General features: G+C 51.8%; 55 protein-coding genes (1 of these 55 running past the window's edge). 32 read left to right on the forward strand and 23 right to left on the reverse strand.

The window, feature by feature from the left end:
• The first annotated feature begins 132 nt into the window (after positions 1-132).
• Genes L1N82_RS06665 through L1N82_RS06675 form a run of 3 tightly spaced genes read left to right on the forward strand, consistent with a single transcriptional unit; the run spans position 133 to position 2,093 of the window.
• Entirely contained in the window at positions 133-291 is a 159-nt protein-coding gene (locus L1N82_RS06665; RefSeq protein ID WP_235286609.1) for a hypothetical protein, read from the forward strand.
• Between the two features lie 27 nt (positions 292-318).
• Complete coding sequence (locus tag L1N82_RS06670) at positions 319-1,092, forward strand: alpha/beta fold hydrolase (protein ID WP_235286610.1); 774 nt, start codon at positions 319-321, stop codon at positions 1,090-1,092.
• An 11-nt stretch (positions 1,093-1,103) separates the two neighbouring features.
• The gene (locus tag L1N82_RS06675; RefSeq protein ID WP_235286611.1) at positions 1,104-2,093 is read left to right on the forward strand and encodes a patatin-like phospholipase family protein; all 990 of its coding nucleotides are present in this window, start codon (positions 1,104-1,106) and stop codon (positions 2,091-2,093) included.
• Between the two features lie 46 nt (positions 2,094-2,139).
• Here the strand turns inward: L1N82_RS06675 and L1N82_RS06680 are convergent, their stop codons facing one another.
• Positions 2,140-2,784 (reverse strand): GntR family transcriptional regulator, encoded by a 645-nt coding sequence (locus L1N82_RS06680; RefSeq protein ID WP_235286612.1) that lies wholly within the window; start codon positions 2,782-2,784, stop codon positions 2,140-2,142.
• 867 nt (positions 2,785-3,651) lie between these two features.
• Between L1N82_RS06680 and L1N82_RS06685 the strand changes: the two genes are divergently transcribed.
• Positions 3,652-8,079: a M20/M25/M40 family metallo-hydrolase gene (locus L1N82_RS06685; protein ID WP_235286613.1), complete on the forward strand. Its 4,428-nt coding sequence runs from the start codon at positions 3,652-3,654 to the stop codon at positions 8,077-8,079.
• A 127-nt stretch (positions 8,080-8,206) separates the two neighbouring features.
• Here L1N82_RS06685 and L1N82_RS06690 read toward each other — a convergent pair whose 3' ends face one another.
• Positions 8,207-9,514 carry a Calx-beta domain-containing protein gene (locus L1N82_RS06690; protein ID WP_235286614.1) on the reverse strand — a complete coding sequence of 436 codons (1,308 nt, stop codon included), beginning with the start codon at positions 9,512-9,514 and terminating at the stop codon, positions 8,207-8,209.
• A 153-nt stretch (positions 9,515-9,667) separates the two neighbouring features.
• On the reverse strand, positions 9,668-10,315 hold the full coding sequence (locus tag L1N82_RS06695; protein WP_235286615.1) for a metal-dependent hydrolase: 648 nt from the start codon (positions 10,313-10,315) through the stop codon (positions 9,668-9,670).
• Positions 10,316-10,515: 200 nt separating this feature from the next.
• On the opposite strand from L1N82_RS06695, the gene L1N82_RS06700 reads away from it, so the two are divergent.
• Positions 10,516-11,400, forward strand: coding sequence for a metal-dependent hydrolase (locus L1N82_RS06700; protein WP_235286616.1), 885 nt, complete (start codon positions 10,516-10,518; stop codon positions 11,398-11,400).
• A gap of 89 nt (positions 11,401-11,489) precedes the next feature.
• Here L1N82_RS06700 and L1N82_RS06705 read toward each other — a convergent pair whose 3' ends face one another.
• The 3 genes from L1N82_RS06705 to L1N82_RS06715 are packed head-to-tail and all read right to left on the reverse strand — an operon-like array spanning position 11,490 to position 13,772.
• Positions 11,490-12,161 carry a GNAT family N-acetyltransferase gene (locus tag L1N82_RS06705; RefSeq protein ID WP_235286951.1) on the reverse strand — a complete coding sequence of 224 codons (672 nt, stop codon included), beginning with the start codon at positions 12,159-12,161 and terminating at the stop codon, positions 11,490-11,492.
• Positions 12,162-12,211: 50 nt separating this feature from the next.
• Positions 12,212-12,883: a GNAT family N-acetyltransferase gene (locus tag L1N82_RS06710; protein WP_235286617.1), complete on the reverse strand. Its 672-nt coding sequence runs from the start codon at positions 12,881-12,883 to the stop codon at positions 12,212-12,214.
• A gap of 28 nt (positions 12,884-12,911) precedes the next feature.
• A complete protein-coding gene (locus tag L1N82_RS06715) occupies positions 12,912-13,772 on the reverse strand; it encodes a carbon-nitrogen hydrolase family protein (protein ID WP_235286618.1) in 861 nt (286 codons plus the stop codon).
• A gap of 297 nt (positions 13,773-14,069) precedes the next feature.
• Between L1N82_RS06715 and L1N82_RS06720 the strand changes: the two genes are divergently transcribed.
• On the forward strand, positions 14,070-18,650 hold the full coding sequence (locus tag L1N82_RS06720) for a glycosyl hydrolase 53 family protein (RefSeq protein ID WP_235286619.1): 4,581 nt from the start codon (positions 14,070-14,072) through the stop codon (positions 18,648-18,650).
• A gap of 82 nt (positions 18,651-18,732) precedes the next feature.
• On the opposite strand, the gene L1N82_RS06725 is transcribed toward L1N82_RS06720, so the two are convergent.
• From L1N82_RS06725 to fabF, 3 genes are all read right to left on the reverse strand, one after another.
• The gene (locus L1N82_RS06725; RefSeq protein WP_235286620.1) at positions 18,733-19,407 is read right to left on the reverse strand and encodes an NAD(P)H-dependent oxidoreductase; all 675 of its coding nucleotides are present in this window, start codon (positions 19,405-19,407) and stop codon (positions 18,733-18,735) included.
• 151 nt (positions 19,408-19,558) lie between these two features.
• Positions 19,559-20,149 carry a CBO0543 family protein gene (locus tag L1N82_RS06730; protein WP_235286952.1) on the reverse strand — a complete coding sequence of 197 codons (591 nt, stop codon included), beginning with the start codon at positions 20,147-20,149 and terminating at the stop codon, positions 19,559-19,561.
• A 119-nt stretch (positions 20,150-20,268) separates the two neighbouring features.
• Positions 20,269-21,516, reverse strand: coding sequence for a beta-ketoacyl-ACP synthase II (gene fabF, locus L1N82_RS06735; protein WP_235286621.1), 1,248 nt, complete (start codon positions 21,514-21,516; stop codon positions 20,269-20,271).
• Positions 21,517-21,672: 156 nt separating this feature from the next.
• Here fabF and L1N82_RS06740 point away from each other — a divergent pair, with 156 nt between their 5' ends.
• A complete protein-coding gene (locus L1N82_RS06740) occupies positions 21,673-22,512 on the forward strand; it encodes a helix-turn-helix transcriptional regulator (RefSeq protein ID WP_235286622.1) in 840 nt (279 codons plus the stop codon).
• A gap of 69 nt (positions 22,513-22,581) precedes the next feature.
• Here L1N82_RS06740 and L1N82_RS06745 read toward each other — a convergent pair whose 3' ends face one another.
• Positions 22,582-23,466 carry a helix-turn-helix transcriptional regulator gene (locus tag L1N82_RS06745; RefSeq protein WP_235286623.1) on the reverse strand — a complete coding sequence of 295 codons (885 nt, stop codon included), beginning with the start codon at positions 23,464-23,466 and terminating at the stop codon, positions 22,582-22,584.
• 138 nt (positions 23,467-23,604) lie between these two features.
• Here L1N82_RS06745 and uxaC point away from each other — a divergent pair, with 138 nt between their 5' ends.
• Together uxaC and L1N82_RS06755 are read left to right on the forward strand one after the other, a co-directional pair.
• Entirely contained in the window at positions 23,605-25,011 is a 1,407-nt protein-coding gene (uxaC, locus tag L1N82_RS06750; RefSeq protein ID WP_235286624.1) for a glucuronate isomerase, read from the forward strand.
• Positions 25,012-25,360: 349 nt separating this feature from the next.
• The gene (locus L1N82_RS06755; protein ID WP_235286625.1) at positions 25,361-27,694 is read left to right on the forward strand and encodes a bifunctional 2',3'-cyclic-nucleotide 2'-phosphodiesterase/3'-nucleotidase; all 2,334 of its coding nucleotides are present in this window, start codon (positions 25,361-25,363) and stop codon (positions 27,692-27,694) included.
• 99 nt (positions 27,695-27,793) lie between these two features.
• Here L1N82_RS06755 and L1N82_RS06760 read toward each other — a convergent pair whose 3' ends face one another.
• Positions 27,794-28,333, reverse strand: coding sequence for a dihydrofolate reductase family protein (locus L1N82_RS06760; protein WP_235286626.1), 540 nt, complete (start codon positions 28,331-28,333; stop codon positions 27,794-27,796).
• Between the two features lie 75 nt (positions 28,334-28,408).
• On the opposite strand from L1N82_RS06760, the gene L1N82_RS06765 reads away from it, so the two are divergent.
• Positions 28,409-29,317 (forward strand): helix-turn-helix transcriptional regulator, encoded by a 909-nt coding sequence (locus L1N82_RS06765; RefSeq protein WP_235286627.1) that lies wholly within the window; start codon positions 28,409-28,411, stop codon positions 29,315-29,317.
• An 89-nt stretch (positions 29,318-29,406) separates the two neighbouring features.
• Here L1N82_RS06765 and L1N82_RS06770 read toward each other — a convergent pair whose 3' ends face one another.
• Both L1N82_RS06770 and L1N82_RS06775 read right to left on the reverse strand, forming a co-directional pair.
• On the reverse strand, positions 29,407-29,559 hold the full coding sequence (locus L1N82_RS06770; protein WP_111148891.1) for a DUF1540 domain-containing protein: 153 nt from the start codon (positions 29,557-29,559) through the stop codon (positions 29,407-29,409).
• Positions 29,560-29,705: 146 nt separating this feature from the next.
• Complete coding sequence (locus L1N82_RS06775) at positions 29,706-30,122, reverse strand: ClpX C4-type zinc finger protein (RefSeq protein WP_235286628.1); 417 nt, start codon at positions 30,120-30,122, stop codon at positions 29,706-29,708.
• 211 nt (positions 30,123-30,333) lie between these two features.
• Here L1N82_RS06775 and L1N82_RS06780 point away from each other — a divergent pair, with 211 nt between their 5' ends.
• Positions 30,334-30,819, forward strand: coding sequence for a DinB family protein (locus L1N82_RS06780; protein WP_235286629.1), 486 nt, complete (start codon positions 30,334-30,336; stop codon positions 30,817-30,819).
• A gap of 61 nt (positions 30,820-30,880) precedes the next feature.
• Here L1N82_RS06780 and L1N82_RS06785 read toward each other — a convergent pair whose 3' ends face one another.
• Positions 30,881-31,732 carry a helix-turn-helix transcriptional regulator gene (locus tag L1N82_RS06785; RefSeq protein ID WP_235286630.1) on the reverse strand — a complete coding sequence of 284 codons (852 nt, stop codon included), beginning with the start codon at positions 31,730-31,732 and terminating at the stop codon, positions 30,881-30,883.
• Positions 31,733-31,956: 224 nt separating this feature from the next.
• On the opposite strand from L1N82_RS06785, the gene L1N82_RS06790 reads away from it, so the two are divergent.
• The 3 genes from L1N82_RS06790 to L1N82_RS06800 all read left to right on the forward strand — a co-directional run bounded on the left by L1N82_RS06790 (position 31,957) and on the right by L1N82_RS06800 (position 35,064).
• A complete protein-coding gene (locus L1N82_RS06790) occupies positions 31,957-33,087 on the forward strand; it encodes a Gfo/Idh/MocA family protein (protein WP_235286631.1) in 1,131 nt (376 codons plus the stop codon).
• Between the two features lie 87 nt (positions 33,088-33,174).
• On the forward strand, positions 33,175-34,266 hold the full coding sequence (locus L1N82_RS06795) for a Gfo/Idh/MocA family protein (protein ID WP_235286953.1): 1,092 nt from the start codon (positions 33,175-33,177) through the stop codon (positions 34,264-34,266).
• Positions 34,267-34,284: 18 nt separating this feature from the next.
• On the forward strand, positions 34,285-35,064 hold the full coding sequence (locus tag L1N82_RS06800) for a sugar phosphate isomerase/epimerase family protein (RefSeq protein ID WP_235286632.1): 780 nt from the start codon (positions 34,285-34,287) through the stop codon (positions 35,062-35,064).
• A 672-nt stretch (positions 35,065-35,736) separates the two neighbouring features.
• Here the strand turns inward: L1N82_RS06800 and L1N82_RS06805 are convergent.
• Positions 35,737-36,396, reverse strand: a complete 660-nt coding sequence (locus L1N82_RS06805) for a transcriptional regulator (RefSeq protein WP_235286633.1) — start codon at positions 36,394-36,396, stop codon at positions 35,737-35,739.
• A 319-nt stretch (positions 36,397-36,715) separates the two neighbouring features.
• Here L1N82_RS06805 and L1N82_RS06810 point away from each other — a divergent pair, with 319 nt between their 5' ends.
• Positions 36,716-37,528, forward strand: coding sequence for an EcsC family protein (locus tag L1N82_RS06810; RefSeq protein ID WP_235286634.1), 813 nt, complete (start codon positions 36,716-36,718; stop codon positions 37,526-37,528).
• Positions 37,529-37,590: 62 nt separating this feature from the next.
• On the opposite strand, the gene L1N82_RS06815 is transcribed toward L1N82_RS06810, so the two are convergent.
• On the reverse strand, positions 37,591-38,115 hold the full coding sequence (locus L1N82_RS06815) for a tubby C-terminal domain-like protein (RefSeq protein ID WP_235286635.1): 525 nt from the start codon (positions 38,113-38,115) through the stop codon (positions 37,591-37,593).
• A 446-nt stretch (positions 38,116-38,561) separates the two neighbouring features.
• Between L1N82_RS06815 and L1N82_RS06820 the strand changes: the two genes are divergently transcribed.
• Entirely contained in the window at positions 38,562-39,608 is a 1,047-nt protein-coding gene (locus tag L1N82_RS06820) for a MerR family transcriptional regulator (RefSeq protein WP_235286636.1), read from the forward strand.
• Between the two features lie 79 nt (positions 39,609-39,687).
• Positions 39,688-40,374: a class I SAM-dependent methyltransferase gene (locus L1N82_RS06825; protein ID WP_235286637.1), complete on the forward strand. Its 687-nt coding sequence runs from the start codon at positions 39,688-39,690 to the stop codon at positions 40,372-40,374.
• Positions 40,375-40,400: 26 nt separating this feature from the next.
• On the opposite strand, the gene L1N82_RS06830 is transcribed toward L1N82_RS06825, so the two are convergent.
• The 5 genes from L1N82_RS06830 to L1N82_RS23540 all read right to left on the reverse strand — a co-directional run bounded on the left by L1N82_RS06830 (position 40,401) and on the right by L1N82_RS23540 (position 43,889).
• Positions 40,401-41,153, reverse strand: a complete 753-nt coding sequence (locus L1N82_RS06830) for a hypothetical protein (protein ID WP_235286638.1) — start codon at positions 41,151-41,153, stop codon at positions 40,401-40,403.
• Positions 41,154-41,184: 31 nt separating this feature from the next.
• A complete protein-coding gene (locus L1N82_RS06835) occupies positions 41,185-41,712 on the reverse strand; it encodes a hypothetical protein (RefSeq protein WP_235286639.1) in 528 nt (175 codons plus the stop codon).
• A gap of 473 nt (positions 41,713-42,185) precedes the next feature.
• Positions 42,186-43,001 carry a DUF6612 family protein gene (locus L1N82_RS06840; RefSeq protein WP_235286640.1) on the reverse strand — a complete coding sequence of 272 codons (816 nt, stop codon included), beginning with the start codon at positions 42,999-43,001 and terminating at the stop codon, positions 42,186-42,188.
• Positions 43,002-43,183: 182 nt separating this feature from the next.
• Entirely contained in the window at positions 43,184-43,555 is a 372-nt protein-coding gene (locus tag L1N82_RS06845; protein ID WP_235286641.1) for a hypothetical protein, read from the reverse strand.
• Between the two features lie 10 nt (positions 43,556-43,565).
• The gene (locus tag L1N82_RS23540) at positions 43,566-43,889 is read right to left on the reverse strand and encodes a GH25 family lysozyme (protein WP_407946719.1); all 324 of its coding nucleotides are present in this window, start codon (positions 43,887-43,889) and stop codon (positions 43,566-43,568) included.
• Between the two features lie 252 nt (positions 43,890-44,141).
• Here L1N82_RS23540 and L1N82_RS06850 point away from each other — a divergent pair, with 252 nt between their 5' ends.
• The 14 genes from L1N82_RS06850 (at position 44,142) to pdxR (ending at position 55,851) form a co-directional block, all read left to right on the forward strand.
• Entirely contained in the window at positions 44,142-44,762 is a 621-nt protein-coding gene (locus L1N82_RS06850) for a hypothetical protein (RefSeq protein WP_235286642.1), read from the forward strand.
• A 20-nt stretch (positions 44,763-44,782) separates the two neighbouring features.
• Positions 44,783-45,508, forward strand: coding sequence for a hypothetical protein (locus tag L1N82_RS06855; protein WP_235286643.1), 726 nt, complete (start codon positions 44,783-44,785; stop codon positions 45,506-45,508).
• Positions 45,505-45,705, forward strand: a complete 201-nt coding sequence (locus tag L1N82_RS06860; protein ID WP_235286644.1) for a hypothetical protein — start codon at positions 45,505-45,507, stop codon at positions 45,703-45,705. Before L1N82_RS06855 ends, L1N82_RS06860 begins: the two co-directional genes overlap by 4 nt.
• Positions 45,706-46,145: 440 nt before the next feature.
• Positions 46,146-46,973, forward strand: coding sequence for a B3/B4 domain-containing protein (locus tag L1N82_RS06865; protein ID WP_235286645.1), 828 nt, complete (start codon positions 46,146-46,148; stop codon positions 46,971-46,973).
• Positions 46,924-47,682 carry an AzlC family ABC transporter permease gene (locus L1N82_RS06870; RefSeq protein WP_235286646.1) on the forward strand — a complete coding sequence of 253 codons (759 nt, stop codon included), beginning with the start codon at positions 46,924-46,926 and terminating at the stop codon, positions 47,680-47,682. The genes L1N82_RS06865 and L1N82_RS06870 overlap by 50 nt, the downstream gene beginning before the upstream one ends.
• Complete coding sequence (locus tag L1N82_RS06875; protein WP_235286647.1) at positions 47,679-47,993, forward strand: AzlD domain-containing protein; 315 nt, start codon at positions 47,679-47,681, stop codon at positions 47,991-47,993. The genes L1N82_RS06870 and L1N82_RS06875 overlap by 4 nt, the downstream gene beginning before the upstream one ends.
• A gap of 28 nt (positions 47,994-48,021) precedes the next feature.
• Positions 48,022-48,705, forward strand: coding sequence for a flavodoxin family protein (locus tag L1N82_RS06880; protein WP_235286648.1), 684 nt, complete (start codon positions 48,022-48,024; stop codon positions 48,703-48,705).
• A gap of 49 nt (positions 48,706-48,754) precedes the next feature.
• The gene (locus L1N82_RS06885; protein ID WP_235286649.1) at positions 48,755-49,099 is read left to right on the forward strand and encodes a cupin domain-containing protein; all 345 of its coding nucleotides are present in this window, start codon (positions 48,755-48,757) and stop codon (positions 49,097-49,099) included.
• A gap of 28 nt (positions 49,100-49,127) precedes the next feature.
• Positions 49,128-50,627 carry an anthranilate synthase component I family protein gene (locus tag L1N82_RS06890; protein WP_235286650.1) on the forward strand — a complete coding sequence of 500 codons (1,500 nt, stop codon included), beginning with the start codon at positions 49,128-49,130 and terminating at the stop codon, positions 50,625-50,627.
• On the forward strand, positions 50,608-51,204 hold the full coding sequence (locus L1N82_RS06895) for an anthranilate synthase component II (RefSeq protein ID WP_235286651.1): 597 nt from the start codon (positions 50,608-50,610) through the stop codon (positions 51,202-51,204). Before L1N82_RS06890 ends, L1N82_RS06895 begins: the two co-directional genes overlap by 20 nt.
• Complete coding sequence (locus L1N82_RS06900; RefSeq protein ID WP_235286652.1) at positions 51,201-51,500, forward strand: chorismate mutase; 300 nt, start codon at positions 51,201-51,203, stop codon at positions 51,498-51,500. The genes L1N82_RS06895 and L1N82_RS06900 overlap by 4 nt, the downstream gene beginning before the upstream one ends.
• A gap of 8 nt (positions 51,501-51,508) precedes the next feature.
• Positions 51,509-52,948, forward strand: coding sequence for a UbiD family decarboxylase (locus L1N82_RS06905; protein WP_235286653.1), 1,440 nt, complete (start codon positions 51,509-51,511; stop codon positions 52,946-52,948).
• Between the two features lie 20 nt (positions 52,949-52,968).
• Positions 52,969-54,183, forward strand: coding sequence for a tryptophan synthase subunit beta (gene trpB, locus L1N82_RS06910; RefSeq protein ID WP_235286654.1), 1,215 nt, complete (start codon positions 52,969-52,971; stop codon positions 54,181-54,183).
• Positions 54,184-54,333: 150 nt separating this feature from the next.
• Entirely contained in the window at positions 54,334-55,851 is a 1,518-nt protein-coding gene (gene pdxR / locus L1N82_RS06915) for a MocR-like pyridoxine biosynthesis transcription factor PdxR (RefSeq protein ID WP_235286655.1), read from the forward strand.
• A 104-nt stretch (positions 55,852-55,955) separates the two neighbouring features.
• On the opposite strand, the gene L1N82_RS06920 is transcribed toward pdxR, so the two are convergent.
• Entirely contained in the window at positions 55,956-56,237 is a 282-nt protein-coding gene (locus L1N82_RS06920; RefSeq protein WP_235286656.1) for a hypothetical protein, read from the reverse strand.
• 300 nt (positions 56,238-56,537) lie between these two features.
• Positions 56,538-56,699, reverse strand: a complete 162-nt coding sequence (locus L1N82_RS06925; RefSeq protein WP_235286657.1) for a hypothetical protein — start codon at positions 56,697-56,699, stop codon at positions 56,538-56,540.
• Between the two features lie 250 nt (positions 56,700-56,949).
• On the opposite strand from L1N82_RS06925, the gene L1N82_RS06930 reads away from it, so the two are divergent.
• A protein-coding gene (locus L1N82_RS06930; protein ID WP_235286658.1) for an ABC transporter substrate-binding protein crosses the window boundary here: on the forward strand, positions 56,950-57,671 show its 5' portion. Its footprint extends 475 nt past the window's final position; the window shows 722 of its 1,197 coding nt (coding positions 1-722); it begins with the start codon at positions 56,950-56,952; its stop codon lies beyond the right edge, outside the window.

The raw sequence follows: 57,671 nt of genomic DNA on the forward strand, positions 1-57,671 counted from the left end.
TTTTCAGGGTGTAACCAATATGTAAGAGCGTCTGTCCGATAACTCGGACAGACGCTCTTTTTGCATTGCCTATCCTTGCCTTGGGCAGAATAGAGTACGAACATGAACTCGCTTGCAGGAGGGAAGAGAGAGATGGATAAGCCGAAGTTCAAGATGGGCGCTCGGAAAATGGCTGATACGGAGCACCAGGTTACGGGTCATACGGGTGCTGCATGGGTCAATAAACCCGTTAAGGCAAATGGTGTTACTAAAGCCGAAGCATTTACCAATCGCAGCAAACCGGCAAAATAGCAATATTTCCTTGGAAGGGGAGGGGCGATGATTATCCATGCGAATGGAATTGCGCACTATGTAGAGGCAACGGGTGGCGGTCCAACCCTGCTGTTCATTCATCCTCCCCTCCTGCCTGGAGCAATATTCAATCCGCAAAGGGAAGGTTTGACGGACCGGTTTAGAGTCGTTATCCCAGATTTACGAGGACATGGCCGTTCTAGTCCATCCTCTTCTGAATGGAATTTTACACATGTCATTGATGACTTGAGACAGATTCTGGACCAGCTGAACGTGGATAAGGTCTGGCTGTGTGGATATTCTGCAGGAGGATCAGCAGCCTATGAGATGGCTTTTACCTTTCCTGACAAAGTCAAAGGTCTTATACAAATAGGAGCTGTTCCTGGCATTGACGCTAAGGATACAGCTCTCCAGAGATTGGTCCGCTCTGCGCTCAGTATGACCCGGCCGGGTTGTAAGGAGCTCCTGTCACTCCTGGGCACTATGGTGAATACGAAGCAAAAGCGGAATTTTTGGCCGCTTCTGCAGGCCTCACGCCAATCAAACGGTTTCGACGCTGCTTGTTATTATCGGGCTTACTACCATTATAACTGTCTTGATCGGCTGGAGCAGTTGCAGAAGCCTATCCTGCTCGTTTATGGGGAGAAAGACCGCCTGTTCGGCAAATATGCTGAGATTATGTCTGCACGGCTCCCAGATTGCAGCACAGCCTGGATTTCCAAAGCAAGGCATGAGCTTCCCTGCAACAGACCAGAAGAGCTGAATGAGCTGATTCGTCAGTTCCTCAGCCACCATGAATGAGGAGGAGAACGATGGAGACGGGGGTTGCTTTTGCCGGGGGAGGCATACCGGGAATAGCGGGAGTTGGTGTGCTGCTCGCGCTCGAAGAGGCAGGAATCAAGGTCACGCATGTAACAGGCACAAGCTCTGGTTCAATGGTTGCCGCCCTGTACGCTTATGGATACAGACCGGAGGAGTTGGTCCGGATCGTCCCGCGGTTAAACCGCAGGTATTTAGATTTTGATTGGCGGTCTATATTATTTAAGGCCTTGTTCTGGCGTCCACGTCTGGAAGGCTGGATGAAGGGGGATCGCTTGAGGGAGCTAATGGCTGAGTTAACGCATGATGCGCCTGTGTCGGCTCTCCGTCTTCCCTGCGGGATCGTGGCAACTGATCTTTATCAGGGAGAGACGATCGTTTTTTCTTCCCGCAAGGTAGAGGGATTCCCGGAAGAACAGGATGTGAGCATTGCGGATGCGGTTCGTTCGAGCTTCTCCATCCCGGTATTGTTCCGTCCGGTCTATTATGGCAGGCGGTTGCTGATTGATGGCGGAGTATCCGCGAATTGTCCGGTAAGCATCTGCAGAGCGCTCGGGGCACGGCACGTAATCGCAGTAGATCCGATATCTCCTATTGCCGATACTGATGTGGTGATTACATCTTTCAATGTTATTCATAAGGTTGTGCATATGAATTTGAAACTGCAGATGGCTCATGAACTCAAGCACGCAGATGCTGTAATCCTACCGCAGGTTGGGAAGGTAGGGGTGTTTGACTTTCATAAGGGAATAGACTGTATTGAAGCCGGCTATAAGGCAGCTGTGTCAAGAATTGATGAGCTTAAGCAGTTATTATCCCAAGAGCGGGAATCTGCCGACGTACTGGACAAGTCTGGTAAGGCTGACTCACATGCATACTCATCATCGATTATACCGGGGGACGCTGTCCAGCTGTCACACTGGGCAAGCCGACCAGACGGAGCAGCGGCAATCGCTGATCCAGACCACAGAGCCGGGCGCTAACAGCCTTGGACATCCCCGTCCAAGGCCTCTCTTATCCGCTGCTATTCTATAGCATCTCCGTATCAATAATTCTCCAATGGTATTTGAGAGCGCAGTCCAGCTTCTCAGCATCCTTCTTGCGGAACAGCTCCAGAATGGTTCGATGCTCCTTGTTCACTTCCTTCAGTACCATTGTCAATCGCTGACGATCCTCACTTAAGTAAGATTGACGGATAAAGCTGTTCTTCAGCGAATTTAATGTCTCAATCAGGATTTCATTCTGGCACTTGTAAATGTAAATTTCGTGGAAATGATACTGGTCCCGATGATATTCGGAGAAATTATGCTCTTCAATATCCTGATCCATCTTATGGACAAGCTCCTCCATCTTGGCGAGATCCGTTTCCTCCAGATGCTCCACCGCAAGGGTTGCAGCCAGCGCATCAAGCGAGCCAATAATACGTGAATAATCCAGCTTTTTCTTCGGGTCGAAAGCCTTAACGGTAAAACCCCGCCTTGGGAGATAATCCAGCAGGTTGTCCGAGGTGAGCTGAAACAGTGCCTCACGGGTTGGTGTACGGCTGATATCGAGTTTACGGCAGATTTCCGCCTCATTGATCTTCTGGTTGGGAAGAAGAGTCCCATCCTGAATTTTCTGAGCGATGTAGTCGTACACGTGGTCTTTAAGCGATTGGTATTTTGGCGCCTGCATACAGATTCCCCTTCTAAAAAGCAGTATGTGGTCAAGTAGGATGCAAACCATTGTATGTATATACAGAAAGTGCGGTAAAAGATGTGAGTTAGATGCTGTATCATATCAATTGGCTTGGGGTGGCAGATCATCTCACTTGGAACAGACTAATAAAAATACAATAATATTGCATAAAAAGTCCGATGAAGTTTGTTATTTATATATTAACATTGCTTGAGTCTACTGTTCAAGAGAGTAAATCCCTTGGAATGCTTATATTTAATCTTTTTTATAAATATACAAGCTCAGGCAAGAAAGTAGCTGGAGGTCTATTCTTTGCTCACCACGCATATGTGATAATATATAACATTCCTCTATATTGTATATTGTATACATCAATGATTCAAGTGAGTGTTCTTTTTATGCTTATTAAAAGATGGTCTAAATAGGTTTAAGTATTTGTTGTTGTACGGGTATTGGAGAGTTGGTTAGGATTATGAGGTGTGATTTAATGAGTCGGATTAAGAAAGTCCTCGCTATACTGGATCACTATATATTCGCAATTGCGTATGATTAAACGAAAACGAGCATAGAAATTAATATTTATTCATATATTTAATCGTTTAGTGTTAAATTTTTGTTGTTGCAAGCAGATCGTGGTGTTATAATTGTTAACATTCTCTAGGTATATTGTACATTGAATACAATATGCAGAATATTCCATTAACTAGACGGCCAGGTGGCATATACAGCTTGATATGCGCAAGTCTAGTGCATACGGATGAGTTGGGAGAGATGGCAGATGAAATAATCTATCGTTAGGGACTGCTAGTGTACTGCCAGCATTTACAAGGGAAGATAGACCATTCTGGTTTTGGGAGGAACAATATGCACAGTAAGACAAGCATCACACGTTATCTATCCATGCTTCTAGCCTTTATGCTAATGATCTCTGCTATAGCACCCGCGGCTTTCGCACAAGAAGAGGCAGGGCAGTCAAATGCCACGGCTTCTGAGGAGGAAGTCAGCACCGCTATTGAACACGCTGCCGGTCCTGTCCCGGTTACCTCAATTGCAGAAAGTGTATATGGCTACAGCGCATTCCAGCATGTCGTAAAAATATCTTACGAGATCGGAACACGCACAGCTGGTTCTGTACAAGAAGCGGAAACGCGCGATTACATAGCGGCTGAATTTGCCAAGTACGGTTATACCGTTGAACAGCAGGCGTTCAGCTATACGAGAAAAGGAAATACAATTAACTCTACTAACGTAATTGCTACCAAGCCTGGACTCTCAAGCAAGACGGTTATTGTCGGAGCTCATTATGACTCGGTAGCAGCAGCTAAGGGAGCAGACGACAATGCCTCGGGCGTAGGTGTCATGCTAGAAGCAGCTGAGCGGCTTGCTGCAGAGAATTCGGCATACACACTGAAGTTCATCGCTTTTGGAGCGGAGGAAGAAGGCCTCCAGGGCTCGAAAGCTTATGTAGCCGGCATGACGGATGAAGAGAAGGCGAACACGGTTGTCATGATCAACCTTGACAGTCTGGCTGCGGGCGATATCATGTACCTGTATGGAAGCGAAGGCCGGGAAGGCTTTGCCCGTGATCAAGGTCTGGCTATTGCCAAGCGGGAAGGTCTCAAGGTAACGACCAATCCTGGCGAGAATCCGGAGTTTCCGGCCGGTACCACTGGTGACTGGAGTGACCACGCGCCATTTAAGGCTGCGGGCATTCCTTACGCCTATATGGAGGCTACCAACTGGGCACTGGGTGATAAGGATGGTTACACCCAGACGGAGCAAGACGGGGGAATCTGGCATACTGAGAAGGACAATTTGAATTATCTCCTGGAATATTATCCGGGCCGTGTGGATGAACGCCTGTCCACCTTCACAGAGCTGCTGACCAAGCTGCTGATTGAGCTTTATGAACCGCAGGAGCTGCAGCTGAGCACCGATAAGGTCTCCATGACGGAGAAGAGAACGGTGGATGTGACCTTCACGCTTCCGGCTGGCGTCGGACTGGAGGATTTGAACTGGACATACGGCGGCCAGACGTTCTCGGAGTGGAAGAAATGGCTCCCTGCATCGGATTCCTCTCCTGCAGGCTACAAGGGCGATCCGTTCATTACACTTGAAGGGACACCTGTCGTAAACGGGAACACAGTTACGGCGAAGATTACCTTTGATCTTGTATATAACAATAAGACGGCACTCAACGGTTCCCCGTACCGCTCGCTTTATCCTGAACGTATGGGTACGAAGGAGCTTGCCGTAACCGGCCCGAACGGAACGGTTGTGGGTTCTGCATCTATCAAGATGGTGCCTTACGACAGCTATCATACTTATGATGAGATTAAACCGGCTATTGACGAGATCACGGCCGCGGCGAAGCAGGGCCGTTATATTGAAACCCGCGTGCTGGGCCAATCCGTTCAAGGCCGTGACATTTATTTTACTATTATGGCCAAAGACGAGGCCTCCGTTAAGCAGTATGTGGAACAGACACTGCCAGCAATGATGAATGACCCGGCGGGTCTGCAGGAGAAAATCCGCAGCGGCGAGCTCACCGACTACAAGGTGCCGATCTGGCTGAACAACATTCATCCGGATGAAGCGCCTGGCGTTGATGTAATTCTTAACTTCTTCCGCACAATGGCAACGGAGGACTATGTATCCTACAAGCCGTCCGGCACTGCTGCAGAAGTGACCTTACACATGGACGAGGTGCTTGACGATGCCATCTTCCTGTTCAACTACACGGAGAACCCGGATGGCCGTTATCTGAATACGCGTGCGAACGCCAACGGGTTTGACCTGAACCGGGATAACTCGTACCAGACCCAGCCGGAAACCCAGATTGTAGCAGCAGAAGTAGCCAAGTGGTCGCCGCTGTCCTTCTTGGATATGCACGGCTTTGTAAGCAGCTTCCTGATTGAGCCTTGTACACCGCCGCATGACCCGAACATGGAGTTTGACCTGCTCATTGACAGCATGGTTGAGCAGGCGACAGCTATGGGTGAGGCGGGCATCGCCAATACAACCTATGACAAGTATCATATTCCTTATTTGGAAGCACAGAAGCTGGCAGCGAATCCTTCCTATGAATCACCAGGTTATCCGACGGGATGGGATGACGCTTCACCGGCATACACGGCCGTATACGCGATGCACCATGGCGCGCTTGGCCATACGCTTGAAATTCCGGACCTGAACGAGGAATCAACCAAGGCGCTCTATTATACGAGCCTTGCAGCAACGAACTACGTGATTGAAAACAAGGAGAAGCTGTTCCTGAATCAGCTGGAGGTTTACAAGCGCGGAATCGAGGGCGTTGACAGCCCATCGGTAGATAAGCATTTAATCAACGCTAAGAATGAAGTGATTGGCAGACCGCGTGCTGAAGGCGAGAGCTTTTTCCCGGATTATTATGTGCTGCCGGTAAGTGATTCGCTTCAGAAGAACCAGCTCGAAGCTTACCGTATGGTGCAGTACCTTATCCGCAACGGCGTCAAGGTTGAACAATCCAACGCAGCTGTTACGGCAGCAGGTATTAGCTATCCAGCCGGTACGTATGTCGTCAATATGAAGCAGGCCAAACGCGGTTTTGCGAACCTTGTGCTTTATGATGGCATTAATGTATCGGATTTCTCTGAAATGTATGCAGATATCGTGCAGAGCTTCTCGTATATGAGAGGGTTTGACCGGTATGTCGTAAGAGAAGCGAATGTGTTTAGCGGCAAGACAAATGCCGTCACTTCGGTTACCATTCCTGCTACAGCACAGGTGGCAGCTGCAGGCAGCTATGTCATTAAGAATACGAACAACGATGCCATTAAAGCAGTGAACGAGCTTCTGGCAGCAGGCAAGCCGGTTTCCATGCTGTATGTGGCAGGAACGGGCTATGAGAAGGGTGACTTCGTTGTATCAGGTGCAGACTTGAATGCAATCAGCGCCAAGTATTACCTTGAGGTTACACCATTCACGGGCAATGTGAGCAGGACAGCTCAGAGTCTGCGTAAAGCGACAGTAGCAGCTAGCGGCGTTCCTGCCTATGTGCTCCGTGGCCTTGGTTTTACGGTAACGACGAGCACCAATGATGCCGATGTGCTTGTTAACCTTGGCAGCAAGTCGCTGGTATCCGGCGGCAAACCGTATATCGGCTATGGCTACAGCGCCATGAATGCGGTCAAATCATGGACAGTGCTCCCGAACTTTGACTTCGTATCAACCGGATTGGTTCAGACAGGAGCAACCTCTTATTACAACAATCCGTATGAGGGCTTATTCAAGACCAAGATGAGCCAGTCCAGTGTGATTACGGCTCCATATGAGGAGTCCGATCATATGTATACAGTATCTGGGTCTTACATCAAGACTGTGCCGGCTGGAGGTAAAACGATTGCTTCCGTAAGCGGAGACTCAGACTTCTTCGTGGCAGGCTGGTGGCCGGGGCATGAAGCTGCACAAGGTCAAGTCATGGCCTTTACGTACCGCCAGAATGGTGTGAATGTTACCATCTTCGGTAATGATCTGACGAACAGAGCGCATCCGCAGCATCAATTCCGCCTGCTTGCGAATGCGATCTATGCATCGCTGCTGAATGAGGATCTGCCAGGCAGCCCAAGTACTGGCGGCGGATATGTTCCGACAGTACCGGCACCTGGCACAACAGCACCAGGAACTGAGACACCTGCAGCGCCTGCGCCAGGCACACCGGCAGAACCGTCCAAGCCAGCGGTACCTGCTGCTCCTCAGTTTAAGGACCTGGGGCCTGTAGAAGCATGGGCAGCAGAAGCTATTGCTGAGCTTGCGGCGAGAGGAATCATCAGCGGTACAAGCGCAGGCAGCTTCTCGCCGCTGAAGGAAGTTACGAGGGCAGAGTTCCTGACGATGCTCGTTCGTACGCTTAATCTTGAGGTAGAAGGCAAGACGGCAGCATTCAGCGACGTAAAGAATACGGACTGGTATTCTTCCTATATCGCTGCTGCAGTCGAAGCGGGACTTGCGAGCGGCACCGGCAGCGGCAAATTCGATCCGAAGCGCGCCATTACGCGTGAAGAGATGGCCATCATGAGTGCGAATGCTTTGAAGAAGATGAAGGATGTCCAGATGCCGGATGTAGACGGCGCCTTGGCAAAGTTTAAGGACAAGGACAAGTTGGCTTCCTACTCCAAGGAGCCGGTTGCTCTTCTTACAGAAGCTGGTGTCATTAACGGCATGACGGCAACCACCTTCCAGCCGAAGGGCAAGGCTAACCGCGCCCAGGCAGCTGTGATTATCAAGAGAATGCTGGATCTGCAGAACCAGTAAGCAAGTTATAAGTAGCCGAATAAAGGAACTGCCTTGGCAGTTCAACATCTTCTACTGTGACTAACACCGTTCATACGGAAAAATGAACAAGACCCCGGCAGCGGACCGCTGCCGGGGTTGTTGTTCTCTACATGCGTACCAGAGCTTCATTTGAAACGGAATAGCCTTTCGAAGGCTGGACGAGCTCCAGGTAGAAGAGCTTGCCCCATTTGGTGGAATCGTGGCCGATCGTATGGACGTAGATGGTTTTAGTCGTTTCTCCGGGAGCAAATTCTACCCACTGCTCCAGGGCTGTAAAATCCACTCCAGGCTGGGCAACTAGATTATCATTAACTTGAGTGGTGTCATCCAAGCGTGTTCGGACAAGCGCCTTGGCAGTGCCCTCTGAACTGTTGCGGGAGATGGTAAACGCTGCTTGTTGGGTCCATTGATTAGCATTTATGACCTGCATATCGAACTTGAAGCAGGGCTTGTCGTTATCTACAATGGCCACGTAGCCTGTCTTGTGGGAACCAAACTTGGCATTGACCGGGTTTGATAGCTTAATCCGGAACACTTCATCCTTCTTCTCAACTTCCTTGTCATCAATAACGGTAAATAAATCTCTTCGCTGAATGACGGGGAAACGGTGCGGCTCATGGAAAATAAAAGGGTTATCGTAATAGGTATATTCTTTGCCATGTTCAAAAACGATCTTCTTAAACGTAATTTTTTCGCGGAGCGGCTTATAGTCACTTCCTTTTGTGGCGCAGCAGTCAATGAATGACAGGTCGGCTGTTACATCTTGACGCAAGTCACCGAGCAGCATAATGCCTTCTGGAATACTGCTTGTGAATACCATTAGCGGACGCTGGCTGGCTCCATCTTCAGATACCTTATACAGGGGTTTAGACTTAGAGCTGCCTGACGTAAACGAGAGGGTTGCCTGGTCGTCGTCAAATACATATAATAAGGCTTCTTGATAAGGCTCTTTTATGTAAGCGTTGTCACTAGTGGATTTTAAGGTAATGACATAATATTCTGTACATTCAGAGCGGGTGTCATCGGCTACCGGTATTGTAAAGCTGGCTGTCTTCGCATCATTGGTGAGAATTAACTCTCCGTACTGCGGAGGGACAGGGGGAATGGCGCATGCATTCTTAATGGCTCCCGTATACTGAACCTGCTTGACCTCATAGGTGACTATGGCTTGCTCGCCAATACCAGGGAGATCTCCGGTCATCCGAACGGGAATGCTCCGGTCTCCGTCCTGCTCATACTGTCCATAGTACCCCTTATCTTCCTCTTCCCAGTCGATCTTGGTCTTCCAGTAATCGAAGCCGGACAGTTCAATTGCTGGCTTGGTAATGGCTGGATTGGCACTGATACCGGCTGGCATAATCGTTGCGGTAAGCAATAGGGTGAGCAGGCTGGTCCATACGGTTCTTCTCTTCATCTGATACCCTCCATCGACAGTATGTTACAATATGTATCAATCTCATTATAAGGGAAGGTATGACGAGTATCAATCCCTATTTTTGGTTGAATCTTATGAAAAATGAGAATTTTATAAAACCTTATACTTATGTTCGGCGGCAGAACATATGCGTCACCATATCTTCAGCTTAATCGCCTTCTTGTATAGGGGATAGAACCATTTCACACCGCTTGGTGTGAGTGTATCTGCAAGCAGGTGGGACAGATAGCCCGCTGCCGCGACTCTTGTCAGTCCCGCAATCTGCAGCTCGGATTCCAGTTCGCGGCCGATGAGAATCCAGAGCAGCAGAGCCCACACCGTGTGGCTTAATCCTCTGTGCTTCAGCCAGGGAACCCAGATTACGAACAGGCCGAATCCAAGCAGCCACTGAATATTAAACTGAAGGCTCGTATACAGGAGGACAGCTCCTACCAGACTGACAAGTGTATTGCGGATAACACCCTCACGCATAACAAGACCGAGGAGAAACAGTGCCAGTGCGATTGCAGTGGTAGCCGGGGTATAGTAGTCATGTATAAAATAAAAATAAACGGCCGAGGCTGCCGACAGCAGGCCGGACCAGAAGGTTATCGTCCGCAGCATCTTCGACAGCTTGCCGATCTTGCGGCTTAGCAGGCTTGGACCATCCAGATCCGCGCTTAGGGCGGATATGACGGCAACGGCCATATAGACCGCCGCGTTGGCTGGGTTGAAGGGATAATAAGCGGCAGCAGCGCCTCCTATTGCTGTTCCGATTGCCAGGTGTGTAGTGCCTCTCATATTGCTCTTCCATCCTATCTCAATTATCTATATAGCAAACATATGTTCGATGTTTCTAGTATAACCTGCAAGAGGACCGCCTGCAACCATTTTAAGGGAAAGGGCGGAAAGGATAGGATGGGGTATCCCATTATTGAATCTGACTTGGTATACTAGAATCGAGACATACCAACAGACGGCATTACATAATGGAGGCAGGAATGGACACCGTTACACACACGTTATTCGGTCTTACGCTGTATGGAGCGGTTGATAAGACCCGAATGTCCCGTAAGGAAAAGGGCGCTTTGATGCTGGCTGCAGTCGGCGGCTCGCAGATACCCGATATTGATGTAATATCCGCCTGGTGGGATACACAGGGGCGATATCAGATGTGGCACAGAGGTATTACACATTCCGTATTTGTTGTGCCGGTATGGGCGGCACTCATTACGCTCGTAGTTCGGCTTCTGTTCAAGGTCAGGGGATGGTTCTGGTTCGGCTTGGCTGCGCTCGCTGTTCTGATTCATGACGGCAGCGACCTGTTCAATGCCTGGGGAACCGGATTTTTGGAGCCCTTCTCCGATGTCCGGGTAACCTTTGGCACAATTCCGATTGTGGATGTGCTGTTCTGGATCATTATGGGCGGCGCTTTCCTGTTTGCCAAGTTTAACAAGGCAAGATGGCGCCCGCACCATGTATTCCGTATTGCCTGGGGGCTTATGGCGCTGCATGTAGCGATTCAGACCTCTCAAGGCTACGCCATCCAGAACAGCTTGAAGGAGGAATACGAGCAGATTGCGCTCTCGGCGGATTTTGTGCCGGGCGTGTTCACGGTCATCGGCAAGCAGGATAACATCGTGGAAATCCGCAAGGGGACCTTGTGGTCGGGGATGGAAGAGGTGGCCGTGCTCACATCCAAAGAGGACGCCGATCTCGACAGGCTTTTTGCGGCTAACCCCAAAGCGAAGACCTTGTATGAGTGGTCGCCGTTTGTTGTTATCGTAGAGGAAGGGAACCGCCTAGGGTTGTATGACCCGCGCTTTTACCGGAATGGCCAATCCTTCTTGTTCGAGTACATGGACAGGGTGGAGACCGGTCAATAGCACAGACAATTAGAGAGCCCTTATCCGGCTCCCGGTTTGGTCTGGGGGGATAAGGGCTCTCTCTATTATTACCGGTAATCATTACCAGCCTAGATCGGCAGCAGGGACACCGACTGCTTCTTCTCCAGCTCCGCTACCATATCCAGCCATGCTTGCGGCTTGTTAGGCAGGACGGTATAGTATCGCCTCAGGAAAGAGACGACAAGCTCCGCAGGAACAGATTCCATCTGCTCATCCATTGGCAGGAAGCCGAGATCGAGCCCTTCAACAGCTTCACCGTCGTTGTTCCAGGATGGGTGAACATACGGGAAGTCCAGGCGCTTGTAGCCGATATGGGACAATACCTCTCGCCGGACATACGGGTCCATTGGCTTAACGCCGCCGAATTCATAGTGCTCGACGCGGTAAGGGTCGTAGATTTCGGCAAACATGCCCGTCAGCTCTTTGCCGTTAGCGGCAGCCAGCGCCTGCAGGTCAGCTTCCCGTTTTTTCCACAGAAAACGCCCGATGCCAAGGCCCGGCTGTCCAATGATTGTGAAATCGGTCATCGCAACGTTAAAGTCTTCATAGTAGCGGTACTCCGTTGCACCGACGACCTGCCCCTCCAGCACGGCGACAAACACCCGAATGCCAGGATCTTCAAGCGGCTCCTTCCACAGGTCATATTCCAGCACCTCTTCAGGCGGAAAAACATGCTGCATCAGTTCATGCATGCTGCGGAAGAGCGGGTCTTCTATACTTGTTATACGGTGATAATCCATCTTAGCCATTCAAAGGCCTCCTTCAAGTTAGAGCCAGCTGGGCTGGCTCATTATGATACGGTGCGGAAAGGATTCCGCCATTCCATTAAGGTGCCGTAATTCCGGGACTGCTCGTCCTCAAGATAGCCGGGTATAACCCTGACAGGCATACGCCCGCAGCGGAGCAGGAACGACAGAACCGGGTCCTTCAGCGTGCCGTTAAGCACGGCTTCCACATACTGCTCGGCTGTCATCTCCTCTGCCTTGTTTCCGTAGCCCGGCATTCGCCCCCCGCCCAGCAGCCGCTCAAGGCCGAGGTGTACGACAACGTCGTACATGGCGAACATCAGCCATTTGCCGAGGCCGAGCTTGCGGTAGGCGGGGCGGACCGCTATATCAACCACATACAGGGTGTTGCCCTGCGGATTATGATTACGGATATAACCGTTATCGGTCACATCCTCCCACGTGTGGTCAGGGTCGCCCGGATGATACTCGGTAAGCAGGGACGTCATAGAGCCGGCGATCCGGCCGTCGATCTCCACACACAGCGCCCCCTCCGGGAACAGGCGCACATGGTTGCTGAGCTGCTCTCTGTTCCACCACAGCTCGGAAGGGAAGGGGGGAGGGAAGCATTCCTGCTGAACCTCAACCAGGCCGTCAAAATCTTCCTCCCGGTAGTTGCGGATTACTGCCGGGACAGGCCGGTCTCCGTCGTAAACGAAAAGCTCTTTCCGGTACACAGGCAGCCTCCTTACGTTTCAGGAATTTTTATTTCCAATCGGTATACAGATCTGTCCGGCGGTCGCGCCAGGTTGTAACCGAGCCGCGTTCACGCACTTCGTACAGCAGCTCCAGGTCCAGATCGGCCGTAACAATCATGTCGTCGTTGATTTCGCCCTCTACCAAGATGCCGCGCGGCGGGAACGGGATATCATTAGGTGTTATGACAGCTGCCTGCCCAAAATTAGCCCGCATGAAATCGACTGTCGGCAGGGAGCCTACTGTGCCTGTCCCAACTACATAGACCTGATTTTCGACGGCACGGGCATGGCTGGTGTAGCGGACACGGTAGAAGCCGTGGCGGTCATCGGTACAGGATGGGCAGAAGATAACGTCCGCCCCTTTGGCTTTGGCCATCCGGACTATCTCTGGGAATTCAATGTCATAACAGGTGAGCATGGCGATGGTTCCTTTGTCCGTTTCAAATACTTCAAGCCCGTCGCCCTGCTTCATATTCCATTCGTTTACTTCTGTTGGCGTAATATGCAGCTTCGGCTGCTCGCCGATCCGGCCGTCCGGGTAGAAGAGGTGAGCGGTATTGTACAGCTTGCCTTCCTTGCGCGTAACATGGGTGCCGGCGATGATATGGGTTCCTGACTCACGGGCAAGACGGGTGAATAGCTCGCGGTACGCATCTGTGAAATCAGGCAGGTCGTTGATCGTCAGGGCGTTGCCCTTGCCGTCTCCAATGGACAGCAGCTGGGTCGTAAAGAACTCGGGAAACAGGATAAACTCCGCGCCGAATTCCTCGGCGGTCTTCATATAATGCTCGGATTGAGCGGCAAACTCGTCAAAGGACGAGATGGTATGCAGATGATATTGTACGGCAGAAACTCTGATCTTGGTCATATGCCCTCCTTGTCGGTCACCTCCACGGGAGGAAGGTGTGCTGCTTATATTATGAAAGGAACGCCGGGCTGATGCAAGCATTAGGATCCGGCTAAGTGTTCAACTATAATTTCTCCCCGGAATGCGCTTTGGCGTAGGGGCTTTTTTCCATCCCTAACTATGGCTGGTGGAAGGAGGTGGCAGCTGTTGTTAAAACTGCAGAAATGTTTGGTTTGTACCATGTTTTATTTATATAGCGCTTACGATAATTAATGTAGCAACACAGCATGTACATAGACTAAGGGGAGGATTGTCAAGATGAGAAGCGGGAAGGGGAGACTAAGTCTTCTGCTTGCAGCAGCATTAATAATGGCCCAGCTAGCCGTTTATCCGGTACATAAGGCAGAAGCAGCGGCTGTTAATCTGGCATTGGGGAAAACGGTTACAGTGAGCTCGGAAAATACAGCTAATGGTGATTATGCGCCAAAGGCTGTAGACGGCACTACTGATACGCAATGGACAGCCTCGGGTTCAATCAGCGGTTCCTCTGAATGGCTGATGGTCGATTTGGGCTCCGCGCACAATATTTCAGGCGCAGAAATTGCATGGAAGGATCAGCCGGGTGAATGGGGCTTTGGCTCAGTTAAATATCTGGTTGAAGTATCCTCTGACGGTAACGACTGGCGTGTTGCATCTGACAAGAGTGCTAACACGGGATTGGAGCAAACAGCTGTTGAACTGTTCTCTGAGAGCAATGTTCGCTATGTTCGTATAAACATTCAATCATATATAGGCCCTAACTATTGGCCTGGTATTAGAGAGCTGAGAGTATGGGAAGAGGTCGTTGTGAGATCTCCAGCTGACATTAGCTCCTATGCTCCAGTCACAGTTACGACATCTGCAGGTGTTGCGCCCGTTTTGCCGGCGGAGGTGACGGCAAATTATCAGGACAATACAACCGGCACTGTAGCGGTGACTTGGAATGCTGTACAGCCATCTCAGTATGCGGCTGTGGGCACCTTCACGGTTCAGGGAACAGTTGAAGGTGCTGCTGTTCAGCCTGAAGCAGCTGTAAATGTCAGCGCCTTCCGTGAAGACTTCATCCGGGGCGTAGATATTTCTACACTGACAGCTATTGAAGACAATGGCGGCAAGTATTACGACAGTAACGGTGTAGAGCGCGACCTTCTGGATATTCTGAAGGACCGCGGTGTTAACTATGTGCGCCTCCGGGTATGGAATGACCCGAAGATGACAAATTTCCACGGTGACACCTACTATAACAATAAGGAAGATGTTGTCCGTCTTGGCCAGCGGGTTAAGGCAAAGGGCTTGAAGCTCCTGGTGGATTTCCACTATTCCGATGATTGGGCTCATCCCGGACAGCAGCTGAAACCTGTTGCGTGGAAGAATTACACACATGAACAGCTGAAGGCGGCTGTCAAATCGTATACGACAGAAGTACTAACGGATCTGAAAAATGCCGGTGCGATGCCCGACATGGTTCAGATCGGTAATGAAATTAACAGCGGTCCGCTGAATGATAAGAACAGCACGCCTGATTTTAATAAGACAGCCGATTACATCACCAGCGGTGTTGAAGGTGTCCGTGCGGTTGAGGGCGGCGAGAATGTCAAGATTATGGTTCACCTGGCCGAAGGCGGCAAATACGGCACATTTAACTGGTTCTTTAGCGAGTTGAAGAGCCGAAATGTTGAATATGACATTATTGGACTTTCGTATTACCCGTTCTGGCACGGCACATTTGCTGATGTCCAGAATACAATGGACCGGATATCGGTCGAATTTGGCAAGGAAGTAGTAATCGCAGAAACTTCTTATCCGTTCAGCTACAAGAACGGCGACGCTCATGCCAATGTAATTGGTAATCCGTCACAGCTGGTCGGAGGCGCAACATTCCCGGCGACTGTTCAGGGCCAGTTTGATGCTACTAAAGCGGTAATGGACGTTTTGGCTAAGGTGCCGGACGGCAAAGGACTTGGTTTCTTCTATTGGGAGCCGGCCTGGATTGCCGCCAATGTTGGCTGGATCGATTCCGAAGGCGATGCCTGGGAGAACCAGGCGATGTTCGATTTCGATGAATTCCCTGCAAACGGAGGCTATTCCTACAAAGGTTACGCTCTCCCCTCACTGGATGTATACAAGGTTGGACTGGCACAAGCTCCGGCTAGCCGTGCGGAGCTGGAGAAGTGGCTGAAGAAGGCAAAGCTGTATACACAGACTGATGTTGAAGGTCAAAGCTGGCAGACGCTGCAGGACAGCATTGCTGCAGCCGAGCAGGCTTACAGCAGCGTATATACCCAGCAGGGTGTAACACAAGCGGCCATTGACGGGGCAGTCAGCAGCTTGATTAGCACGATTGCAGGACTGCAGGTTACAGGTGTGAATAAACAAGGACTGCAAGCGGTTGTAGACGAAGCACAAAGCAAAGAGCAAGCGGACTGGTCAGCCTTTACTTGGGGGAACCTGCAGACTGCGCTTAATGCCGCAGTTGCAGCGCTGAACGATGCACAAGCCTCTCAAGCGGAGGTAGACAAGGCTGCAGCAGACCTGAGAACAGCAGTTGATTCCTTATCTGATATCGATAAGACCGCTCTTGCGAATAAAATCGCAAGTGTCCGGGTTATGGACAGTTCGTCTTATACAATGAGCAGCTGGGCAGCAGTACAGGCTGCGTTAACTGCCGCTGTTGCGGTTAACGACCGGCAGGATGTTGTGCAAGAAGAGGTTGAAAAAGCACTAGCTGATTTGGAGATAGCTCTGGGTAAGCTTGTACCTCTCCAGGAGCTTGCAGCGGGGAAGCCGGCAACAGCTTCTACCAGCGCAGGTACAGGCGGCGGACAGAATAACTCGCCGGCAGGTGCACACGATGGGAATTCGAATACATCATGGGGAACGGACCAAGGTGCAGGCAGCTGGTGGAGAGTCGACCTGGGCACACAGGCATTTATTCGAAAGATAGAGATGAAAATGTGGGCGGGCGACATCAAGTTTAAGATTGAGGTTTCTAATGACGACAAGAACTATGTGGAGATCGCCAATACGACAAGCGATGTCATTGTCTCTATTGATCCTAAAATTGTATTAGCTAATCCTGTAACGGCCCGTTACATCAAGGTAACAGTCACAAGTGCCTCCACCAACTGGGTGGGGATGATGGACTTCTGGGCATACGGCGCATTCGCTATCGACAAAACAGCACTTGCCAGCAAAATTGCCGAAGTGGAAGGCAAGGGCTTGAAGGCGGAAGATTATACACCATCCAGCTGGCGTGCGCTTCAGGAAGTGCTCGCAGGGGCGCAAGCATTAATGACGGACGGTGAAGTGTTCGCAGCTGATATTGATGCCGCAGTTGCGGCACTGGATGCGGCAGTGAATGGGCTGCAGCCGTTTGTACCTGATACAGATCCAGGCACAGGATTGCCGGATACCGGACAACCAGAAACACCAGAAACACCAGAAACACCAGAAACACCAGAAATACCGAATCCGGTAACACCAAATCCAGAAACACCGGGAACACCAGAAACACCGAACCCGGGAACGCCGAATCCGGAAACACCAGACCCGGAAACACCAAATCCAGAAACACCGAACCCGGGAACGCCAAATCCTGAAACACCGCAACCAGAAACACCGAACCCGGGTTCTACACCGACACAAGGATACGTACCGCCGGCGACTCCGACGGTTCCGGCTAATCCTTCTCAAGGCGGATCGGCTTCGACCGTAACGCTTACCGGTGCAATAGCTGACGGTAAATACACTGCCACAGCTGATCTTGCAGCTCTCCGCACGGCAGCGGCTGCAGCAGTTGATAAGCAGGTAACGATTCAAGTGCCTTCCACTGGTGATGCGAAGGAAGTAGCCGTTAATCTTCCGGCAGCATGGCTGGAAGAGCTAAAGACAAGCAAAGTGAAGGATGTTGTAGTTGCGACTTCGGGAGCGAGCGTTCGTGTGTCGGCTGACCTGATTAGCGGCCAGAACGTTGCAAGCAATTCTCAATTGCAAATCGTGATCGCAGGCGTGAATGACGATTCACTTCCGGCAGCTGTGCAGGCGCGGCTTGACGGTCAAGCTGCATATGACTTCCACATGCAGCTTGACGGGCAGAAGGTGGAATGGAAGGGCAATAAGGTTGAGGTAACGATGCCTTATACTCTTAAGCCGGGCCAAAAGACAAATGGAATTGTCGTGTATCATGTGACCGGCGATGGGCAGCTTGAAGCTGTTAATCACGTACGCTATAATGCAGCCGCGGGAACGATTTCGTTCAAAGCGAAGCATTTCAGCATTTATACGGCGGTCCATGTTAACGCAAGCTTTACGGATATCGGCGGCTATCCATGGGCTGTTGATCCGATTGAAGGACTGGCGGCCAAGGGTATTGTCAAGGGGATGAGCGAGAGCGAGTTTGCTCCGCAGGGTTCAGTAACCCGCGCACAGTTCATCCAGATGCTCATGCATGCTTTGGGCCTTATCCAGAAGGATGCGGCAAGCAGCTTCACAGATGTTGAGGCAGGCGGCTGGTATTATGAGGCAGTTGCCAGTGCCCAGGCTCTTGGCATAATTCAAGGCAAGCCGGATGGAAGCTTTGGTATCAATGAGCAGATTACACGCCAGGACATGGCGGTCATGCTGCACAAGGCTATCCTGTTAACGGGTCTGCCGCTTGAAGGAAGTGAAGCTGCGGCTGCTTCATTCAAGGATGCCGGACAGATTTCCACATACGCTGCGGATGCAGTAAGCGCAATTCAGCGTGCAGGCATCATCAGTGGCATAGGCAGCGGAATGTTTGCGCCGAAGGCGGCAGCTAACCGTGCGCAGGCGGCGGTTATTATCGCTAATGCACTGGATGCGCTGTACATTCAGCAGTAAGACAGTAAAAGAACAAACCCGCAGGTTACTCCATACAACATGGAGCAGCCTGCGGGTTTTCTTTAAAATGTAGCAGCTTGTGTTAGTTAACCCACTCTACGATGTCTTCCAGCTTACGCCGGATTTTCGGGTTTTTCGGGTCCTCCGCACGGTAGCCGAAAGCGGCCATGACCGAGACATCATATACCTCTTCGTCCAGCAGCTCTGCTTTCTTGAGAATGGCGTGGACCTTTTCCTTGTTGAAGCCCTCGATCGGGCAGGAGTCAATGCCGATCTGCGCAGCGGCAGTCATCATATTCGCCAGTGCGAGGTAGGTCTGCTTGGAGGCCCAGTCAACCAGGGTCCGTTCGTTGTCGAGCAGATGCAGATCATTTTCCTGGAAGTTCTTATAACGCGGAAGAATGCTCGCAAATACCTCATCCGGCATGCCCTTAACTTCCTTATAGATATACTCGACATAAGGAGAGTCGTATCTCACATCTTTACGGGCGAGTATAATGACAAAATGGCTGGCTGTCGGGAGCTGGCCCTTAGCCCCGAACGATACATCACGGATCTGTTCCCGGATATCCGGATTTTGAACGATGAGGAATTTCCACGGCTCGAAGCCGACGGAGCTTGGCGACAATCTGCCGGTTTCCAGGATGAATTGAAAGTCCTCATCTGATATTTTCTTCGCAGGGTCAAATACCTTGGTTGCATGGCGGAACGCAAACGCATCAAGTATCTCCTGTTTTTTCGTTTCCTTGCTACTCACCTAAAAATCACCCTTTCACAGCCTGGTTATGACAGTTGCTATGATAATGCTAATATACATTACTTACAAGTACGCACATTTTTGTGAGGTAGTATCAAGCTTGTTCCCTAGTATCAATATGATACCATCCATAACCATGCTGGAGATGCGCCTATTTGGACGAATGACCCAAGTAATAACCTGCGAGGAAGATCGTGGAAATAACGATGACATGAAATACTGTCCAGGCCCATCTGCCATAGTAAAAGGATTTGGCCGCAATTGGGTTGCGGTTCTCAGGCGACACGATCCGCCCGCCAATCCATTCGAAAATCAGGAAATATATCCACCACCACGTATACGAGTCCCAGGTATCCCATTTGAAGTCGTAACGGATCAGGTTCGTATAATTCAACGCATAGGTTTCACCCAGCATACCAAGGTGTATAAGCCCCCAGTAAAAGGGAATTTTCCAAGGCCACCTGCGGGGACTGAAGCGTACTCCGATAAGCACATAGAAGGGGAAGAAGGTCGTAATGGCCGTTACCGGCATAATAGATAAAGCGGGAAACAGCCGCACGGGATAAGAATAGAATTTAAATTCTACGAACAGATAACATATTGCCGCTCCTGCAATAGCACTTAGCAGGTAGAGCAGGCCGTATTCCCGCCAATTTTTACGGATTAGCAGGAAGCTGATGATTAGACTTATCAGACTGATAACGACGAGTAAAATATGTTCCTTGCTCCATCTCAAATCCATCAATGATTTGTTACCTTTCTGTCCACAGAGTTACTCCTCATTATCCCACACTGGGAATAATTACATACCCTTAGCGGGCAGTTCTTAGGCTCAAGGGAAGGACAGGTAACTTACAGAGCTTAGGGACGATTATACCTCTTGAACACAACAACGGCGTTATGGCCTCCGAAGCCGAATGAGTTGGATATGCCGATATTAAGCGAGTCTGTACGGGCGGTATGTGGCACATAATCCAGGTCGCATTGCGGGTCTGGGTTGTTCAGATTAATTGTGGGAGGGATCAGGCCATCTTGAAGGCTCTTGACCAGAGCGATCGCTTCAACGGCGCTGGCCGCTCCCAGCAGATGGCCGGTCATTGACTTGTTGGCCGTAACCGGAATGCGGAAAGCATGCTCTCCGAACAGCTTCTTAATGGCTGCAGTTTCGGACTGGTCTCCGATCTCGGTGCTGGTCGCATGTGCACTGATGACATCGACTTCTGACGGTTGTATGCCCGCTTCCTGCAGCGCGGATTTCATAGCCTGATAAGCACCCCGGCCTTCCGGGTGGGTGGCTACGATGTGGTAAGCATCCGAGCTTGCACCATATCCAATAACCTCGGCATAGATGCGGGCATTCCGGCGCAGCGCGTGGGACAGCGATTCCACAACCAGCACGCCTGCACCTTCGCCAATGACGAACCCGTCACGATCGGCGTCAAATGGACGGCTCGCTTTTGCAGGTTCATCGTTGCGGGTCGACAGTGCCGTGGCGTTGCCGAAGCTGGCCAGCGATATGTCGTTGACAGCTGCTTCTGTGCCTCCGGCAAGGATGACATCTGCTGCTCCGAAGCGAATGGCCCGGAACGCCTCGCCGATTGAGGTGTTGCCGATTGAGCAGGCGGTGACCGGCGACAGGGTAGAGCCGAGCGTTCCGAACCGGATGCTGATCATGGCGGCTGCCATATTAGTAATCATCATGGGCACGAGAACGGGACTGACCCGCTCGGGCCCCCTTTCCTGCAGAAGCCTGCTCTGTTCAAGCAGTGTGTTAATCCCGCCGGTTCCTGATCCGACGTATACGCCAACCCGCTCCTTGTCCAGCTCTGATTCATAATCGTCGAGCCCGGCATCCTTCCAGGCTTGCTCTGCGGCATCAATGGCAAACTGGCAAAACCGGTCCATACGTCTGGCTTCCCGGCGTCCAAACCGCTCCTCGGCATCAAAATTCCGGACCAGTCCCGCTATCTGTGAACGATGCCTCGACGTATCGAAGGTATCAATGCGTCTGACGCCGGATTCGCCCGCCGCCAGTCTGTCCCAGAATTGATCTACATTATTGCCAAGAGGAGTTACCGCTCCCATACCGGTAATCACGACTCTTTCCATGTTTGTTGCTCCTTCCTTGTTCAGCAAGTTTATGTCCAGATTGTGTCACGCCCGGTATCCTATTACAAGTTGTTGTTTATACGGGTATAATTAGTACCAGGTAACAAACGGGTGGAAGTGCGATTATAGGGTCCAATTAGGAGGGGAGAAGGAGATATGAACCATCAGACGAGAAGGCAGGTGCTGTCAGCATTCCTGAAAGCCCAGCGGGCCAAGCTGCAGCCGGAAGCGTTCGGGCTGCCGGCCGGGCAGCGCAGAAGAACACCGGGACTGCGGCGGGAAGAGGTCGCACAGCTGGCGGGAGTGAGCACGACATGGTATACCTGGCTGGAGCAGGGGCGGGACATTCAGGTTTCGGCTTCGGTGCTTGAGTGTATTGCAGGAGCTTTGCGGTTAACGCTGGATGAGCGAAACTACCTGTACGCGCTGGCTATGGACACTGGCTCGGGAGCCAGCCTCCAGCCGGAAGCGCCTGTGGAGATCAGCCAGCCGCTGCAGCGGATCATGCATGAGCTTCGTAATTGTCCGGTAATCATCTCTGACCGCAGATGCCGGATCGTCGGATGGAACGAAGCAGCGTCCCATGTATTTCTGGATTTTGAACGGATTCCCGCCGAGCAGCGGAATATGATCCAGCTGCTGTTCGAACGCAAGGAGTTCCGCAGACTGGCAGTGAATTGGGAGCATTTCGTGCGTGAGTTCCTGGCGATATTTCGTGTGTACTACGGCCAGTATGTGGAGGATGAATGGTATGAGCAGTTCCTGAATACGATGCGTGAGAAGCATGCTGATTTTAATCCCCTCTGGGAGCGCAGCGGTGTCCGGGCGGCGCCGGAGGTAGTGCTTGAGTTCCGCCATGCGAAGGCGGGCAGGATGCTGTTCCATCTAACCTCGCTGCAGGTGCAGGGAGAGGCCGACCTGCGGTGCAGCATCTATACGCCGGCCCCGGACTCAGCCACCGAGAGCAAGCTGCAGCAGCTGATGGGAAGCAGGTGAAGAGTTCAGGAGAAGGAGGCCGGATGCCTGGAGGTACATGGAACCGGCTCTAAAACAGAGCACTGAGCCTCAAGAGAGCCGGCTATTAGAGGACTCCCTTCTTCGGTAAGCCCCTGGGGTGAGGCCGGTAGCCTTCTTGAAGGTGCGGCCGAAGTGGGCGATATTATCGAATCCCGCGGCCTGGGCGATATCAATTACCTTCCGGTCTGTGCGTCGCAGCAGCAGCTGAGCTTCCCGGATACGTGTCAGCGTGAGAAATTCGATGAACGAAAATCCGGTGACTCTCTTAAAGCAGCGGCTTAAGTAATAGGGGCTAATATAAAATTTGGCCGCTAATGTCTCTAGCTTCAGCGGTTCCGAATAGTGCGCGTGCAGGTAACGGACAACCTCGGTAATTTTACGATGGACCGGGTCGGGGTGCTCATCCGCCTGCACAGGATGACCGTTAACATCCTCGGCCTGGCGAACGGCAAACAGCAGCAGCTCCGCAAGCAGCAGCTTGACGCCGCTCTGCCAGCCAGTCTTGCGCTCCAGAAGCTCACGGGTTAACTTGTCCATGATGCTGTTGACCAGCATCTGGCTCCGGAGGTTGAGCCGCATCACATGGCTGTTCTGCCGGAACGGTAACATAAGGTCCGCATCCGGCAGGTGGATGCCGGATGCCAGGAACTCCTCGCGGAAATTAATGACAATCCGCTCATGACGCGGGTCGCCGATAACAGATGACTTGTGCACCTCGTGACGGTTGATGAATACGAGATCACCGCCGAGCACATGGTAGGAACGGTCCCGGATAAAGTAAGTACGCTGGCCGCTCAGCAGGTAATAAATCTCATACGTGCCGTGATAATGGTTGCCCCGCTCGAAGGGCTCCAGCCGCTTCGTATGGTTCATATGGAAGGCGTCTTCCTCTGCTCCGTAGTCGAGCTTGATAATCTCCCCTGTATTCTGCATCAGTCAACCACCTCTCTGAAATCTGCAGCGCAAGATATGCATATTTAGATGGTGAAAGCGCAACAAATGTGAAGACATTATACCATTATTGCGTTATTATCAGGATGAATTTTATAGGGAAACGGGAGGGACTCGCGAATGAAGCCATTTTTAGATGAGGATTTCTTGCTTTCGAACGACACGGCTGTCACCTTGTTTCACGATTACGCCAAGCAGATGCCGATTATTGATTACCACTGTCACTTGAGCCCGCAGGAAATCTACGAGAACAAGAGCTTCAAGAACCTAACGGAGGTCTGGCTGTATGGCGATCACTATAAGTGGCGCGCGATGCGCACTAACGGTATTGAGGAACCGCTTGTTACCGGGGGTCAAGATGTAAGCGATTACGACCGTTATATGGCGTGGGCCAGAACAGTGCCGCAGACACTCGGAAATCCGCTGTATCACTGGTCGCATCTGGAGCTGCAGCGTTTCTTCGGCATTTACGAGTTAATTAATGAGAAGCATGCGGACCGCATCTGGGAGGCGGTGAACAGCAAGCTTGAGGCAGGCGGCTATGCAGCACGCGACCTGATCACGAAGTCAAATGTGGAAGTCATCTGCACAACAGACGATCCGACAGACTCACTGGAGTACCATATCAAGATCAAGGCTATCCCCGGCTTCCAGACGAAGGTGCTGCCGTCCTTCCGCCCGGACAAGGCACTGGAGCTCCGCCGGCCAACGTTCCTGCCATGGATCAGCAAGCTGGAGGAGGCTTCCGGAAGCTCAATCACGAATTACGCCCAGCTGCTGGGGGCACTAGAGTCCCGGATTGCGTTCTTCCATACAGCTGGCTGCCGCGTATCCGACCATGCACTCGATACCGTTCCGTATGCGGAAGCATCCGACACGGAGGTAGCAGCGATCTTTACCAAGGCGTTGAACGGAGAAGCTGTCAGCCTGGAGGAGGAGCAGAAGTATAAGACTTACACGCTGCTGTTCCTTGGGCGGCAGTATGCGCAGCGGGGCTGGGCCATGCAGTACCATATGCATGCGTCACGTAACAATAACACGAGGATGTTCGAGATGCTCGGACCCGATACGGGCTATGACTCGATCCACGATGGAAGTCTCGCATATCCGCTTGCCAAGCTGCTTGATGCGCTTGATAGGGACAATGCGCTGCCGAAGACAATCCTGTATTCGCTGAATCCGACTGATAATGACGTGCTGGCCGCGGTTATCGGCAGCTTCCAGGGCGGGGGTGTCGCAGGCAAAATCCAGTTCGGCTCGGCTTGGTGGTTCAACGATACGAAGGATGGCATGTTCGATCAGATGCGTGCGCTGTCCAATATGGGCCTGCTCAGCCGGTTCATCGGCATGCTGACCGATTCGCGGAGTTTCCTGTCCTACCCTCGTCACGAGTACTTCCGGCGGATTGTCTGCAATCTGCTGGGGCAGTGGGTTGAAAATGGCGAAGCCCCGCATGACATGGAGCTGCTTGGCGGCATGGTGCAAAATATTTCTTATTATAATGCTAAACGGTATTTTGACTTCTAGATCTAGAATAAACGCTGTATGCCGCCGGATCGACCCGATTCGGCGGTTTTGTGTGTTTTCGCCAGGAATGGTTAAATTTTTGCTGCCTGCAACTCCGTTCTTCATGAAAGGACAATAAAATTCGGGGGGGATTTGTCTGAAATAAGCCCCTATTGGTGAAAGTCATGGTGCGTGATATACAAATATTTTGTAAAACCACAGGCATAATTCACAATATGTAAGTAAACCTAACACTCGAGAAAAGGAATTTGCCCCCGAATGAAGAAAATTAAGGTTAAACCGGTAGGGATAGACGAGAATCATCCTTCCGGCATTGAGCTTTGCAGTGAGAGAGGAGACATGATTAAGGATGAAGAAGACATGGAAGCTTGTTCTAACTTGGGCGCTTGTTACTCAGCTTGCGCTCGTCAACGTGTTGACGGCAGGGGCAGCTGAGGATACGGCATCAGGCAAGGCCGGACAGGTCAAGCTGCGCCTATTGGAAACATCGGATATTCATATGGAGATCATGAACTATGATTACTACAAGGACGAAGTGACCCATGAGTTCGGACTGGTGAAGGTTGCTACCCTTATTAAGCAAGCACGTCAAGAAGAGCCCAACAGCATGCTGTTCGACAACGGTGACCTGATTCAAGGTAACCCGATGGGCGATTATATGGCACGCGTGAATAAGCTCTCGGACAAGGATGCCGTACACCCGGTATACAAGGCCATGAACCTGCTGAATTATGACGCCGCGACTGTCGGCAACCATGAGTTCAACTACGGGCTGGATTATCTGCAGCGCGCAATGAAGGGAGCGGAGTTCCCTTACGCTACGGCTAACGTGTATGTGGATGACAAGGACGGCAACCCGGACAATGATAAGAACTATTTTACTCCGTACCTGATGCTGGACCGCACCTTTAAGGATGAAGCCGGTCAAGACGTAAAGCTGAAGGTTGGTGTAATTGGCTTCGTGACGCCGCAGATCATGATGTGGGATCAGACGCATCTGGCGGGCAAAGTAATTGCGAAGGATATTATCGAGACAGCCAAGAAGTTCGTGCCGAAGATGAAGGAAGAGGGCGCGGATGTAATCGTCGCAATGCTGCATTCGGGTATGGGCGATACGGAGAACAATGGTGAAGAGGAAAACACAGCCTGGCTGCTGAGCCAAGAGGTTCCAGGCTTCGATGCAATCCTCTTCGGCCACTCCCATGTGGTGTTCCCGTCCGCATCGTTCGCGGGCATGAAGGGCGTCGATGAAAAGAAAGGTACGGTTAACGGTGTGGCTGCTGTAGAGCCGGGATACTGGGGCAGCCATCTTGGGGTAATCGATCTGACGCTGGAGCAGCAGAATGGAGACTGGACGGTAGTGGACTCCAAGAGCGAAGCGCGTCCAATCGCCCAGAAGGTGGATGGTGTGGTCAAGCCGCTGGTGGAATCCGATCCGGAGATCGTAGCCGCTGTGAAGGACGAGCATGAAGCGACCCTGAAATACATTCGCGGTCCGGTAGGCACGATTACGCAGCCGATCAACAGTTATTTTGCGCTTGTGAAGGATGATCCTTCTGTACAGATTGTAACCAGCGCGCAGAAGTGGTATGTCGAGAGAGCTATCAAGGGTACAGACCTGGAAGGAACGCCGATCCTCTCCGCGGGAGCACCCTTCAAGGCAGGCGGCATGGACCCTGAGTACTACACCAACATTCCAGCCGGCACAATCGCCATTAAGAACGTGGCTGACCTGTATGTATATCCGAATACGCTGAAGGCTGTTCTGCTGAACGGTGAACAGGTACGTGAGTGGCTCGAGCGTTCGGCAGGCCAGTTCAATCAGATCGATCCTTCGGTGAAGACGGAGCAGCCGCTCATTAATACCAATTTCCGGACGTATAACTTTGACATTATCGACGGCGTCAGCTATCAGATCGATGTTACACAGCCGAGCCGTTATGACATGGAAGGCAAGCTGGCTAACGAGAAGGCTCACCGGATTGTGAACCTGAAGTACAATGGCAAGCCGGTGACGGAGGATATGAAATTTATTGTTGCAACCAACAACTACCGCGCAGGCGGCGGCGGCAGCTTCCCGGGTCTAGACGGCAGCAACATTGTCGTCGATTCGCCGGATGAAACCAGACAGGTCATTATTGACTATATCCAGTCGCAAGGGAAGTTCAATCCTTCTGCTGACGGCAACTGGAGCCTGGCGCCAATTAAAGGGGATGTGAATGTTACGTTCCTGACGTCTCCAAAGGCGGCTGACTTAGCTACGGCAGCAGCATCCACGATGGCTTGGGTAGGCAATGAGGAATCCGGCTTTGCCAAGTACAAGCTGAACATGTCGTCATCTGCTGCACAGGGCAGCGACGGCACAAGTGGTGAGGAAACTGCGCCGGTGGAGCAGAAACCACAAGCTGCAAGCAAGCCTGCAGGTAAGGCGGACAGCGGCAAGACAAGCCCTACCGAAACTGGCAGCAAGGGTGCACCAGGCAAAGCAGACAAAGCCGAAAGCACCAAGGGCAATGCAGCTGCTGTGAAGCACATTACTTACATTGTTGAAGAAGGAGATTGGCTCTCGAAGATTGCCCGCAAATACGGCACAACCTGGCAGGAGCTCGCGGAGTACAACAAGCTGAACAATCCGGACCGGTTGTATCCTGGCCAGAAGCTGCTAATTCCCGTGACGGCTTAGATGAAGCAGGCTTAGGCCTTAAATAGAAGTAATGAGAAAGGCAGCCTTAGGGCTGCCTTTTGGCTATAATAGCAAGTATTCTCCAAGTGACAAGCTGTATTATGGCCGGTTGTAGGTGAGCATGACAATTTGGCCCAATAATTCCGTATTGGTCAGCCGATATGTGGATGCAGCGCTGCCTTCGGGGAAAAGGGGGATTCCGCTGCCCAATACCTTTGGAATTACTGCGATCTGCATCTCGTCAAGCAGGTTCTCCCTTAAGCATGCTTTCACCACCTGCCCGCCGCCGACAATCCATACGTCTCCGTCTGACTTGCCCTGCAGCTCGGGCAGCAGCTCCTTTAATGGTTTGTCCGTATACTGCGCATGCGGGTTATCCATCTCCGTTGTCTTCGTCCTAGTTAACACGTAGCAGGGCTTGTCTGTGTAGGGGAAATCTTCCTGCAATCCTCGTACAACCTCGTAGGTTAGCCTGCCCATCACCACACTTCCGACTGAGCTGTAAAACCGTCCGTAGCCGTTGTCGCCGCCGTCTCCTTCTACATCGTACAGCCAATCGACAGAGCCATCCGGTCTGGCAATATAGCCGTCCAGGCTCATGGCTATGTAGAGCACAATTTTGTTCTTTGAATGATTCATGATTTATCGCTCCCTTCTGGCCTTTATGATAATCTATATCTGTGACAATATTTGACGTAGATAGTGGGGGATACAGTGAATGAACGCAGATTGGCAATCTTGCGTATAATTGATGCCCGTAAGAAATTCACAGCCCGGGAGCTGGCGGAACGATTCGATGTGTCAGTCCGTACCATTCAGCGCGATCTGGATGCACTTCAGAGCATGGGCGTCCCGCTGTACACGCAGATGGGACCGCATGGCGGCTATCGCGTACTGTCCAACCGGATTCTGCCGCCGCTGCAGCTGACGGAGCAGGAAGCGCTTGGCTTGTTTTTGATGCTTCAATATCTGGAAAGGGTGCCGGATTTCCCGTATGGAACGGTGCGGGCCCATTTGGCGGAACAGTATTACGGGGCTTTGCCGGATGACGTGAGGGATACGATTGACCGGCTGCGGCGGCATGTTCTGTTCAGGCATAATCCACAGCAGCACACACCAGCACCGCTTGCAGAGCTGGCACTCGGCGCAGCAGCTGCCAAACAAGACATTCTGTTTCACTACCATACGGCGGATGGAGTGAAGGAGGTGCATGCTTTTCCGTTGGGAATATACTTCGAGAGAGGCTGCTGGTACATGCCGGCCAAGCGGGCTGACAAAGACAGGGTACAGCTGTACAGGGTGGACCGGATGGAACAGCTGGTGCCGGGCAGCTGCCGGGACGAGACGCTGCCCGACCTGGTACAGTGGATGAACATGGAAGACCACCGGGAGGGCGTGAAGGTGGAGCTGCATTTTACGGCAAGGGGAGCCAGATTGGCTGAGAATGATGAATTGTTTGCGGCGGATGAGAAGATGGTATGGATTGGAAGAGTGCCGGCCGGGGAGCTTCCTTACACAGCCAGGAGGCTGCTTGCATATGGTGCGGAGGTGAAAGTGGCCGGGCCACCCGAGCTTCAGCGGATGGTCATTGAGGAGCTAGAAAAAAACCTTAACCAGTACTGATAATCATTATCAAATTCTGGGTAATAGAAATCAGAGACAACAAAAGAAGGACAGCCTAAGCTGTCCCATACTGCCTGTTAAATAACTTGTTAAATTTTCGGTTGAAAAGTTTTGCAGTCTACTTCACGATTCTGACGCGGCTGGTTCTGATGACCGGCAACATGAATCGAAGAAGCATTACACCGGTTTTGCGGTCCCCAAAACTTGCAGGAGTTCACTTCGCACGTAACATCCTTGGCCATGTGACTCACCTCCTCGCGTCGTTCAAGAGTGGCGGTTCGTACTTCTATATACCGCAATTCATCCCGCTTTGAATCGCCTTCGGCGTATTTAAAGCGGGATGCCGGTGTTATATGTCCGCCTTGAGGGAGCCTGGAGCCTGCCTGTTTTACTTAGCGGGAGGACCAGCCTGCAGCACGGCTTCGCTGAAGCTCAGGCATTCACGGCAGATGGATACACCCGGTCCAATTGCGAGTTCACCCACCTCTTGCTTATCCTTGCGGCAGAAGGAACAGACAGCCGTATAGGCAGTGCTGTCGGAACCAGTGTGCCCGGAACCGGTCTGGCTCACGGCGGCGTTGTACAGCTCATCAATTACTTTAGGCTCGATGTAGTCAAATTCTCCCTTCAGCTTCAGGGAAACCGTGGTATATGCGATGCTCATGCCTTCATAGAAACGCTGCTGGTCAACCGTATCACAGGCCTTCCTCTTGTCTTCACACAGCTCAGTCAGCTTCTCCAGCTCGAGGATGACATCCTCAATCTTGGCGCCGCGAAAGGTCTTCTTGCGAAAATCCTGATCCATGAACCATCATTCCTTTCTGTTTAGATTTGTATACATTTGTATACATATTATAATAGTATATTAGACAATTGCAGGAAATTTCCTACCACCTTCAAAAAAAATTAATCGCAATTGGGAATAAATCCATACAGAAGGGCTGGTATATAATGGTCAGAGGGGACTTCCCTTCCAGCTTAAGGCGAGGGAACAGCCAAACTAGTCAGGAACGGGGATGAATAGGATGGAGCATTATTTATTCGGACAAATGGCCTTCGTCAGGTCGCAGACCTTACGGGCAGCCGGTGCAGTAACAGAGGAGATTGCGGATCAGATTCCAGAGGGCTTCCGCAACTCGATTCGCTGGAATCTTGGGCATATCTATGTCATTGCGGAGCGATTCTACTTTCAATACCTTGGGCTGCCGATGAGGATGCCGGAAGGCTTCCGTGATCAGTTCGACAACGGCACCTCCCCGCTCAATCAATCGCCTGCTTCCGTGCCGTCTCTGGCAGAGCTGACGGAACTGCTCGGAAATCAAGAGGAACGGCTTCGCCAGCTTCTCTCCAACCGGATGCAGGAGCAATTGGTACCCCCGTTTACAACATCATTGGGTTTAACGCTGGGGACACCCGAACAATTCGTGAGCTTTACCCTGTTCCATGAGGGCATGCATTTGGCCACAATTAAGACATACTTAACGCTATTATCCGGACAATAATTGGAACAGACAACACCCCTGCATTTCAGGTGCAGGGGTGTTGTGCTGTTTTCGGATATGGTCAAGTCAGTCCCCTGCGGTAAGACTCTGGCGTCATGCCGGTAATCCTCTTGAATGCCCGGGTGAAGTGGGATGGATGCTTGAAGCCCGTGTCATAGCCGGTTTCCGTTACCGGCCGTTCCGGCTCCAGAAGGAACAGGATTTTGGCCTGGTTGATCCGGCGCTGGTACAAATAGCTGAATATGGTGAATCCGGTCAGTTCCTTGAAGATCTTCGTCATGTAATACCGGTTCAGATGAAGCTCCCGTTCCAGAACCTCAAGATGAATATCCTCCGTATAGTGAGCTTCGAGGTAGTCCATAATGCGCTGAACATGCTGCTCCTTGGGCCCGCCTGTACGGGTTGTGGAACCGGTACTGTCCAGCCCGCCCGCTTCGCAGCAGTCATATACGAAGTGAAGGAGCTCGAGGAAGCGAATGAGAAAGCGGTTGTAAGCAAGCAGGCTGTCCTCCGCATACAGCCTGTGCAGGGTGACTAGCTGCTGCTCAACCTCCTGTTTGCGCTGCCCCGACAGGCGCAGTCTTATATTGTGGATGTTCTGAAACGGACTCAGCACGTTGAGCGCAAACGGAGGGCGCAGCAGCTCATGGGCGAAGGAAGGGTCGAAATGAATAATGGACCGGCAGTAAGGTTTCCGGCAGTCCACCTTGGGGGAGTGCAGCGTCATGCCGTGCATCAGGATCAGATCACCGGGCTCTAGTGTATAGATACGATCCCCGATCAGATAGCTGCAGGCCCCTTCGTGAAAATAATAGATTTCATACTCCGGATGCGAGTGGAACACTGGCTTGGGAAAAGGCTTTTCGCTGTAGATTACCTCAAGGGGCAGTTGGAATTTATCCCTCAGACTCATGCCGCTAAACGCCTCCCCGGTTCGTGAGTTCATCTCTCGTATTGTATCATAAAAGCCCTTACATATAAGCTGTACCCGACCGCAACGACAGTCAAATCGCCGGATGAACGCGCTAATGACAGGTAAGCCGTTGTCCTCGGCTCATGCTACGCTAAACACACATGAGAAGCGGATGGAATGGGGAATGGGCAAACGCTCTGGATACCAGGAGGGGGAGAAAAGAAATGGACCAGGTCAGAGTCGGCATAATCGGGATGGGCAACATGGGCACCTCGCACGCAGACACACTTGCGCAGGGTAAAGTAAAGGGCGCGAAGCTCACCGCAGTCTGCGACAGCTTCCCTGGTGTGCTGGACCGGCATAGGGGCCGGTATGATGCGGAGGTCCTTCGTTACACGGACTTGGAAGAGCTCCTGAGTTCCGGAGCGGTAGACGGGGTTATTGTAGCGACACCACATCTGGATCATCCGTCTGCAGCGATCCGCGCCTTTAGCAAGGGGCTGCATGTTCTGACGGAGAAACCGGCCGGCGTCTACGCCAGACAGGTACGGGAGATGAACGAGGCGGCGGCGGAAGCAGGAACGGTGTTTGGCATTATGCTGAATCAGCGGCTGCATCCGGCTTACAGCAAGCTTCGTGAGCTGGTGCAGGCAGGGGAGCTAGGCGAGCTGCGGCGGACGAACTGGACGGTAACCCATTGGTACCGGGCACAGTCTTATTATGACTCTGCCCCATGGAGAGGCACATGGGCAGGCGAGGGCGGCGGCGTGCTGCTGAACCAGGCGCTCCATCAGCTGGATCTGTGGCAGTGGATTACGGGACTTAGGCCGCAGCGGGTCCGCGCTTTTGCGCAGTTTGGACAGCGGCGGGCCGTGGAGGTGGAGCATGATGTGACGGCTTATGTAGAGTATGTCGGCGGGGCTACCGGTGTCTTCATTGCGTCAACGACAGAAGCGCCGGGTACGAACCGGCTGGAGCTGAGCGGAACAAGGGGCAAGGCCGTGGTAAAGGATGACCGGCTGACACTGTGGCAGCTGCGGCAGGAGGAGCCCGATTTCAACCGGAACTACAAAGGCGGCTTCGGAGCGCCGGAAAGCTGGCGGATTGACATTCCGGTTGATCCATTCCCGCGGAAGCAGCACGGCGGCTTAATCCAGAATTGGGTGGATGCGGTGCTGACGGGTTCCCCGCTGCTCGCGCCAGGTGAGGACGGACTGCATGCAGTCACGCTGGTGAATGCGATGCTGCTGTCGGCCTGGACGGATGACTGGGCGGCTCTGCCGCCAGATGAGGAGCTGTATGTTTCACTGCTGAAGCAGCGGATGGCGCAATCAAGCGGGCATGTGGAAGGGTAATAGACGGAATAGGGGAGGTTGTCCACTCCGCTGATGAATGAGCAGCATAGGGCAGCCGTTGTTCCAATTATGGGGGGAGGCGCAGGTATGGGTGCAGGAGATGGCATGAATTATGCCCCGCAGGGGAAAGCGAAGCCGGTCGTTGGCCGGGGTGATTTTATCTTCGCCGCTATGGCGCTGGATCACGGACATATCTATGGAATGTGCAATGGGCTGATCGAAGCGGGAGGAACCTTGAAGCTGGTGTATGATCCGGACCCCGATAAGGTGGCGAAGTTTTGTGCGGCTTACCCGGATGTGACGGCAGCAGAGTCGGCCGAACAGATACTGGAGGACAGTGAGGTTATGCTGGTGGCAGCCGCTGCAATTCCTTGCGACAGAGGGCCGCTGGGCGTGAAGGTCATGCGTCATGGCAAGGATTATTTTACGGATAAGGCGCCTTTCACCCGGCTGGACCAGCTGGAGGACGCGCAGATAGCCGTCCGCGAAACCGGACGGAAGTATGCGGTGTATTACAGCGAGCGGCTGCATGTGGAGAGCGCGGTCCATGCCGGGGAGTTGGTGCATTCTGGTGCAATCGGGCGGGTCGTTCAGGTGCTTGGATTGGGACCTCATAGACTGAACGCCTCGTCGCGGCCGGATTGGTTCTTTCGCAAAGACCAGTATGGCGGCATTCTATGCGATATCGGAAGCCATCAGATCGAGCAGTTCCTGTTCTACGCCGGCTGCAAGGATGCGACCATAGTCGGCAGCAAGGTCGGGAACTACCGGAATGCGGCTTATCCCGAGCTGGAGGACTTTGGAGACGCGACACTGGTAGGCAGCAATGGGGCAACGAATTATTTTCGCGTGGATTGGCTGACACCTGACGGGCTGGGCACCTGGGGAGACGGGCGCACGGTCATCCTGGGGACAGATGGCTATATCGAGCTGCGCAAATACATAGATATCGGCCGCTCGGACTCGGGCAATCACTTGTATCTTGTGAACGGGGAAGGTGAATACCATATGGAGCTGTCGGGTAAGGTGGGCTATCCGTTCTTTGGCGAGCTCATCCTTGACTGCTTGAACCGTACAGAATATGCCATGACCCAGGCGCATGCGTTCAAGGCTGCGGAGCTGTGCTTGAAGGCACAGAAGGCTGCGGTCAGGATTGAGACGGGCAATGAACCTATTTAACCGGGACGGGGGATTCGAATGAAGAAGGAGCAGCTTGCTGTGCAGCTGTACACGCTGCGGCAGTTTACGCAAACGGCGGAAGCGCTGGATGAAACACTGGCGAAGATCGCGGCAATAGGCTACAAGGCGATTCAGGTTTCGGCAATTGGTCCGATAGAACCCGGGCAGGTGAAGGAAGCGGCAGACCGGCACGGGCTTCGGATATGTGCGACACATGTCGGCTACAGCCGGCTGAAGGAGGATTTGGAACGTGTAATTGATGAGCATAAGCTGTGGGACTGCCGGTATGTCGGCCTGGGCAGCATGCCGGGGGAGTTTCGGGGTGCTGCGGGAGGTTATGACTTGTTCGCGGCTGAATGCTCGGCTATTGCGAAGCGGGTTCGCGATGCCGGACTGCAATTTGTCTATCACAACCACCGGTTCGAATTTGAGCGGGTTGGCGAGGTAGTCAGGGGCTTGACCGGGATGGATCGGCTTATGGAAAAGACAGCCGCAGACGCCTTCCACTTTGAACTGGATACGTACTGGGCACAGGCTGGCGGGGCTGATCCCGCAGCGTGGATTCGCAAGCTGGACGGCCGGATGAAGGTCGTGCATCTGAAGGACATGGAAATCGTGGACGATCAAGCGGTATACGCGGAAGTGGGGCATGGCAACATGAACTGGGACGCGATACTCACGGCCTGCCGGGAAACGGGAATAGAGTGGTACATCGTCGAGCAGGATGAATGCCGCCGAGATCCGTTCGAGAGCCTGGCGATGAGCTATGAATATTTGGCGGAGCGGGCGGAAGGGTAGGCCGCAGCGGCAGGCGGCCAGCTTGCCCAAGGATGGGCAGGCAGGCCGTGGACATGTAGCAGCAGGTGGCCGTTTGCCTGGAGATTAGCTGGAAGGCGTGGACAGGTGCAGCAGGTGGCCGTCTGCCTGGAGATTAGCAAGAGCTTTTTGTGGGGAGCAGCCGGCGGCTGCTCCTTATGTTTACATATTTTACATATAGGAAGATGTACTTCTTTGGAGTCATCGGGTATGTATCCACGGAACGAATTTAAGCTGATGGGATGCGAAGAATGCCATGAGATGAAACGTATATGCCATTTCGGTATAAAGGCTGGTTTTGCACAACGTGTTCCTGCGGGGAGCCTGAGGAATGGTGGGATGCACCCCACTGTTACGATGAAGGTTCGGGAGAAGCGAGCTATGGCTTCCTTCCACTGGGGAGCGGCACTGATATAGCAATCCGTGTGTAGGTTTCCTACGGTTTGGCTCAAGTCAAACCTAACAGAACTCAGCGACCTTATTTCAGTGAATACGGGCCGCTTCAGCAGATAACGGAATTCAGAGGCGCTATTCGGTCAATTTCAAGTGGATCTTTGCTAATAGGGGGACATTAAAGCCTCTGAGTTCCGTTACCATTCAAAATTGACTTTAATTCACTGAATAACGCTTCTCAGTTCCGTAAAGACCTGCTACTCAGTTCCGTAATGACCTGCCGATATTAAGCTGATATGTACGATACCTCTTATTTCCTCCCGCCACCACCAAATGCGTCCCCTCCACCAAACCGTGCAGCAATTGACGAGCGTAACGATCGGTTACGTGAAGATGGCTCGCCAGCTCCATTGGCGTAAACGGCCTGAGCAATCGGCGCGCATATCGAACGGTCTCCGCCTCAAGGCAGCTGAGCTTTGCATCCGCTTCAAATGAGATAAACTTCCCAAGAAACGAAAGAATCAGCTGCTTGCAAAATTCTGGCTCTTCTCGAATGGACAAATATGCAATCGGCAGGTATACCCAGTCATCAAGCGACAGCAGGCTTTGTCTTCGGCATAAGTCCTTGAAGCGCCGCGTATCCAAATCTCTGGCATGCGATCTGTAATCATGAATCTCTATATCGCCCTTAACACCCTCCGGCAGAAACGCCAAGTCCAGATACCGGTATCCATTCGAATAATCCCGAACCTCCCATTCCGGATACAAGTAATCGAAGTTTCCGACGAGCGGAAACCAGATTAATCGCAACAGCTCTACAGTTCCATGGCCCAGTCCTTTTTGCAGAAGCTCTCTTCGTCGATGGTTCTTTTCTTGATCAATTTGCTTCTGCATCCACATTTCATATTGTTCCTTAAACATGACATCCACCCTTTGCTGCTTTCTAAGCACGTTAAGTTTCACCTTGAAAATAGAAATGCCGCCTCGATACATAAAAGTATCAAAGCGGCATGTGCTTCATGTCCATTAGCTTGAGTATAGTGTACAACCTGGCTGGAATCAACGAGTTAGTGACCTGTTCATATGAGTGTTGGCTTATCGTACAGACATTCAGGGTATTCGGTATATAGAGAGCCTGCGTGGCGGGTTGGCAATTACTGCGTTTACCATATTATAATGGCGTTAGGTAAAGTTCAGGTAACGATGCGGGCTTGAATTTTCAGGAAAGGTGTCGGATGCGATGAGTGTGGAAACAATAGATGGCTTGAGGCAGGAATTGAAGCAGATTGAGGCATGGGAGAAGGATCAGAAGGGGCTGTGGTTCTGGGAAAAGCTCGGGAGGATCCCGTTTATGCTGCTGGACAAGATCACGCCGAAGTTCATTCAGGACAAGCTGGGCATAGCGCTAGATGAGCTGGGAAGCTACATCCAGAGCGGCGGAAGGTATCTGATCAGCAAGAAGAAGATGTACCACAGGTTCTATCCCGGCGAGGAGTGGCAGGAGGAGACCTCGATGGCCCGGATTCAGACGCTGCCGCTCAGCCGGATGGATGAAATGGCCAATAGCGTGGTGCAGTCCAGCAGCAATACAGCGACCGTTCAAGGGGCGACTACCGGCTTCGGCGGGTTCTTCACACTTGCGATCGATATCCCTCTTCTGCTGGGCATTTCTCTCAAAGCGCTTCAGGAGATCGCTCTATGCTACGGCTATGATCCGACGGACAAGGCGGAGCGCATCTTTATTGTCAAATGCCTGCAGTTCACCTCATCCGACGTAGTAGGCAAGCAAGCGATTCTTGATGATCTGAATGCCTTCCAGAGCGGGGAGAAGAGCAGTCAGATGATTTCCCAGCTTCAGGGCTGGCGGGAGGTCGTGCTGACTTACCGGGATAATTTTGGCTGGAAGAAGCTCTTCCAGATGATTCCGATTGCAGGCATGCTGTTCGGTGCTTATCTGAACCGTTCCACATTGAAGGATGTTACCGAAACGGGCATGATGATGTACCGCAAGCGCCGGATCATGGAGAAGCTGGCAGAGGCTCAGCAGCTATAGATGTCATGTAAAAGATGTTTCTCGGCGCTGGAGCTGGCGGCTTGGGACATCTTTTTTGTCTGTCATTTGGAGTGAAGATAGGTGTGAAATATCCCCAGCAGCAGGAGGACATGCGCTTCATGTGAAGGATCGGCCAGCCGGAATTGGGCCTTGGGCGGGAGTGTAAGGCTGCTTTTCCACTCGGCTATCGTCGTACCTTGGAGCGTTATTGTTCCCCAATCGATAACCGGCTTATGAAGCTCGTAGCTGCGGCCTTCCAGCTCAAATCCTGTTTTCTCTTCGAGTCCAAACCGCTTCTTGTCTATGATAGGAATGCTCGTACGGGTTCCATCTTCCTGTTCGTAATGAAGGATATACTGCCTCCGCTTGAAGAATGTCCTCACCTGCTTGGCCTCAACCCGCAAATTCCCTGCCCTGTCCGTCACTCGGTAATCCGCGAACACGATTCCTTCCAATAGAAAATCCAGCACCTTCATTAGAGGATTGGCATAAGTCCGCTGAACATAGCCTGTCACCTGATCATGCTCATCTCTGATTTCTGACCTCTTGGTAGAGTAACGATTATGAAACCTATAGGTATAGATCATATCAGCCCAAGCTGCCTCCCTTATATTGATAGTGCTATCGTGATTTCCTGGTATTGTAAAAATATCGAATTATGCTGTCTATTATAGCTTATTGTCTGAAATATTCCTGACCACGTTTCATGCAATCCTAGTGATTCTACATGTAAGTCTCCCTGTACCATAGACCGGCAAAAAACAAAATTCCTAATACACATACTAGGGAAAGAATAATAACTGTTGTCCATAAAACCACTCGTCCAGCAGCCTCTATTGGCTTTTTCATATAATCACCCCTGAAATAATATTACGGAACCCTATTCTCCCTAAGATCAGCCATACTCGGGCCGGCCTTGCTGCTATTAGATTTGTTTAATTATAACTTATCGACTGGAATATGCCAGTCAGCGTCCTGTACATTTCCGCTGCGTGAACGTTTAGAATGGGGGTATGAGGAGGCGAGCGGAAGTATGACAATCAACGAGGTTGCCAAACGGCTAAACATCAGCCGCAGATCGATTCGCTTTTACGAGGAGAAGGGGCTGATTGCGCCCGGCAAGGAGCAGCACAACGGGTACCGCATATTTACAGAGCAGGATGTGTGGCGGCTCCAGACGATTACTGCACTGCGGGAGGTAGGGCTGGGGCTGGATGATATCAAGAAGGTGCTGGATCCTATCGAAGCCGGCAATAAGGATGCGCTGCTGAACTATCTGGAGCTGCAGCGTTCGGTCATGTTCTCCGCATGGCTTGAATACAAGCAGCAGATTTCGGCAGCCGAGCAGATGATCGGTATCTTAAGACAGCAGGAAAACCTGCCGCTGCAGGAAATTTACAAGCTGGCCGAAGGCTCGAGAAGGCTGCGCGAGCTGCGGAGTAACTGGAGTGACCAGTGGAATTTTGACAGCAAGGCCGCCGGTCATGATCACAATGTTAGAGAAGCAAGCGGACCATTCGAGCATTATGATATGGTACTGGAAACGGTGTATCGCTGGATTAACCCCAAGGCGGGCGAGTTCGGGCTGGACATCGGTACGGGTACCGGAAATCTGGCCGGACGGTTTGTTCGGGAGGGGATCGGGATGGCTGCTGTTGATCAATCCAGAGAGATGCTGAGGCAGTTCCGGGTGAAGTATCCGGAGCTTGAATCCAAGCTGGGTAACTTTCTGGCCATTCCGTATATGGACAGGCAGTTTGATTTTGCCGTGTCCAGCTATGCGTTCCATCATCTGAATGAGGGTCAACAGCTGCTTGCGCTGGAGGAGATTCGCAGAGTGCTTAAGCCGAAGGGCAGAATTTGTCTGGCGGGTTATATGGTTGAAGATGATGAAGCCAGGGAGCGGGCTGTCCAGCATGCGCCTGGCGGCGGGGATGAAGGTCTGCTGCGGGCGCTTCGGGGCGGATATGTCCCGCAGGTATCCCGTCTGTCAGCATGGTTCGAGGAGCACGGTTATATGACAAAGCAGAAGCAGTTATCCGATGTTCTTCACATCATCTGCGCTGTCCCGATTCGGTAGCATTCCGATTGTTGACCTTCACGCTGCGGCATACGGTAGTATAGGAGCCGTTCAATTATACAGTCGTGGAGGGGATGAAATGCCGGATCATACGGAGATTTACCAGGCGAAGGCGGAGACCTACGACCTGCTCATCTCAAGGCAGCCTGGTCTGCTTGGGGTCATTGAAGAGGTATGCGCAGTTGAGGGAAAGGATGTTGTGGATTTAGGGGCTGGGACTGGGCGGCTCACACTGCCGATTGCCCGCAAAGCCCGGTCTGTCCTGGCGCTGGATGCATCAGCAGAGATGCTGCGGGTAGCAGGGAGGAAGCTGGAGCAGGCGGGCTTGACGAACTGGCGGGCCAAGGTGTCCGATCACAAAAGGATCGAGACAGAGGCTAACAGCGCAGACCTTCTTGTATCCGGGTGGAGCATCTGCTACACGGCCAGCTCGAATCAGCTGGAATGGGAGAAGGATCTGGGGAAGGTTATGGAAGAAATCGAGCGAGTCCTCCGCCCTGGCGGCACCGCTGTGATTTTCGAGACGATGGGCACAGGTGTGGAGCAGCCGCATCCGCCGGATTTTCTGCTGCCGTATTATGAGTGGCTGGAGCAGCAGTATGGTTTTCACCATAGATGGCTTAGGACGGATTACCAATTTGACAGTGTGGAAGAAGCGGTTTGGTTGACGGAGTTCTTCTTTGGCAGGGAGCTGGCCGGCCGTGTGGAACAAGGGAGACTGACCGTTCTGCCAGAGTGCGCCGGGATGTGGTGGCGGGAGTATTAGCTCTCTGGGATCGTTCAAAGGCACAGTTAAAGGTTAGAGTTCCGCTTGTGAATATTGTGTCTGATTGCAGCGGCTAAGAGCAGCACGGCGGTGACGACACCAATCGTAACCCATACCCAAGTTAACCGAGGCAGGCGTGTCAGGCCATCTGCACCTCCGTCGTGATCCTGATTGGGAGCGTTCAACTGCTCAATTAGTGCTGCCACCAGCGGGCGGGTTGGGGCAATCTCTACGCTGGGTACCCCGGCTGCATGATCAAGTGATGACAGAAAAACCTCAGAATGATCCGGACGATTCCCAACAAACAGGTGGATGCCCTTAATCTCCGCCAGCTTGGGTTTACTGTCCGGATACTGCGTTGTAAAGGTATGATAGGCATTCATCAATTCTTTAGCGGCTCCTCCTCCCGATATTACTTCTAATCTGTTATCAGCCCTTGCCACGGTGAACAGTGATAATGGAGTTCCATCTACTGTGACGACAAACGTCCATTCTTCGTTCTTAACGAGCATTGATTGCAAGGTATCGCCCCTGTCAGCGGACTTTAAGCTTTCATGGTCAACTCTATACGTCTCAAACCCCATTCCAAGTTCAGCCTGGTCCAGCTGGGACTGTTTGAGGTCAAAGGCTTTAGGATCTTCACCCATTGTTGCTTTGAAGCTTGCAATTCCCTCGTTCTCAGCATAAGCCTGAACTTCCTCCGGAACGGCAGCTTCTGTAGTAGAGAGAAGCATACTAATCATTAACGCCGCGCCAAGCATGTACGAACGAATCCTCATTTCTTATCCTCCCATGGATCTAATAGGTTAGTTATTGGAACCTGAAGAATTTCCACACGCTATCACTTACTCGAATGAAGATAAAGTCTCCCGTCCCTTCAACCTGCTGATAGTCCCGACCGGTTGTTATAGTGGAAATCTTAACAATAGCAGCTTCCTCCGCTATATTCCCCAAGTTGTATTCATCCATAACATCCTTGACCCTTGAATTGTCGAGCTCAAGTTTCGTTACTGCCAAAATGTAGGGTTCCCTATCATACAAGACGTCCACATTAGGATCATAGAGGTAATACTTTCGGGTTTCTTCGTCATGTCCTTTGAGAGCCGTTAAGTAATGCATGATAGAGTCGAGCAAATCCCCCGTAACCCCCTTGTTCTCAATATGGTCCAGATCCATCTCGCCTTTGCGTTGTAAATGGCTGAAATCTTCTGTGTCTGCCTCTTCCATAACCGCATTGGTCGGTTCCAGTGGAGTGTAAGTGCTTACGAATACATGATGATCTGGATTAGGTTCGTCGTTGTAATTCTGGTTGTGTTCTGTACAGGCGGTCATCATCAACAGGGTTAGCATGGTTATACAAAACGCTATCCTATTTATTTTATTCACATCCTTAGGTGAGGTCGTTATCGTGGTTCGCAAACTTCTGCTTCCTTATTACAGTAAAATTTGGATAAAAAAGTTATTTTTTATTTTACTTCAAGGTGTGTACAGGGGGTTGTTTATGGAATGACAGTGAATAAGTAGGGTTGTTGATGAGGCAAGAGTCATATAGACAGGGAAGTGGACCACTTGGGCACACCATTGGATATGTACGATTAGCAGGATGAGCACGTCTGGGCCGCGGAGCTGGACATCTACGGCAAATCTCAGTGGCCGGGCTTACAAGGCAGCCCAATGGCTTGTCCGTTCCGTTTGGTTTTAAAAAAAAGGAACCGCCAATATAAACTGGCCCCCACAGCCTAAACACCTTTTTCCAAAGCATCCTTGACGGGGGACCAGTTTAATACGGCGATTCCTTTTTATAAATTATATTATTCGCTTGGAATCTCAGTCGCTGAATCTACGATTTCTTGAGGCACAACAATCTTATCTATCTTGTTGAAGTCACTAAAGAGGGCATAAGTATCTATAATTAGTTTCGACATTACGGCTCCGCTTTCATCCTTAAGGGCTAAGTCCATTACGGCTCGGTTCTCCGTTAACTCATGCGAGTCTTTGCGGACACTTAGGTCATAACGGAAGGAGTTCAATGCAAAGTTTCCATCTGTAAATACTCCATCTGTGGAACTGATAATGAGTTCTTCGATTTCATCCGAATTTTCCGTTGTTTCATAAGAGATGTTATAGACATCACCTTCGTCAGTTACGTTAAGGTCATCTTTGAAACTAAGAAGCAGGTCAAGGAATTTGACTGTCTGTTCTTTGGTGTCTCCAAGTCCAGATAATTCTTCTGTATCGTTACCCGACATTTTAAACCACATTTCTTGACCATCTGGCCTCACATAAGCTGCATTGTTCACAAGGTACATTTCGATCTTTTCTTCAGCTGCTGTCACACTTGCATGGAATTCATCTGGACTAAGAGTCAAGTCACCAACCATTCTGATTTGTTCCTTTTGTGAAGTGCCACCTTCCTCTACAGTGGATAGAAGAGTAGTGTCCAGCTTCATGCTATGTGACGCGACAAATGTTTTCTTTACTGAACGGATTAGTTCTTCAGCGTTTACCACAGTTTCTGTTTGTTGTTTCTCTTCTTGTTTAGCCGGTGTTCCAATTTCTTGTTGGTTTGATGAACAACCCGTTATAACCAGCATTAAAGCTATCATCCCTGCAACGTACCATTTCATTTCTTAAGACCCCTATCATGATTGTAATTTATACTTTTGTTTTTCCTGGGTTTGGGAATTCTAAAGTATTGGCTGATTATATAGGATCGTAATTAAGAAATGTGGGAGATAGGTTATTATTTAGAATATTTTTATAAATAGTAGCAATAGACTAATCTAGACAGCTCTATCCGTAACGCTAGCTAATCCCACGTAATTCCAGGCTTCAATTTGTTCTCGATCGACATTACCGTACCCTGGGGACCACCGGCTGCTTGGGCATTGGCCGTCGATAGCTCGATATATTTCTCGTCGATGGGATTTACATAGATATGAATCGTTTCCGGTGTCAGGTCGCCATCAATCAGATTAATTGTGAACCATTTTGTTGTTGGCAGCTGCGGAAAATGAGTGTGAACGTCGGCAATAATTTCGATTTTCCTCTTCTTATTGTCGGAATGTGCTACCTTCTCAATCTGTGCTGCTTTCTCCGTGTTATGCCATTTACCGATATTGAGCAGCAGACCTATAATCCCCTTCTCGTACTCCAGCTCTCTGCCTGTTCGGTTCTCCATCGTCATCTCTTCATCTCTCCAATCGTCCGTTATATTCATTCTTGTCTACATGTCCGGTAATCCCCGGAACGCTGCCTCGATCGGTATACTGGAGCATGGTCCACTGTGACCAGGCGCCGGCATTCGCCGGAACTTCATGCTGACGGTAGAATGCATACCAGAGCGGGTACTCCGCAAAATTCTTGTCCTTAAGACAGTGTGCTATTGTGTCAGGATTCGAGTAAATGAATGGTTTCCTGCCATGATCCGAGACGCGGACGGCTTGAAGCCAAACCGGTACAGCGGCCGGATCGACCCGGTTGTTCTCGACATCGAGGGCATAGGGCAGGTCAATGGGGGCGCGGCTGCATAATTCTCACCTCCCAAAAATGTATAGATCTATCCTACTCGGCTCGTATACAGGAAAGAACTGAATGCCAATAAAAATAAGCTTGTCCGATGAAGGACAAGCCTGTTTGTAACTTCTTGTATCCACAAACTGGACAAATATTCCGTTTCGGCCAAAAAATTTTTAGGTTCTAGGTAAATTCCCGGCTCCGTAGGATAATGTCGTAAGTCAAAACCAACCGAAAAGGGAGTAGAGACGATGAACAACATTCAACTCAATTTCACGAACAACACGAACCGCGGCTGGAGGTTTGTATTATTTCAGAAGCTTGCCAATGTAGATCAATCGTATGATAAGATCGAAGCCATTGCCTGGCAGGTGCTCCCGCTGAGTCCGGCCCAGAAGCAGACGGCAACGTATCCGATCTCGACTGAGCTTGTAGTTGAGGAGCTTAATACACCTTATACATCAGAAGTCCGCCAGACGAGCCGTGCGGTTGATTTTGGTCAGAAGTGGGAGTTTATCAACAGCGTAGAGAGCACAGACCTTAATTTGCTCGGTACCCAAAATATCGATTCTTCCATCAGCTGCAACAATACGGTCTCCAAAGTGGTGGACATCTCGCTGTTTAAGAACGGTGCAAAGCTGGTTACCAAAAAAGCGGTTCAGCAGGGCGATACAGCGGATTTCCTGCTTACTCCGAAGCTCTATGTTATGTACGCTAATGATATCCAGGTGGGCAACGAGATTCGTTCTTCTGTTCAGTCTAATATAACGGAAATCGATCTGACCGGCCGGATTCTCAGTGCAGACATTGCGCTGGAGCTGGTGAACGCAACCTCCGGCCAGAAAGCATGGAATGTTGTTCTGAACAGTTAGGGTAAAGGGGCTGAACAGTCTTGGACAAAATGATCTACTTTCAGCATGGGCTATCGCAGAACCAGGACGTATCCTTGTACAGGGTAGTTCAAGAGCAGACCGACAATACGCCGGTGCAGACACAGAAGAACATCGCGGCGGGAAGTGAGATTCACTTTCGGGTACAGGATGATACGCTGGAAAAAGTGCTGCTTGCCTGGACGGATTCTGCCCCGGTTCAAGAATCATCGGAGAGCCACAATGACGAGGACAAGGATGCTTCGGACCAATCCCGGACAGCGATAGAAATACTGCTGTATCAGGAACTGATTCAAGTCAATGTGATGGATCAGCACAAGACCAAGCTTACGGTGGAAGCCCAGGGGCCACCGAAAGTTCCGGCTAACGGCAAGCCCCAGCCTGAATATATCGCTAAGGGCGGAAAATGTTATATGGCAACTGCCGATAATCAGGGCAATATCACGATTGTGTATTTCTCATCGACGCAGCCGCTGATTGTCAGTCAGGATAAACCGCTTGTTAAACCTTTCCTCGGCGAGGAATACATTGACGAAATCGCCAAGCTGCCGGATGGCATTATAACGGACCCTCCGGGGACGAATACTTTTGTCATACCATCTGCGGTATGCAAGCTGAATCCTCACCTGGGCATCTATGATCTTGACGGAGGCAGTCAGCTGCAGTGGTTTATTGACCTTGATCTCAGCAAAATATCTGATACAAAGGAGTCTGACCATTCCCGATGATCAGCAAAAAATGGCTGCTCGGCGTAATTGGATTCGCCGCATATCTGGTCAAGAAATATTTTGGATTGGAAATGCCCGCCGAACTGGTCGACGACCTTGCCGAGCTGGTGCTGCTTCTCAGCGCGATCATTCCTATGGTAGCGAATATGTTCAAGCATTCGAGCAAGCCGGCCGGGCAAAAGGCTGATACTGCTTAGTCTGTGGGCAGGCAAGAGGTGGGGTTCGGTTACAGCCCCATCCTTGAAAACGGATCGTTAGTTTTCAGGTATATATAACAATTACGCGGCAAGCATGGCGCATAGAACCTTTTGTTTCGTATGGACATGATAAATTCGTACCTGGTGAACACTGGCTGCTGCATGCAGTGCAGTATATGCTTGATGCACGGGGAACAGAAGCCAACCTGCCAATTATCTTCCTGCTGCTTACGCGTGTGTGTATCCTGAGAGCTGTTACTTATTTTATGAAAGCTGGCTATTCCTATGTCTGGGAATGGTCAGCTTTCTGTTTGTTGTTTCTATATATTTTGGACAAAAGGGAATTGGTATGCTCCTTTCGTGCAGAATTGGTCATTTTTGGAATGGAGTTGGATGGATATACTTGCGGTGAAGGCATTTAAGCTTGAAGGAGGATTTCGATGGGCCAGCATGTTGAGGAAGATATAGAGAGAACGGCATTTCAAGTGTCGTTTACAGAGGATGTGTTTGCAGTTGCGCCTGACTTGTATGTCGGCTTGATTGCAGCGCCTCTGGTGAAAAATCTGGATCAGAATTCAGAGGTAGAAGCTCTTCTGTCCCACATGGAGCAGGAGATTGCAGATACGGGGCTCCGCACGGAGGCGATTAGCGAGCTCCCGACGATTGCCGCGTGGCGGAAGGTGTACAGCCAGTTTGGCGCCAAGCCTGCAAGATATCCCTGTGCGGCGGAATCGCTGATCAGGCGTGTCGTGGAGCACGGCAGCCTGCCACGTATTAACACGATGGTTAATCTCTGCAACGCGATATCGCTCAAGTGCCGGACGCCGATTGCCTGCTGCGACATATCGGATGTTGACCAGCTGACTGTTCGTAAGGCAGCCGGAACCGAGCCATACCTGCCGATCGGCAAGCCGGACCAGCCGGATTATCCGGCCGAGGGTGAGATTATCTACTCGGATGGTTACGGCCGGGCACATTCGAGACGCTGGAACTGGAGGCAGAGCGATACGATCAAGGCGACCGACCAGTCCCAGAAGCTGCTCTTCACCATTGAAGCAGTACATAAAGACGCCAAGGTGCTGGTTGAAGCCACAACTTCGCTGCTCTATGAGCTGCTGCAGCCGTTCACAGAGGAGGGAAGCTGCAGCATGGCGTTCATCCACAGCGGTTCTCCATCACAAGCGTTCGTGTTACATCAACCGGGAGGAGAGGCAGCCCATGACAGATTATCCTCGGAGATTGGAGCAGGTGAAGAGCGGACTGGTTGATTCCCTTCCAATTGTTATGGGATACATTCCCGCCTGTATCACCTTTGGGCTGGTCGGCAAGACATTATCGCTGGGAGATCTAGAGGTATTCCTCTTGTCAGCGGTTGTCTATGCCGGCGCCAGCCAATTTATAGGGGCCAAGCTTCTTGCGGCCGGCACTGCCGGCCCTATCATACTACTGCTCACGCTGGTTATTAACCTGCGATACTTCTTCATCAGCATGTCCTTCCGCCAGAAGGTGAACCCGAAGTCCAGTCTCTGGTCCAGGGGCCTCATCAGCTTCGGTCTAACGGAGGAAGTCTATGCGATGGGAATGCTGTCCAAGACAAACAAGGAGCGGAAGGAAGCGCACACCCTGCCCTATCTGCTTGCTCTGGAGCTCCCGCCTTATCTCATTACGCTAATCTCCACCTGGGTGGGCATTATTCTGGCCGGATATATCCCGGATGCGTATCTGCCGGCGCTGAATACTTCACTCTACGCTCTCCTGATCGCGATTATCGTCCCTCAGCTGTTGGGGAACAGACGCAACACGGCAATTTGCTTATCGGCCGCCGCATCTTCATGGCTGCTTCAGGACTACCTGGGCAACGCCACTGTGCTGGCTGCTATGTTTATAGGAGCCTGGGTCGGCACGATAATGCCGCCATCCACTGGCCGAACCATCTCTTCGCCAGGAAGCGAACAGATAAGGAGTGATGTGGAATGACGGTTCTGCTGATTCTCCTGATGGGACTTATCACGTTCATTATCCGCTTTACCCCGCTGCTTACCATTAAACAAAGCGATAACGCTGCTGAAAGGGGTGATAATCGGTTCCTAGAGCATCTTCCACTAGCGGTGCTTTGCTCCTTGACCGTTCCAGGTGTATTCCTGGTGGATCAGGAGACGCCCTGGGTGGGAATTGCAGCGGGCATAGCCGCTGTCTTGCTGGTATTAACCAAGAAGGTTCCGCTGTTTGGCGTCATAGTCGGTTCCGTACTGGCAGCTGTTGCGGTGAAGGTCCTCTATATCGGATAGAAAGCGGGAGAGGGAGAGGTATTAGCTAATGGAGTCCATTTCTGTTGAATTACTGGCCATCTGCGGATCGACACGGGCTGGCGGTAACACGGACCAGATGCTGCAATTTGCAGCGGAGGTCGCACGTCTAAAGGGAGCAAGCCTTAAGACACTGAATTTGCGTGATTATAATTTTGCGCCAAGCAGTACATGCGGGGACTGCAATTACCGGGAAACCCCATGTGAGCTGACGGATGACATGGCTCTTATCATCGAACAAATGCGCAGGGCCGACGGCATTATCTATGCGGTGCCTGTCCATGGATTCGGCATGGGGCATCTGATGCAGATGTTCATCGAACGCTCAGGAGTCTGCTTCCTGAGGTTTGACCGCCCGCTTACCAACAAGGTAGGCGGCGCCGTTATTATCGGCAGACGCTATAACCACAGCAATGTGCATTCCCAGATTGTGAGTAATCTGCTGCTCAACCGGATGATCATTGTGGGCAGCGGATTTCCGGCTGTTCTGCACGGCGGCAGACCGAATGAGGTCTGGGATGACCTGGAGGGGTTAGACTCTGCCAGACGGATGGTGAACCGGATGATCGATATGGTCCGCACCATCAAGCATTATTTGCAGCTTACGGACCGCTCATTCCTAACATACGAGGAGGCTAACGAACGCACACTGGATAAGGATCAATTGTTTCTCTCTAGAGAACAATTCATCTAATTTATAGTAGTCCATACCAATTTTATACCAATTTGAGAGGATGATATTAATGAATGCAAATGAACTCTTAACCAATGGCGGAATTGACTTTGAGAATATGGAATGGACGACATGGGAGAAGCCGGGGGCTAACGGCCGGGTGAAGATGTGTTTTGTAGATAACAAGCGGATTCGTCTGCTGGAGCTTCCACCGGGCTTTAATGAAGAGAACTGGTGCCTGAGAGGGCATTCCGGATATGTGCTGCAGGGAGAATTCACGATTCATTACAAGGACCGCAGTGTTGCCTGCCGCCCAGGTATGGGTTTCGTCATTCCGGACGGTGACCCTCACCGCTCCCAAGGGAAGGACGGCGAGCCGACCGTTGTCTTCGTCGTCGATGAGGTTGTTTCCTAATAAACGTGTATGGGAGAGTGAGAAACCCTTGAATACGATTACTGTTACGACCGAGTATACCGAGGTGGCTTGTAACGACCCGTTCCAAGCTTACCTATCGCTGAAGAGGCATTTCAATTCGGAGGATGTGTATATCCTGGAATCCTTATCGGGACCGGCCAAGGATGCACAGAGCACCTTTATCGGATTTAATCCAGTGTTCTCTATCTCTGTTTGCGGGACAAGAATTATGCTCAAGGGAGCACCGCATATTGTGGAGCTGCTGGAGCAGCGCGGGATGGAATCGGGTCTGCTTTCGCAGCGGAGCGAAGGCCTCTGCCTGGAGAGCCGGAAGGACCTGTGGGATCTGCTGCGCCAGACGCAGGCGCTCTTCTCCAACACCGTGCCTGACCCGGGCAATGCTTTCTACTTCGGCTTCTTCGGTTACATGGGCTATGATACCGCGTGGTCGGTTGAGGACCTTCCGCTTCGCATCCCCTCCGATGAGACGACGCCGGATATCGTGCTGTCGATTTACCAGGGCCTGCTGGAATATAACATTGCGGGCCGGACAGCCCGATTGATCGTGAATCAGGCGCCGGAAGCCTGGCCTTATCTGGCTATGGAGGATATTAAGGCGGCACTCGGCGGAGAGCCTGACGAGCAGCCGGCAGCACTGGAGACGATGCCTGCCCCGGACTCCATTGACTACACGATTGACCGGTTCTCCTATGAAGATCATGTCCGCAAGGCACTGGCGTATATTTCGATAGGCGATATCTACCAGGTTCAGCTTGGCAATCAGATTCATATTCACAGTGATGTGACGCCGCTTGCTGTATATCAGCGGCTCCGGGAGCGCAACCCTTCCCCTTATATGTATCTGGCAACCTTCGGCGGCATGACACTCGTAGGCGCGAGTCCGGAGTTGTTCTTGAGACTCGAGGGCGGGGAAATCTCGATGCGGCCGATTGCGGGAACCTGCAAGCGGGGTGCGAATCAGCAGGAGGACGAGGATTTGGTGGAAGCTCTGCTGTCGGATGAGAAGGAGCTGGCTGAGCATATCATGCTGGTGGACTTATGCCGCAACGATATCGGCCGGGTCTGCAGCCAGGGTACCTTGGAGGTTAACGAGCTGCTCGTCATTGAAAAATATTCACACGTCAACCATCTCGTCTCCAGTGTAATCGGCAGGCAAAATCCTCAGAAGGACATGTATGAGATTATCGCAGCCACGTTTCCAGCCGGAACCATGACAGGGGCTCCCAAAGTACGGGCCATGGAAATTATTGAAGAGCTCGAAACAACCCGCCGGGGGCCGTATGCCGGAGCCCTGGGGTTTATTGATTTTAACGGCTACGTCAATATGGCATTGTGCATTCGCACCGCGGTTCACCATGCGCCGGGCCGGTATTCCATCCGGGCTTCGGCGGGCGTGGTGGCAGACTCCAAGCCGGAGAACGAATGGAAGGAAACGTTTCACAAGATGGGTGCCCTCTATTGGGCGATTACAGGGAAGGAGGTGCTCCATGAAAGCATTAGTCGTTGATGCCTATGACAGCTTTGTCTACATTATCTATCAATATCTGCTGAAGCTGGAGGTTGACGCGGATGTCATACGCAATGACCTGCTGGACGAAGAGGATGTGACGAGAATGTCACCGGATTTTATCGTACTCGGTCCAGGTCCCGGCCATCCGTCAGAAGCCCGCTATGAACAGCTGATTCAGCAGTTTGGCAAGCAGATCCCGATACTTGGGGTTTGTCTGGGCCATCAGGCCATCGGCTTGTCCTTCGGTGCCAAGGTACTGTGCGCGGATCATCTGATGCATGGCAAGACCAGCCAGATTATTCATGACGGAAAAGGCTGCTTCACCGATGTCCCGAGCCCGTTCCGCGCGACTCGCTATCATTCCTTAATTGTAAGCAAGGAAGAGCTTCCTGACTGCCTGGAAGTGACGGCTGAATCGATGGATGACGGCTACATTATGGGCTTGCGCCACAAGGAATACCCGATAGAATCCATTCAGTTTCACCCGGAGAGCATCTGCACCGATTCGGGATTGCAGCTGTTCCGAAACTTTATGAATACGTACGCTCTTAATCTTAAGGAGGTTAGTATATGAATCAGGAGATGCTAGCGGGACACCGCGCCGAAATCGATAGTCTCGACCGCCAGATCGTTGCGTTAATCGCACAGCGCACACAGGTTGTGAAGAAAATCATGGTGCTGAAGACGGATGAGGAGTCTGTACGCTCCTGTGACCGTGTCCAGCAGGTTCTGGATAAGGTAAGCAGGATGGCGGAGGAAAATGGTCTGGAGCCGGCGATTGCCGTACCCGTCTATGAGACGCTGATCAAGGTTCTGACGGATATGCAGCTGGAGTATTTACATAACCGGAATCTTGAATCCAAGGTCTGAGCGGCCTGATGTCCAAGTCTTCCGGTGCAGCAGAAATAGCCGTTACTGACGTATATGATCTGCATTCGGCGCTGCGGCTGCTGGAGCACAGCGGGGAGAGGCTCCGGCGGGTCAGTGATCCGGTTCAGGCATGGTGTGAGCTCGCGGCCATCTATGCAGCCGAGGGGGCAGGGGTGCCTGTGGCATCTTCTCCCCGGCCAGGGGCCCCCATTCTGTTCGAGCAGGTCATGCCGGCAGGCCAGCCGGTTCTTGCTGGCTTGTTCGGGAGCCGGCGCCACTGCGCCTGGCTGCTTGGGACAGATGAGGAGCATATAGCGGCGGCGCTGCTGGAAGCAGTCGGCAGCCCCATAGCGCCGCAGCATGTTAGCGACCCGCCATGCCAGCAGATCATTCATCAGCAGGTCAGCCTGCACGAGCTGCCAATTCCTACGATGACGCCTGCCGACGCAGGCGCCTATATTACGCTGGGTCTAGTAATGGCCAAGCATCCGGTGACTGGCGAGAGCAACATCTCCATTCACCGGTTATGGGTCAAGAGCGGCAATGAGCTGACCATCTGGATGGTGCCCGGTCGTGATTTGGAGCAGTTGTACCTGGCAGCCAGAGAGCTCGGGGAGCCGCTTCCCGTATCCATCAACATTGGTCTGGACCCGGCTGTCTATATTGCTTCCTGCTGTACAGGGGCACTCGCGCCGAAGGGCTTCAATGAGCTTGCCATTGCGGGAGGGCTGCGCAAGCGTCCTGTCCCGGTCAGTACCTGTATGACCGTGGATGCCGACTGTATCGCGGAAGCGGAATATGTGCTGGAGGGGATCATTACCCATGAATATTCCCCGGAAGGGGAAGCGGGCGGTTATTCACTGCCTGAATTTCTGGGATATGACGGGAAGGCGCATCCAGGTCTTCCCGTCATCCGGGTGACTGGCATAACCCGGAAGCGGAATGCAATCTTCCAGACGGTGATTGGACCCGGCTGCGAGCAGTCGAACCTGCTTGCCTTTGGAATGGAGGCTGCAGTCTTAAGTTATGTCCGCAAGCATGTGACACCCAGAATTCAGAATGCTTACTGCAGCTCGGCGGGCGGCGGGCAGCTGCTGCTGTTCATGCAGTTCCATAAAGCCGGCGACCAGGATGATGCGCTGGTCCGGCAAGCCGGAGTAGCCATCCTTGGCGCCTTCCGGATGATCAAGCAGGTGGTTCTGGTTGATGATGACGTCAATGTCTTCAGCGAAGAAGAGGTGTGGTGGGCGATGGCCACCCGCTTCCAGGCGGATGAAGATATTATTGTGATTCCGAAGCTGCAGGGCTTCCCGCTTGATCCTTCACAGCATCCAGGCTTATCACCCCGCATATCAGCGCCTGGTATTACATCCAAGGTGATCTTTGACTGCACGGTTCCCTACCGCTACCGGGAGTCGTTTAAGAGAACGTCTTTTCAGCACCTATAATGGACAGGGAGGCTAACGGAATGAGCGTGGTTAACGTAACGAAGGATGGGGTTTTTGGTCCGGGTGAGCACGATTTTGGCGGGAGTTATGTACCGGAGGGGCTGCGGAAGGCGCTGGACAAGCTGGATGCCGCTTTTCAATATTATAAGAATGATGAACAGTTTGAGCGGGAATTCGACTATTATCTGCGCGAGTATATCGGAAGGCCGAACCCGCTGTATTACGCGGAGCGTCTGACCCGGGAGCTTGGCGGAGCCAAGATTTATCTGAAGCGCGAGGATTTAAACCATACTGGTGCGCACAAGATCAATAATACGGTCGGACAAGTCCTGCTCGCCAAGCGTATGAACGCGGGGCGGGTCATTGCCGAGACAGGCGCGGGCCAGCATGGCGTGGCGACCGCCACGGTGTGCGCCCTGTTCGATATCCCGTGCACAATCTATATGGGCGAGGTGGATACGCAGCGGCAGGCGCTTAACGTATTCCGGATGCAGATGCTCGGTGCGGAAGTTATTGCGGCCAAGTCGGGCAACCGCACCCTGAAGGAAGCGGTAGATGAAGCGCTTATGGATTATGCCGAGAACTATGAGGACACCTTCTACCTGCTTGGCTCCGCCGTGGGACCGCATCCGTTCCCGCTGATGGTACGCCATTTTCAGTCGGTTATCGGGCGTGAAGCGAAGCGGCAGTGTCTGGAGAAGGAAGGACGCCTGCCGGATCTCATTACTGCCTGCGTAGGCGGCGGCTCCAATGCCATCGGACTCTTTTATCCATTTGTGGACGATCCGGCTGTAAATATTGTCGGGGTTGAGCCTGCCGGTAAGGGCCTGGACTCCGGCGTTCATGCCGCCCCGCTCTGTACAGGCAAGCCGGATGTAATCCACGGCTTCAAGTGCTATGTCATGGAAGATGCCGAGAATTGCCACTCCATCGCCGCAGGGCTGGATTATCCGGGAGTAGGGCCGGAGCACAGTTATTATAAGGCAATCGGAAGAGCTGAGTATACGTCTATCGACGATGAACAAGCACTTAACGCCTTCCTGACCCTGTCGAAGACAGAAGGCATTATCCCGGCTTTGGAGAGCTCCCATGCCATCGCTTACGCGATGGAGACTGCGCCGAAGATGGACAAGGACCAGATTATCATTGTCAGCCTGTCCGGCCGCGGTGATAAGGATGTTGCCCAGGTGTTCGACATGCTGAAAGCCCGTGAAGGTGAGCTGCAGAACGCATAAGCCATCCGGAAAGCTTCAGAACGCATAAACCATCCGGAAATAGTCAAGCAAGTTGATAAAGTAAGCCTCCAGTAGGGTTTCAGGTGCTGGGGGCTTATGCTATTTTAATTATTAGTAAATGGAAAAATGAGTTACGGGAGGCTTATCTTATTGGTTCAGCATCAGTGGCTTGGGATTGATAAAACCAGTAAAATGCCGCTCAACCGGCAAATATACGAACAAATCCAAAATGCGATTCAGAATGGAACCCTGCGCAAGGGTGATTCTGTGCCGGCCTCCAGGCTTCTGGCGGAGCGGCTGCAGGTATCCCGCACGGTTGTGCTCGGCGCTTATGAGCAGCTGCAGGCTGAGGGGTACTTGGAGATGCGCAAGGGTGCGGGCACCTTTATTGCCGATAATGCGGCCGTAGGACAGGATAACCCGCTTGAGCTGGATGATGAGCTGGACGCCGAGATGGTGGTAAATGTGCCGGATTTCCTGTCCTTTGTCCATTCACCGATGTCTGGGCTGGTTGATGTGACCGATACAGTGGCATGTGATTTTCGGCACGGCGTGCCTGCATGGGATGCTTTCCCAATGGACCGCTGGCAAAAATCACTATTGAGGGCGTGCCGCCGGGCGACTCCAGATACCCTGACCTACGGACCGGCGGAGGGCTTATTGGCGCTGCGGGAGGAGATTGCGAGGCTGGTCCGTTCCACACGCTCGATCCCCGCCGTGCCGGAGCAGATTGTTATTACATCAGGTGCAACCCAGGCGCTAGATATATTGGCAAGGCTGTGTCTGCGTGATGGCGAGCAGGTGCTGGTTGAAGCTCCCACGCATCCTGTGCTGCGGGAGATCTTCAGCTTCTCAGGCGGCAAGGTGATCCCGGTTCCTGTCGATGAGCAGGGTCTGTGTACGGACAAGATCACAGAGAGCATTACCCGCCATAAGGGCTCACCGGATAAGACGAAGCTTCTCTATATCACGCCTTCGCATCAGTTCCCGATGGGGGTTACGATGTCGCTGCACCGGCGGATTGAGCTGCTGAACTGGGTGAGAAATACAGGGACGGTTATTATTGAGGATGACTATGACAGCGAGTACCGGTTCGTGGGCAAGAAGGTGTCCGCGCTGGCGGGTCTGGATTCCAGCGGCAAGGTCGTCTATGTCGGAAGCTTCAGCAAAATTCTGTTCCCGTCCCTGCGCATCGGTTATGCGATTCTGCCGCCGGCCTTGATCGAGCCGTTCCTGGCGGTCAAATGGATTACGGACCGGATGTCCCCCACCCTGGAGCAGGAAGCACTGGCAGACTTCATCCAATCGGGCCAGTACGCGAAGCATGTCCACCAGATGGGCAAGCTGTATGCGGGGCGGCGGTCCTGCCTGGTCGCTTGTCTGGTGGAGGAGTTTGGGGACCGGGTGCGGTACTTTGGCGATGAGGCCGGTCTGCATCTCCTGATCGAGCTGGATTCGTCTGCGGATGAGAACGCGATAGCGGAGAAGAGCCTCCAGTACGGGGCGAAGGTGTACCCGGCGAGCGACTATTACTCAAGCTTCAGGCCGGACAAGCCTACCTTCCTGCTGGGCTATGCGAATCTGTCCGAGTCGCAGATCAAGCAGGGGATGAAGCAGTTCGCGCGCGCCGAGCGTGACTGCCGGCCGGGCTGCCAGCGGGATGGATAGGGGGCGGACTTGTCAGATGGATGGAGTGGGCGAGCCTGGCTTGTCAGATGGATGGGGCGGGGGAATCCAGTCTTGTTGTACTGCTGCAGCTGCCGTTCTTTTATTCACGGGCCAAACAGCAGGACAGCGAGCGGTGTCAGCAGTATGAGGTACCAGATCAGGAACAGGAAGTTGATCCAGGCGATAATCAGGTGCCAAGGCGAATCCTTCCTCAACTGAAATGGTCCGGCATAGCTTGCGATTGAACCACCCAAGCTGGCCAGGAAGCCGGGCAACCATTCGGAGCTGTACAGCCCCACCGGCGCGAATAGAAGATAGGTGTTCAGAAGAGCAAACAGGACAGCCAGCAGGGTGAAGAAGGCTTGAATCCGGTATCTGCTATTCATGTGATAACGCTCCTCTCATTTTCATAGATCCTGACATAATTGCATTAACCTTATAGCTGCATGGCTTATCATAACTATAACCAGCGGTTCGCGTACCGGTTGGTTTTGTAAGGGGGGAGCAGCTGCTGTTCTTTTGTTACAGGAACTCGCAGGCGTACCTTTCTGAACAAACCCACATGAATGCCTTGGTGAGGGAGTTGAAACTTCATCAAGGCTTTTTCGCTGCGTGGTTAAGGGTGTAGTTTCTTGCACCAGCTTATAGAGGATGAAGAGTTTGATAAGACCGCCGCTGCCAATGCTCTAGAACAGCATATAGGTTACGCTGACTTCGGGCATGGTCATGAGCATCAGGACATAGAGAATATTCAGGACAGCGAAGAGACTGAGGCTCTGGTACAGCTTGTCCTTATTTTGGTTCCGATAGTAGACCACGAAGATCGCGGCAAGCGCGATTATAAACACGATCAGATCAATGAATTATTTCCACCCCCCGTAAGCTTTATATAAAATCTGGAACACTGGAACAAATGGGCTGTCATGGAGTTTTGGATACTATTGGCTTAATGGTGAACAAAAATAGACTTCCGACATGAAATATAGGTATTAAGGACTATATACGAAAATTTCCAAATATTATAACTTATTAATATCAATTACCTTATTATTCCTTTTTATGAAAGAGGTGTGCTCCCTGATTCGGACCTCGCTTATTATGTTTGCTATATGTTTACTCGCCCTGACCGGCTGTGCTGCAGAGAGCCCTGATCTTAGGGAGGAAGAGATTAGTCTAACTATAGGCTATACGTCTGAAGAGCTCTTCGAACAGCGGTATGCATCCCTGTTGTCTATTGAGTACCCGAGGCTCAAGTATACTGTTGTTCCGATGAATGAGATGACGAAGAAGCAGATCTCAGCGGAACAGTGGTCCAAGGAGATTTCGGCAGACCTTCTGTACATACCTGCCGGCGATTATCAGGAATTCATCGACAGCAGCCTCCTGCTGGAACTCGACACATATATTCAGCGTGATTCTTATCCGCTCGAGACATTAGCGGCCAGTGTGGTTGACCTGACGAAGCAGTATGGCAAGGGCAAGCTGTATGGACTCCCGCCCAATTTCTATTCCAGGGCAATTGCTTACAATAAACAGCTGTTTGATGCCAAGGGGATTGACTATCCTTCCGATCAGATGACCTGGGATGAGTTAATAGCGCTCGCCAGCCGGTTTGACCGGGGCCTGTCACTTGCCTATCCTTCTGCAGCGGATTGGGTGATGGATATGGGACGGCTGCAGAATCTTCAGGTCTGGGATGAAACGGTCGATAGTTCAACTCTCCACAGCCCGGAGTGGGAAGCAGTATTTAATTTAATACGTGAGCCGTTGAAGGATGGCAGAATTGCGGTCCATACGATAAACAGCAGTGGCAGTAATCC

Source organism: Paenibacillus tarimensis (assembly GCF_021532315.1).
Lineage (GTDB): Bacteria > Bacillota > Bacilli > Paenibacillales > Paenibacillaceae > Paenibacillus_I > Paenibacillus_I tarimensis.

What these genes read in the sequence shown, in the direction of transcription:
- L1N82_RS06665 (WP_235286609.1), top strand. Translation starts at nt 133, where the DNA reads ATGGATAAGCCGAAGTTCAAGATGGGCGCTCGGAAAATGGCTGATACG.
- L1N82_RS06670 (WP_235286610.1), top strand. Translation starts at nt 319, where the DNA reads ATGATTATCCATGCGAATGGAATTGCGCACTATGTAGAGGCAACGGGT.
- L1N82_RS06675 (WP_235286611.1), top strand. Translation starts at nt 1,104, where the DNA reads ATGGAGACGGGGGTTGCTTTTGCCGGGGGAGGCATACCGGGAATAGCG.
- L1N82_RS06680 (WP_235286612.1), bottom strand. Translation starts at nt 2,784, where the DNA reads ATGCAGGCGCCAAAATACCAATCGCTTAAAGACCACGTGTACGACTAC.
- L1N82_RS06685 (WP_235286613.1), top strand. Translation starts at nt 3,652, where the DNA reads ATGCACAGTAAGACAAGCATCACACGTTATCTATCCATGCTTCTAGCC.
- L1N82_RS06690 (WP_235286614.1), bottom strand. Translation starts at nt 9,514, where the DNA reads ATGAAGAGAAGAACCGTATGGACCAGCCTGCTCACCCTATTGCTTACC.
- L1N82_RS06695 (WP_235286615.1), bottom strand. Translation starts at nt 10,315, where the DNA reads ATGAGAGGCACTACACACCTGGCAATCGGAACAGCAATAGGAGGCGCT.
- L1N82_RS06700 (WP_235286616.1), top strand. Translation starts at nt 10,516, where the DNA reads ATGGACACCGTTACACACACGTTATTCGGTCTTACGCTGTATGGAGCG.
- L1N82_RS06705 (WP_235286951.1), bottom strand. Translation starts at nt 12,161, where the DNA reads ATGGATTATCACCGTATAACAAGTATAGAAGACCCGCTCTTCCGCAGC.
- L1N82_RS06715 (WP_235286618.1), bottom strand. Translation starts at nt 13,772, where the DNA reads ATGACCAAGATCAGAGTTTCTGCCGTACAATATCATCTGCATACCATC.
- L1N82_RS06720 (WP_235286619.1), top strand. Translation starts at nt 14,070, where the DNA reads ATGAGAAGCGGGAAGGGGAGACTAAGTCTTCTGCTTGCAGCAGCATTA.
- L1N82_RS06730 (WP_235286952.1), bottom strand. Translation starts at nt 20,149, where the DNA reads ATGGATTTGAGATGGAGCAAGGAACATATTTTACTCGTCGTTATCAGT.
- fabF (WP_235286621.1), bottom strand. Translation starts at nt 21,516, where the DNA reads ATGGAAAGAGTCGTGATTACCGGTATGGGAGCGGTAACTCCTCTTGGC.
- L1N82_RS06740 (WP_235286622.1), top strand. Translation starts at nt 21,673, where the DNA reads ATGAACCATCAGACGAGAAGGCAGGTGCTGTCAGCATTCCTGAAAGCC.
- L1N82_RS06745 (WP_235286623.1), bottom strand. Translation starts at nt 23,466, where the DNA reads ATGCAGAATACAGGGGAGATTATCAAGCTCGACTACGGAGCAGAGGAA.
- uxaC (WP_235286624.1), top strand. Translation starts at nt 23,605, where the DNA reads ATGAAGCCATTTTTAGATGAGGATTTCTTGCTTTCGAACGACACGGCT.
- L1N82_RS06755 (WP_235286625.1), top strand. Translation starts at nt 25,361, where the DNA reads ATGAAGAAGACATGGAAGCTTGTTCTAACTTGGGCGCTTGTTACTCAG.
- L1N82_RS06760 (WP_235286626.1), bottom strand. Translation starts at nt 28,333, where the DNA reads ATGAATCATTCAAAGAACAAAATTGTGCTCTACATAGCCATGAGCCTG.
- L1N82_RS06770 (WP_111148891.1), bottom strand. Translation starts at nt 29,559, where the DNA reads ATGGCCAAGGATGTTACGTGCGAAGTGAACTCCTGCAAGTTTTGGGGA.
- L1N82_RS06775 (WP_235286628.1), bottom strand. Translation starts at nt 30,122, where the DNA reads ATGGATCAGGATTTTCGCAAGAAGACCTTTCGCGGCGCCAAGATTGAG.
- L1N82_RS06780 (WP_235286629.1), top strand. Translation starts at nt 30,334, where the DNA reads ATGAATAGGATGGAGCATTATTTATTCGGACAAATGGCCTTCGTCAGG.
- L1N82_RS06785 (WP_235286630.1), bottom strand. Translation starts at nt 31,732, where the DNA reads ATGAGTCTGAGGGATAAATTCCAACTGCCCCTTGAGGTAATCTACAGC.
- L1N82_RS06790 (WP_235286631.1), top strand. Translation starts at nt 31,957, where the DNA reads ATGGACCAGGTCAGAGTCGGCATAATCGGGATGGGCAACATGGGCACC.
- L1N82_RS06795 (WP_235286953.1), top strand. Translation starts at nt 33,175, where the DNA reads ATGGGTGCAGGAGATGGCATGAATTATGCCCCGCAGGGGAAAGCGAAG.
- L1N82_RS06800 (WP_235286632.1), top strand. Translation starts at nt 34,285, where the DNA reads ATGAAGAAGGAGCAGCTTGCTGTGCAGCTGTACACGCTGCGGCAGTTT.
- L1N82_RS06805 (WP_235286633.1), bottom strand. Translation starts at nt 36,396, where the DNA reads ATGTTTAAGGAACAATATGAAATGTGGATGCAGAAGCAAATTGATCAA.
- L1N82_RS06810 (WP_235286634.1), top strand. Translation starts at nt 36,716, where the DNA reads ATGAGTGTGGAAACAATAGATGGCTTGAGGCAGGAATTGAAGCAGATT.
- L1N82_RS06815 (WP_235286635.1), bottom strand. Translation starts at nt 38,115, where the DNA reads ATGATCTATACCTATAGGTTTCATAATCGTTACTCTACCAAGAGGTCA.
- L1N82_RS06820 (WP_235286636.1), top strand. Translation starts at nt 38,562, where the DNA reads ATGACAATCAACGAGGTTGCCAAACGGCTAAACATCAGCCGCAGATCG.
- L1N82_RS06825 (WP_235286637.1), top strand. Translation starts at nt 39,688, where the DNA reads ATGCCGGATCATACGGAGATTTACCAGGCGAAGGCGGAGACCTACGAC.
- L1N82_RS06830 (WP_235286638.1), bottom strand. Translation starts at nt 41,153, where the DNA reads ATGAGGATTCGTTCGTACATGCTTGGCGCGGCGTTAATGATTAGTATG.
- L1N82_RS06840 (WP_235286640.1), bottom strand. Translation starts at nt 43,001, where the DNA reads ATGAAATGGTACGTTGCAGGGATGATAGCTTTAATGCTGGTTATAACG.
- L1N82_RS06845 (WP_235286641.1), bottom strand. Translation starts at nt 43,555, where the DNA reads ATGGAGAACCGAACAGGCAGAGAGCTGGAGTACGAGAAGGGGATTATA.
- L1N82_RS06850 (WP_235286642.1), top strand. Translation starts at nt 44,142, where the DNA reads ATGAACAACATTCAACTCAATTTCACGAACAACACGAACCGCGGCTGG.
- L1N82_RS06860 (WP_235286644.1), top strand. Translation starts at nt 45,505, where the DNA reads ATGATCAGCAAAAAATGGCTGCTCGGCGTAATTGGATTCGCCGCATAT.
- L1N82_RS06865 (WP_235286645.1), top strand. Translation starts at nt 46,146, where the DNA reads ATGGGCCAGCATGTTGAGGAAGATATAGAGAGAACGGCATTTCAAGTG.
- L1N82_RS06870 (WP_235286646.1), top strand. Translation starts at nt 46,924, where the DNA reads ATGACAGATTATCCTCGGAGATTGGAGCAGGTGAAGAGCGGACTGGTT.
- L1N82_RS06875 (WP_235286647.1), top strand. Translation starts at nt 47,679, where the DNA reads ATGACGGTTCTGCTGATTCTCCTGATGGGACTTATCACGTTCATTATC.
- L1N82_RS06880 (WP_235286648.1), top strand. Translation starts at nt 48,022, where the DNA reads ATGGAGTCCATTTCTGTTGAATTACTGGCCATCTGCGGATCGACACGG.
- L1N82_RS06885 (WP_235286649.1), top strand. Translation starts at nt 48,755, where the DNA reads ATGAATGCAAATGAACTCTTAACCAATGGCGGAATTGACTTTGAGAAT.
- L1N82_RS06895 (WP_235286651.1), top strand. Translation starts at nt 50,608, where the DNA reads ATGAAAGCATTAGTCGTTGATGCCTATGACAGCTTTGTCTACATTATC.
- L1N82_RS06900 (WP_235286652.1), top strand. Translation starts at nt 51,201, where the DNA reads ATGAATCAGGAGATGCTAGCGGGACACCGCGCCGAAATCGATAGTCTC.
- L1N82_RS06905 (WP_235286653.1), top strand. Translation starts at nt 51,509, where the DNA reads ATGTCCAAGTCTTCCGGTGCAGCAGAAATAGCCGTTACTGACGTATAT.
- trpB (WP_235286654.1), top strand. Translation starts at nt 52,969, where the DNA reads ATGAGCGTGGTTAACGTAACGAAGGATGGGGTTTTTGGTCCGGGTGAG.
- L1N82_RS06920 (WP_235286656.1), bottom strand. Translation starts at nt 56,237, where the DNA reads ATGAATAGCAGATACCGGATTCAAGCCTTCTTCACCCTGCTGGCTGTC.